Here is a 54729-nt window from a genome sequence, read left to right as displayed (position 1 = left end):
GGCCGCGGCGCGACACGGTGCGCATGCATCGCGAGTTGCAGATCCGCTGCGATCCGAAGGATGACGCTTTCCTGGCAAAGCACGTCGTCGACCACATTAACGGCCAGACGCTCGATAACCGCCGCGCCAACCGGCGCTGGTCGACGCAGCGCGACAATATCATCAACCGCCGCTGCCGCGGCGAGGCGCCGAGCCTCGACAAGATCCTGGCCGGGCTGCTCGCCAGCCTGCCGGCGCGCCACCAGCTCGAGGAGATCCCGTTTTGATCGAGTTGGTCCGATATGAGGCGGCCCGTCGCGCGCTGGCCGAGGCTGTGGCCGTTGACGAGGTGATGGCAATTCATAACCGCGCCGAAGCGATGCGGCATGCGGCCAAGATCGCCGGCGACAAGACGCTCGAGATCCAGGCGGCGCAAATCCGCTTTCGCGCTCAGCGTCGGTTCGGTGAAATGATGGCAGCGCAGCACGCCGCCGGGATGGTAGCCAAGGGAGGGCGGCCGCGGTCAGAAAAAACCTCTGACGAATTGTCAGAGGTTTCTGCAGACGAATTGCCGTCGATCACGCTGCGCGACCTGGGTGTCACGCATCGCTTTTCCTCGCAGGCGCAGAAGCTCGCCGACCTGCCGGAAGCGGAATTTGAGGCGCTAACTCAGCGCCACGCTGACGAGATGCGCGCCGGTAAGAGCCGCGTCGCGATGGATCTGCTCAAGATCGGGGCCGAGGAGAAGGGCCGGGCGCATCGCCGCAACCTGGCGGCCGCCTTGTCCAGCCAATCGGCCGAACTGGCGGCCGGGCCGATGGTGCCGGCGGTCTATCTCGATCCGCCCTGGCGCCGTCAGGGCGGGATCGGCGATCGCGCCTATGAGAACCATTATCCGACCATGACCTGGCCGGAGATCCTGGCTTATCTGCGCCAGGTCGCGCCGCGCCTGCTGCCGGATTCCTGGGCGTTCATGTGGATCCCGCGGCCGCACCTGCTCGCGCTGATCGAGATCGAGGTCGAGGTCACGATCGCCGCGACCGGCGAGGTGACGCTCGCGCGCGTCGAGATGCCGCTCGCCTGGGCCTGCGCGCAGGCGCTGGCGATGGATTCCTATTCGACCTGCTTTGTCTGGACAAAGACCGATGCGGATTTTCCGGACGATAGCGGATCGGGCCTGATCACCTGGGATCAGGATGAGCTGCTGCTCCTGTTCAAGCGCGGCCGCGGCCTGCCGAAACCGTCCGGCGCGGAAAAGTTCGGATCCAATCATCGCGAGCGGCCGCGCGAGCATTCGCGCAAGCCCGACCATTACCGGCACATGATCGCAACGATGGTCGGATGCGACGCCGAGGGGCGGCCGCTGCCGGTGCTCGAGCTGTTCGCGCGCGTCGACGCCGAGCATCCATTGCCGCCGGGCTGGCTTGCTGCCGGCAACCAGGCCGAGCCGCGCCAGGACGAAATCGAGGATTCCAGTTTCGCCGCCGGAGTGCCCTCCGACGCCGGCGAGACCGTGACGGCTGCGGCAAATGCAACATCAGACGGGGCCAGCGTTGCCGCGGCCGTCGCGGACGTCCTCGACGATCGCGCGCCGTATGACGCGACCGACGCGATCCAGATCGATCAGCTGGCCGGCTCGGATTACCTGCTGCCGGCCGAGCTCGACGCGCTCGAGCTCGCCGAGCGCGAGCAGCTCGAGATTCTTTCGGATTTTTGCCACAAGCGCCGCGCGCTCGCCGACGTGCTCGGGCCGCCCTGGCAGGCGCGCGAGCTCGCCTATCAGATCAATGGCCGCTGGCAGCTGCGCGAGGCGGGGTGGACGCTGCTGCGCGAGCTGCAGGCTGGCGACCGCGCGCCGGCGCCGGTCGAGCTGACCGAGCCTTATCGCGCGCCGCAACCGGATCTGTTCGCGCGGGTCGACGATCGGCCGGCGCCGGTCGTGATCGACGGCGTGCTGCAGACGCGGCTGCCTGTCGACGACGATGAATCCGCCGAGCAGCTCGCGCTGCTCGCGATCGGCGCCGGCGAAAGCGTCGAGCCGGACATGCTGCGGCACCTGGTCGGCAAGGGCCTGGCGCATTGCGGCGTAACGAAAATCTCGGTGACCGATGAGGGCCGCGCCTTCCTGGCGCAGCTGGTCGCGCCGGCGACGATTCAGCAGCAGGGGGCAGCGCAATGAGTGCGCGAGGCGATTGGATCCAAACGGCGATGGGCCGGCAATTCTGGCCGATGGATCCGCGGCCGCACGAGGTCTTTATCGACGACATTGCGCATGCGCTGTCGCTGCTTTGCCGGTTCGGCGGGCATTGCCTGCGATTCTACAGCGTGGCTGAGCATTGCGTGCTGTTGTCGCGCGTTGCGCCGGCGCCGTTCAAGCTCTGGGCGCTGCTGCACGATGCGAGCGAGGCCTACCTCGTCGACGTGCCGCGGCCGCTGAAACCGTTCCTTGCCGGCTACAATGAGGCTGAGGACAAGATCATGCGCGCGATCGCCGTGCGCTACCATCTGCACCTCGGCATTCCCGACCAGGTCAAGCAGCTCGACCGCGCGATCCTGATGGATGAGCGGCTGCAGAATATGGCCGCGGCGCCGGTTGCGTGGTCGACCGATGGTGATCCGCTCGGCGTCGAGCTGCAGTTTTGGCCGCCGGAAAGGGCTCGCGCCGAGTTTCTGGCGGAATTCAAATTGCTCGGAGGGCGCGCATGATTTGCGGCCTCGCTGCGCTCGCCTATCTCGTCGCCGCCGCTTCGCTCGGCGTTTGGCTCGACAATCGCGCCGGCGTCGTCGCCTCAAGCTGTATCAGCGGCAAGCCGTCGACCTGCGTCGCAGCCTGGTCGTGGCTGGGCTTGCCGATAGTGCTGGCGCTGGGGGCGTTGCTGTGAGCGCGGCCTCAATACGGCATCGTTGGGGCGAGAAGGTCCGCGCAAATGACGGCCGCAGCTCGCGCAAGATCTGCGAGCGCTGCGAGATGATCTGCGTCTCGCGCCATGAGACTGATGGGCGTGGTTTCGCGCAGCATTGGAAAGAATGGTGGCGCGGGACGGATCTGATCCAGCGCGCCGGCCTGACGCCGTTGTGTGAGCCTGTCGAGGTCATGGGCGGGGTGTCTGATGGCTGACACGAGCCTGGTGCTGCGAACGCTCGGCGCGGGTGGGCCATCCGCTCTCAAGCTGTCGCACGTGATCTGCAAGCTGGTCCTGAAGGTTGCTGACCGGGAGGTCGACGGCCTCGAAAAGTATCAGGTCGTCAGCTTTGGCCGAACGGTCGACGGCGCACGCTTCCCCGATCGCTGGTGGCCGCGTCTCGATCGAGCGATCGAGACCGGCGCCTTTGACCGTCTGTCAGTGCAGGCGATCGTCGACGTGATGATCCAGCACGATCGGCCGTGACCATCGCAAGTTCCGTTGCTTACCGCGTCCAGTTGAATCGAAACCTTAAGAGCATTGCACGATGACGACCGAGAAACGGCGCGCGCGGCGCATCGCCGCCGACGAGGCGCACGCCTGGGCGAGGAACCTGCGCCTCAACAATCCGCATGCCAAGCTGACGCTGTCGATGGTTTCGCTCTACGTCGACGGCGACGGCTATTCATTCGTATCGATCCCGACGCTGGCCGATGACACGGAATTGTCGACGCAGACCGTGCGCAACCGGCTGGCTTGGCTCGAGCAGATCGGCGCGATCGCCCGGCTGCCGCAATGGATCGACGAATACGGCCGGCGCAACGGCGAGTGCAAGGGCAAGCGCACCAGCGACCTGATCCGCCTGATGCTCGACGTCGACGTCGACGTAATCGAGGCGGCCGCGCGGGGCGATTTCGAGAGTGTTTCACGTGAAGTTAGCCCTATGCCGCAGACAGGGCTAACCGAGGCCTCCGAAACCGTTAGCCCTGCGCCAGCCCCACGCCAGCCCTATGACTCGGCAGAGGGCTTAAACTCTGAACCTGAACCTGAATCTTCCCCTAAATCCCCTTCCAGGGGACGAGAGGGCGATCGCTCGGATCTTGAGGAAAGCGAACCGGAGGATTTCGAGCCGGCCTGGCAGAGCTGGCCGGGTCACCAGGCGATGCGGCGTGACCTGGCGCTCGCCGAGTTCCGGCTGCTCGAACCGGACAAGCAGCGGCTCTGCAGGGCTGCAGTGCTGCCGTTCGTAGAGATGCTGCGGCGGCTGAAGCGCGATGCGGTACCGAATTTCCATCTGTGGATCCGGCAGCGGCGTTTTGAAGAATTCCCGAACGCACGGCTGCCGGATCCGGTGCCGGCGCGGCGCTGGGTTGCCGGCGAGGAGCTCGTCGGGCTGCAGCTCGCGGCGCGGATGGCCTCGAGGTCGCTGCGCCTGGTCGACGATGTCGAGCGCGGCCGCGGCTTGTGGTCGCTCAAGCCGGCGCAAGCTGACCTGGTCGCGATGGCTCGATTTGCCGGCGGGGATCCTGCGGCCTGGCTGCAGGTCGAGCTCGGGACCGCGCAGTATGCGGCCTGGCGCGATCGCCTGGCGCTCTGGCTCGGCGGCGAGATCGAGCCGGAGCGGCTGTGGACCGAGGATCACGATCCGGCCGTGCATGGGCTGCCGGCGATGCATCCGAATTTCCGATTACGAAAGTCAAAACAAGTGCTGCGCGTGCCGGCGCCTTGGCCGCCGCATCGTGACGGCACGTGGTCAAGCGAGGAGGGGGAATGCGCATGAATCAAACATTGCGGCCGCGCGAATTCGTGCGCGGCGAGATCGTTGGCTCTGTCGATCTCGAGCAGCTGCGCGGTCCGCTCGAGGTGCCTGTCGAGCCGGAGCGCTGGTATATCCTCCGCGTGCATCCGCACCTGCAGCTCAACGTGATGCGGACATTCCGGCAAAGGAATATCTCGGCCTGGCTGCCGATGCAGACCGAGACGCGCAGCGTGTCGCGCTATAACCGCGGCTACGAGAAGATTTTGACGCAACAGGTTAGGTCGCCGTTGATCTGCGGCGCGATCTTGGTGCCTGATTTCGAGGTGCAATTTGGACGCTTCTACGCTGTCGACGGCGTGATCGACGTCATGCGCGTCGGGCCATGCGTGCCTGTTCTCAAAGGCCAGGACGTCGTCGATCTGCGCAACATCGAGGCGATCGGCAACACGCCTAAGTCGAAGCGCGAGCGCAAATTCGAGCTCGGCCAGTTGGTGCGGGTGACGTCGGGGCCGTTCGCTCACTTCTGCGGCCAGGTCGAGCGATTTGACTCAGGAGGCCGACTCAGTGTCGGTTTGCAGATATTCGGGCGCCTCACTCCGATCTCGGTCGAGGAAAGTGATCTCGAGTTAGCGCAGCGGCCAAGGTCGCGGCATAGCTCGAGCGGCGGCAGACAAAGCCTCCGGCGCATCCCTTCTCGGTGATACCGAGTCAAGGGGACGCGCGAAGCGCAAGCCAACTAAACCAGTGACAAGGCCGGGCCTCGAGCCCGGCTTTTGTGCGTCTAGGGTGTGCGGTCGTGCTCGGTTGGCGCTGCCGCTGCCCTCCTTGGGCGTTTCCTCCCTATGACTAGGCCGGCCAGCGGCGACGCTGCGCCGGCCTTCCTTTTGTGAGATGTCCGCGCCGACCAAGCAGCAACGCGCCGAGCCGCCCTGGCGCCAGTGGTACAAGCTGGCGCGCTGGCGCAGGCTCAAGGATCAGGTGCATCTGCGCGACGCCTACATCTGCCAGCGCACTGGCGCCGTGTGTGACGGTGTCTATCCCGCCGACAATAGTCCGGTCGCCGACCATATCGAGCCGCACCGCGGCAACCCGGCGCTGTTCTGGGATCCGGACAATATCCACACGGTATCGAAGGCGTACCACGACGCCGAAAAGCAGAAGCTCGAGCAGGCCACGCTGCACCAGCGCGGCGTTTGGGATTGAGGGGATCGACCATGCTGACCGATGACGAGATCAATTCAAAGCTGCGCGTCGCCTTCAATGAGGAGAGCTCCGACCACGCGCGCAGCGAAGCTGTTGCGAGCCTGATCGCCGCGGCACTGATGAGCCTGCAGCGGATCGCTGCTGCGCTCGAGCACAACGCCAAGGGGTAGGGTGGGTCAAAAGTCGCCAGGCTTTCGCGCCTGAGACCGGCCCCTCTCACATTCGCAGGTTTTTTTCGTCATGGCGCAAGTTTTCGACCTGTTTGGTGATCCTGTGCCGTCCAACTGGGGCGGGCGCGGCCGGCCCGAACATGTGCCGACGCAGCAAAACCGGAATCGAGTCAGCCTCTTAGTCGCGCTCGGCTGGTCGGCGCCGCGGATTGCGGCCGCGCTTTACGTCACGCCGCCGACGCTGCGAAAGCATTATTTTTCTGAGCTCAAGTTTGCGCAGGTCGCGCGCGATCGCCTGGTCGCGCAGCTCGGCCTCAAGCTGCTTGAGGGCGTCAATGCCGGCAACGTCGCGGCGATCCGGGAATTTCAGAAGTTCATCGAGCGTAACGACCTGATGCTGTACGGCCAGACCGCGCCGCAGCCGCGCAAGCCTGACGTCGACAAGCCGGCCAAGGCGCCAAAGGTCGGCAAGAAAGAGGCGGCCGTGATCGAGGCGCATACGCCTGATCAGGGGTCGACGCTCGGCGATCTGATGGCGCGCCGGCAGCAGGGTCTCAATTCGTGATCCCCTGGGACACCTCATGTCCGGATTGGGAAACGCGACTCCGCGAGGGCAAGTCGCTGTTGCCGGATCTGCCGCTGTTCGTCGACGAGGCCGACATGGGCCTGGCGTTCTTTGACGAGATCCGCCTGCCTGACGTGCCGGGGACGCCGCGGCTCGGCGATGCGTCCGGTCAGTGGTTCCGCGACCTGGTGCGCGCCGTGTTCGGCAGCTGGGATCCGGCCAGCCGCGTCAGGATGATCCGCGATTTCTTCGCGCTGGTGCCAAAAGGATCGTCAAAGACGACCTATTCCGCCGCGCTGATGCTGGTCGCGTTGCTGATGAATCGCCGGCCGCGCGCGACCGCGCTGTTTATCGGCGAGACGCAGGCGGTCGCCGATCGCGCGTATGAGCAGGCGGTCGGGATGATCGAGGAATCGCCGGATCTGCGCCGGCGCTTCAAGCCGCGCGACTATGACAAGACGATCGAGGATCTCGTTACGAAATCCGAGATCATGATCGCGAGTTTCGATCTCAAGATCCTGACCGGCGCGATGGCGCTGATCTTCGTGCTGCTCGACGAGCTGCATCTGCTCGGCAAGCGAGCGCACACGTCGCGCGTGCTGCGCCAGATTCGCGGCGGCCTCGACAAGACCGAGGAGGGCGTTCTCGTCATCACCACGACGCAGAGCGACGAGGCGCCGGCCGGCGCTTTCAAAAGCGAATTGAAGTTTGTCCGCAACGTGCGCGACGGACTCTATCGCGGCAAGATCATTCGGCCGACCTTGCCGCTGCTCTATGAGCTGCCGCGCGACATCGCGACGCTGACGCGCGAGGAGCGCCGCGCGAACGTCGAGCCGCGCTGGATGAACCCGAAATATTGGCCGATGGTGATGCCGAACATCAACCGGCCGATCACGGTCGCCTCGATGCTCGCGGAGTTCTCGAGCGAGCGCGAAAAGGGCGCCGAGGCCGTGCAGATCTGGGCCTCGCAGCATCTCAATATCGAGATCGGCACGGGCACGGCCGACGACGGATGGAGCGGCGCGGATCTCTGGGATCAGCAGGTCATCGAAAAGCTCGAGCTCGAGCAGCTGCTCGAGCGCTGCGAAGTGGTGACGATGGGCGCCGATGGCGGCGGCCGCGATGACCTGCTCGGCTTTTCTGTCATCGGCCGCGAAAAGGAAACCCGCAATTGGCTGTCGTGGTCCTATGGCTGGGCTGATCCGATCGTGCTCGAGCGCCGCAAGGACATTGCCGGCCACCTCGAGGATTTCGAAAAAGAGGGATCGTTCAAGATCCTGCCGATCGGCGCCGCGCACGCGGACTTGGCGAGCTACGCCGCGCGCGTCGTGAATAGCGGCCTGCTGCCGGCCGAGAATGCGGTCGGCGTCGATCCGAACCGGGCCGCGGCGCTGTTTGAATCGCTGTTCGGCGCCGGTGTGACCGACGAGCAGATCCGCCGGCTGCTGCAGGGTCCGGCGCTGGCGCCGGCGGTCTATGGAATCGACATGAAGCTGGCCGAGGGCACATTCTGGCACGCCGACCAGGCGCTCATGAGCTGGTGTGTCGGCAATGCCAAGGTCGAGCAGCGCGGTAATGCCGACATGATCACGAAACAGGTTGCCGGCCGCGCCAAAATCGATCCGCTGATCGCCTTGCTGCAGGCCGGGATCCTGATGAGCTGGAATCCCGAATCCAGCCGCAAAAACCTCGACGCCTTCCTCGCAAAACCCGTCATGGTGGTCTGATCAATGGGCATTGTCTCTTGGACGGCGGCGCGCGCGGCCGCCGGCGCTTATCGCGTGTATGCGTCGGTTGCCGACGAGATCGCGAAAGAGCGCCGCTTGCGGCTCGAGGATGGCGGCGCCTGGTCGCGCGTGTTCGGCAACCGCGGCGCTGCCGGCAAGACGGTGACGGTCGACACGGCGATGTCGCTCGCGGCGTTCTGGGCCTGCGTGCGCGTCACGGCGCAGGCGGTGTCGACGCTGCCGCTGCAGTTCTTCGAAAAAACCGGCGGCGGTCCGATCGCGGTCGATCATTCGCTCGCCGAGATCCTGGTCGGAAGTCCAAACAGCGATCAGACGTCGCTGGAATATTGGGAATCGGTCGTCGCCTGGCTGCTGGTCAATGGCGACGCCTGTTCCGAAATCTCGTCGATCGGCCGCAGCGTCTCGGCGGTGCATATCCTGCCAAACGCCTATCCCTATCGCGATCCGCAGAGCAACGTCCTGACCTACAAATATACGGATCGCGGCAAGAGTTACACTCTGCCGCGCGAGAAGGTTTTTCACGTCAAGGGTTTCGGCTGGGGCGGCGATAGCGGGTTGTCCGCGATCCGGTTCGGCGTGCAGACGTTCTCGACCGCGCTCGCTGCTTTCGAGACGTCTGGAAAGCTGTTTTCCAACGGAATGCAGGCGGCAGGCCTGCTGACGTCCGAGCAGGTGCTGACGGATAAGCAGCGCGACCAGCTCGACGTCATCATGCAGACCTATGCCGGGTCCGAGCGCGCCGGCAAATTGATGATCCTCGAGGGCGGCCTCAAATACGAAAAGCTGCAGCTCAACCCGGTCGACGCGCAGCTGCTGCAGCAGCAGCGGTTCTCGATCGAGGAGATCTGCCGTTGGGTCGGCGTGCCGCCGATCATCATCGGGCACGCGCCGGAAGGTCAGACCATGTTCGGATCCGGCGTCGAGCAGACGTTCCTGGCCTGGCTCGCGCTCGGCATCAATCCGATCTGCGAGCGGATCGAGCGGCGCATCACCAAGCAGCTGATCGCGCCGGGCGAGCAAAAGCGGATCTATGCGGAGTTCAATCGCGAGGCCTTCCTGCAGATGGACGCCGCGGCGAAAGCCTCGTTCCTGTCGCAGATGACGCAGAACGGCCTGATGGATCGCAATGAAGGCCGCCGCAAGCTCAACCTGCCGGCGCGAACGGGCGGCGATCGGCTGACCGCGCAATCCAACCTGGTGCCGCTCGAGCAGCTCGGCCAGCAGGCCGGCGGCGCCAACCAGGCGCGGGCGTCGCTGCTCGCGTGGCTCGGAATCAACAGCGAGGCGAAGCAATGAGCAACCGCGACCTGCCGAAAGCATCCTTCAACGTCCGCGGCGATCTGCGCACGGTGATCACGCCGAAGGCGCTCGAGCGCTGGCGGCCGGAGGTCAAGGCCGCAGATAGCGGCGAGGATCCGGCGACGGTCTCGATCCTGGACGTCATCGGCCAGGATTGGATGGGCAACGGCGTCACGGCGTCGCGGATCTCAGCGATCCTGCGCAACATCGGAAAGCGTGACGTCGTCGTGAATATCAATTCGCCGGGCGGCGACTATTTCGAGGGCCTGGCGATTTACAACCTGTTTCGCGATCATCCTGCCAAGGTGACCGTCAAGATCCTCGGCGTCGCGGCCTCGGCGGCCTCGGTCATCGCCATGTCCGGCGACGAGGTGCAGATCGCGCGCGCCGGCTTTCTGATGATCCACAACACCTGGATCGTCGCGATGGGCGATCGCAATGCGCTGCGCGAGGCGGCTGACTGGCTCGAGCCATTCGACCAGGTCGCCGTCGACATCTATGCGGCGCGCACGGGGCTCGAGCCGAAGGCGATCGCCAAGATGCTCGATCGCGAGACCTGGATCGGCGGGACCGAGGCGGTCGACAAGCATTTCGCCGATGGTTTCCTGCCGGCCGACGCCGTGACCGAGGCTGCCAAGCAGGCGGCGAACGGCCAGGCGCTCAAGGCCGAATTCAGAATTGACGAGATCCTCGCTAGGGCAGGCGTGCCGCGATCCGAGCGGCGCAACCTTGTCCAGGCGATGAAAGGCGGCACGCGCGACGCTGCTGCAACCGACACGCCTGGCGCTGTCGACGTGCTCGACCAGGTCAATGACCTGCTCGCGCGCATGAAGGCCATCTGAGTTTCGCGTTCCCTCTTTCATCATTCCAGGAGACTGAATCACCATGTCCAAGCGACATCACGTTTTCAAATCGGCCGTTCTGTCCTCGGCGTCGCTCGCCGCGCTGCTGGCTTCGCCGAAGCCCGCGGCCGTGCTCGGCGCCGTCCGTAATGAAGCGCCGAATCCCGCCGAGGTCGAGAAATTGCTCAACCAGGTTAAGGCCGAGCTCGAGCGCATTTCCGGCGACGTCAAGCGGACCGCCGAGGATGCGCTCCGGCAGAGCAAGGATTCCGGCGCGATCTCGGCCGAGGTCAAGCAGTCCGCCGACAAGCTGATCACCACGGTCGGCCAGCTCGGCGATGCGCAGACCAAGCTGACGCAGAAGCTCGAGGAGCTCGAGACGCGCAATCGCGATATCGAGCAGAAGATCGCCGACACGCTGCGCCAGAACAAGCAGGATCAGGGCAAGTCGGCCGGCCAGATCATCTCGACGCATGATGATCTCAAGCAGTACGTGACGCGCGGCGCCAAGGGTAACGTCGTGATCCAGGTCAACCAGGCGATCACGTCCCTGTCGACGTCCGCCGGCGGCCTGATCGTGACCGAGCGCGATCCGGAGATCGTTGCGCTGGCGCGCCGGCGCATGACGGTGCGCGCCTTGCTGACGCAGGGGCGCACCAGCAGCAACATGATCGAGTATGCCAAGCAGACCACGCGCACCAACAATGCCGCGGTCGTGACGGAAGGCGGCACCAAGCCGCAGTCCGACCTGGTCTGGTCGTCGGCCGAGGTCGCGGTGCGCACGATCGCGCACTGGATCAACGTCTCGCGCCAGGCGCTCGAGGATGCGGCGCAGCTGCAGACCGAGATCGATAGCGAATTGCGCTATGGTCTCGATCTGACCGAGGAGGCCGAGCTGCTGTCGGGATCTGGCGCTGGTCAGCACCTGTCTGGCCTGATCACCAACTCGACCGCCTATGCGGCGCCGTTCGTCCTGACTGGCGCGACCATGATCGACCAGCTGCGGCTGGCGATGTTGCAGGCCTCGCTCGCCGAGTTTCCGGCCGATGGCATGGTGCTGCATCCGTCCGATTGGGCGCGGATCGAGCTGATGAAGGACGGCCAGGATCGTTATCTCTGGTCGAATCCGCGTTCGCTCGCCGGCCCGTCGCTGTGGGGCCTGCCGATCGTCCCGACGCAGGCGATGACGGTCGACAAGTTCCTGGTCGGCGCCTTCAAGATGGCGGCGACCATCTATGACCGGATGGATGCCGAGGTCGCGGTCTCCTCGGAGAACCAGGATAATTTCATCAAAAATATGTACACGGTCCGCGCCGAAAAGCGGCTCGCGCTCGCGGTCAAGCGTCCCCTGGCGCTGACCTACGGCGATTTCGGCAACGTCTGATCCTGGTGATCTCGACAACGCGGGCGGCATTCGTGCCGCTCGCGATCTCTCTCGATCGGATGGCAACAATGCTTGTAACCGCAACCCGCGAATTTCTCGACGACATGGGCAGGGTGCGCGCCGGCCAGGTGCTCGACCTGACCGATTGGCACGCGCGGCAATTAATCCAGCGCGGCCTGGTCAGCGAAGTGCAAGGGGACGCGAGCGCGCATGGTGCGCGCCACCCTACTTTATCGCCGGCGACCTGCCGGCCTGGCGCGGAGGCTGCGCCGTCATCGTCGGATCCGGACCGAGCGCCGCCGGCGCCGAGCGCGAGCTCGCCGGCCGCTGCCGAGGCGTCCATGTCGTCGCCGTCAACGATAGCTGGCGACTCTGTCCCGACGCAGACATCGCCTATGCTTGCGACGGCGCCTGGTGGAAGGCGCGGCAAGGCCTGGCGACATTCGCGGGATTAAGGCTGACGCATGACCCTGGCGCCTGCGCCATGTTCGAAGGCTTGCGCCAGGTCGGCATCGCGCGCGGCTGCGACGAGATCCTGGTCGACGCGCCGGGGATCCTGGGTGACGGCGGCAATTCTGGTTTTCAGGCAATCAACCTCGCCGTGCAGTGTGGCGCGACGCGGTTGATCCTGGTCGGTTTCGACATGCGGCTCGATCTCGGCGTGCACTGGCACGGCAAGCACGGCCGCGGCCTCAACAATCCGAACGGAGCCAACATCGCCAGGTGGCGCTGCATCATTGACGGGCAGGCGTCGCGCCTAGCGGCGCTGGGTGTGAGTGTCATCAACTGCAGCGCCGTCTCGGCGCTCGAGGCTTATCCGAAAATGTCACTTTCCGAGGCGCTGCAATGCTGAAATTGATTGACGTTATCGCCGATGGTGACGCGCGGCCGGTGTCGCTCGCCGACCTGAAAAAGCACGTCAACGCCGCCGATTTCGTCGACGATGACGAGCAGCTGAAAATCTATCTCGACGCCGCGATCGACTTTGTCGCCGGTCGGACGTCGCTGACGCTGCGCCGCTCGACCTTTCGCATCGATCGCTGCGATTGGTGGTCGGGTTGCCTCAACGTGCTTCTGACGCCGGTGCGCGACGTCACGATCACCTTTCTCGACGAGGCCGGCGCGCCGCAGATCATCGATCCCGCGCTGTATCGCTGGGATCGCACCAAGTTGGGGACGGCCGAGATCCGGTTTCTCGACGCATTCACCTCGCCGGCGGTGAAGGCGGACACCTTCAACGCCGTGCAGATCGAGATCGAGGCCGGTTTCGACGTGCCTGACGTGACCGGCGCCGGCGACGATCCGGAGCTCGTGTTTCCGCCCCGCGCGCGCCAGGCGGTGCTGATGGTCGCGGCCAGCTGGTATCGCAATCGCGAGGCGGCGGCCGAGAATGAGCTCAAGGTTGTGCCGCTCGCGGCCGATGCGCTGATCTGGCAGATGCGGGTCTACCGATGAGGCCGTCGTTGCTGATCCGCGGCCAGTGGGGCCTCGGGGACAATATTTTTGCGCGACCGATCATTCGCGCATGCGCGGCAAAATATGACGTCTGGCTCGAGACGCCTTGGCCGGAGCTATTCGAGGATCTGCCGCTGCGGTTCGTCGCCGCAAGGCGGGATCTCCGGACGCAAATGCGCAACGTGGCGCGGCAGTCGCCGGCGCGCTGGTCGACGCCGCCGAACGGGATCCGTGAGATCCGACTCGGCTACGGACATTCCGAATTGGCACGCGGCTCGATCGTCGCTGCGCTCGAGCGCCAGGTCGCCGCGATCGGCGTGCGACTGTCGGCGCCGTCCTGGGATCTGCCGGACATGGGGGCGCCGCTGGTGCTGGCCGATCGTCCGATCGCGCTGGTGCGGCCGGTGACGGTCCGCAGCGAATGGCGCAACGAAGCGCGCAACCCGCGGCCGGAATACGTGGCGGCGATCGCGCGCGAATTGACCGCGACGCATCACGTGGTCGTCGTCGCGGATCTGCAGGCCGGCAAGGAATGGCTCGAGGGCGTGCTGCCGCCGCACCATCAGGCCTTTGTCAAGGGCGAGCTGGTGGTGCGCGAGCTGCTCGCCCTGGCCGGCGCGGCCGATGTCATCGTCGGCGGCGTCGGCTGGATCGTTCCGGCCGCGATCGCGCTCGGCCGCCGCGCCTTTGTCATTCACGGCGGCCACGGCGGCCACAATGCGCGCCACGTCATTACGGATCCGCGGATGAACCTGTCGCGGATCGGTTTCGCAACCCCTCGGGAGCTCTGCAAATGCACCAACATGCTGCATCACTGCGACAAGTCGATTCCGGATCTGGCGGCTCAATGGGCGGCGTTCTGCAGCCGGGCCGGCCTCAATTCTTTGATGCCTGCGCCGAGCGCCGCCTGACCTGGTGGCCGGAGCTCGGGGTCGGCTTCTATCCGGTCGAGTGTGGCGCCGAGCCGTATGACGCGGCCTATTTTGAGCGCTTTCAGCGCCAGGCCGACACGCCGATCGGGCGCGCGCTGATGCAGGCGCGGGTCGACCTGGTCAACCGCCATTTCGCCGGGACCGTCGTCGATATCGGAATCGGTTCGGGGGCCTTCCTCGAGCGGCGCAACGGCGCCGGCGGCAATCGGCCGAACACGTTCGGCTTTGACGTCAATCCGGTTGCCGCCGCCTGGCTCAAGTCGCGATCGCTGTGGCTCGATCCCTATCAGGTCCAGGTGCCGGCCGTGACGCTGTGGGACGTGCTCGAGCATATTCCCGATTTCGGCGCGCTGCTGGATCGGGTCAGTGCGTGGGTGTTCGTGTCGATCCCGATTTTCACCAGCGCGCAGCATGTGCTGCGGTCCAAGCATTTTCGCAAGGATGAGCACGTCTGGTATTTCACCAGCGAGGGATTGATCCGCACCTTTGACGGCTGCGGATTCGACCTGGCAGCAATGAATACGATCGAGACCGATCTCGGTCGCGAGGATATCGGCTCATTCGTCTTTCGGCGCCGCGCATGACCAGCGCGGGGGATCTGCGGCATCGGATCGGATTTTTCCGCCGGCCGGTCGTCAGCGATGGTCACGGCAACGCCGAGGGCGAGTTTCCGGATACGCCGGAATTCGAGTGCAGCGCCAGCGTGCAGGTCCGGTTCGGCGGCGAGACCGTGCTCGCCGCGCGCCTGCAAGGCCAGCAGACCGCGACCATCGTAGTCCGGCGCAGCGCCGCGACCTTGGCGGTAACGACCGATTGGCGGATCCAGGACATGCGCGACGGCACCATTTGGAATATCCGCTCGGGGCCGGTCGATCCCGATGACGGTCGCATGTGGCTCGAGTTCCTCTGTCAGTCGGGGGTCGCGACGTGAAAACGATCGTGATGCGCCGTGACTATTCTTATCGGGCAGCTCGAGCTGTCGTCGTGCAGTACCGCGCGGGCGAGACCTATCGTCGCGTTCCGGAGGTCCAGGCGCGCGCAATCATTGCCGCGGGCGCCGGCGAGATCGTCACAGAGGTCGAGCAGCAATGAGCGATCCGAGCCTGCCGCTGCAAGATGCGCTGATCAAGGCGCTGCGCGCGCCGAACGTATTGCCGGCCGCCGTCGGCGCGCGGGTCTACGACCAGGTGCCTGGTGCGCCGACCTATCCGCTGGTGTCGCTCGGCGACGGCCAGGTGCTGCCAGACAAGGCGGAATGCATCGACGGGGTCGAGGTGTTCCTGCAAATCGACGTTTGGAGTCGAAAGGTCGGTTACGCTGAGACCAAAGAGATCGCCGCGGCGGTGATCGCTGCGCTCGACGACCAGGCGCTGACCGTCGTCGGCTTCAACGTCACCGTGTTCGAGTTGTCCGGCGTCCAGTACATGCGTGATCCCGATGGGCTGACGCGGCACGGCGCGATCACCTTTCGGGCCTTGCTCGAGTCCTCAACCTAGTTTGCGCCATGCGCGCGACGACCAGGTCCGCGGATCCTCGCGGCCGTTTTCCATGAAAGGGAAAGAACATGGCGAAACCGACTGTCCTGCCCGGAACCAAATTGCTGCTGTTGCTCGGCGATGCTGCCAGCCCGGAAGTATTCGCCGAGCCGTGCGGCCTGACGACCAAGTCGTTTGACCTGGCGGCCTCGACCAACACGACGCTGATCCCGGACTGCGCAAATCCGGAGGCGCCGGCCTGGGAAGCGACTGACATCAATGCGCTGTCGGCCAGCGGTGCCGGGACCGGCGTCATGGCCGTCGAGTCGTTCACCAAATGGAACGAATGGTTCATGTCCGCCGAGGGCAGGAACATGCAGATCAAGCTCGACCACGCCGATCTCGGTCACTACGCCGGATCGTTCAAGCTGACCAGCTTTAAGCTGGCCGGCACGCGCGGAAACAAGGTGACCGTCGACCTGTCGTTCAAGAATGACGGCGAGGTCAGCTGGGTCGACAATCCCTGATGGCCGAGCCTGACGACGAGCTGCAGAGCTGGTTTTTCGGCCTGCCGTTCAAGCTGAAACGCGAGCTCGCCGGCAAGCTGAAAGAGCAGGCCGACGAGCTCGCCGGCGCGATCAAGGCCGAGGCGCCGGTCGCATCCGGCAAGCTGCGCGACAGCGTCAAGGTGCGGCGCCGGCGCAATGAGCTCGAGCTCGAGGTCGTCGCCGGGGGGCAGGCGACCAGCAAGGAAATCCGAAAGGGCGCCGGCGTCGATTACGACTATGCCCTGGCGATCGAGTTCGGCACGACCGAGCATCCGGCCGAGCCGTTTTTCTACAACACGGCGCGCGAGCGGATGCCCGATATCCGCGACAATATCGAGCAGGCCGTCGCCGACGCGCTTGCGAAAGCGTGAGGGGACATGAGCGCAAACGGAACGCGGACGATTATCTGGGCCGGCGGCGAGGATCAGTTCTGTCTCGCCAAGGTCGGCCTGATCCTCGATCTCGAGGCGAAGTGCGAGGCCGGCATCGCGACCGTGATGACGCGGCTTGGCTCGGGCACCTGGCGCCTTAACGACGTGCGCGAGCCGATCCGGCTCGGCCTGATCGGCGGCGGCATGGCGCCGGACGCAGCGATGAAGGCGGTCCGCAATCACGTCGACGACAATCCGCTGACGTCGAGCGTGCTGCTGGCCTATGCGATCCTCGAGGCGGTCATGGTCGGCGTGCCCGATGATCCGGTCGGCAAGCAGCCTGACGGCGACAACCAGGGAAAAGCCGAGCCGGCGGGGGCGCAAGAAACCGGCTCCATCACGACGACGGACGCCTCCGACGCTCCGAAATAATCGCGATCGGCGCCAGGTTCGGCTGGTCGCCGCGCCTGGTCGAGGATCTGACGCTTTGGGAAATCGTCGCGTTTATCGACGGCCATAACCGGGCCAATTCGGATCCGGACAAGCCGGAGGCGATGAGCGATGGCGATTTCGACGATCTGCTGGCCAAACACAAGGTTGGATGACTGATGCCTGCGCCGTCACTGCGAATTCCGATGACGCTCAATATGGACGGCTTTCAAAAGAACATTGAAAGCGCCAAGGGGCTAACGTCGACCGCGACCAAGTTCATCGCCAAGCAGTTCATCGATATGAATGCGCAGGTGCTGGCGACGCAGGGCGCTACGGGCGCGGCCGTGCTCGGCTTTCGGTCGATCCTCGGCGTGCTGGGGCCGCTGACCTTGGCGGTCAGTGGTATCGTCGGTGTGTTCAAGCTGATGGGCTACGCGACCGAGCTCGCCAAGGAAAAGATCGAGGAGTTTAACGCGATCGCCGAGAAGGCAGCAAAGTCCAATGTCTCGACCGATTTTTTCCAGCGCTTCACCAAGTCGGGCGAGCAGCTGCGCCTGACCGTCGACCAGGTCAATGAAGCGCTCGAGCGGTTCAACGGCGCATCGCGCGATGCGCTCGGCGGCTCGACGCTCGGCCAGCGCGTGGATGAGCTGCAGAAAGCTGGAAACTTCGACGGCAATGCCGGCGCCGGCGCGCTGGCGAGTGCGACCGAAACAGAGGCGAAGCTGCGCGCGACGGTGCAGCTGATACGCGAAGCGTTCGAATCCGGTCAGCGCCTGGCCGGCCTCGATATTGCCAAGACCGCGTTTGGCCCTGAGGTGACGGACCGGCTGCGCCAGGATGCGACCTATCTCGATCAGATGCTCGCGACGGCCGACAAGATCTCGGCCGAAAAGATCGTTTCCGACGATCAGGTCGGCCAGGCGATCCAACTGAAAACGCGGCTCGAGGAGGCGCAGAAGGTTCTCGCCGAAAAGTTCAAGCCGATCCAGGATGATCTGGCAAAGCTTGGCGTCAACTATCACGAAAGCTGGATCGGCATCGTCGAGAACCTGTCGGCAGCTGTTTCGCAGGCCAACGCGCTTTATGCGGCAATCAAGCGGATTCCGGATGCACTGGCCGACGCGGGGTCGTCATCGTTCTGGACCAAGCTGACCGAGATGACCGGAAAGCTCGGCCTCAACTCGGATCCGAAGAGTCTCGGCATCATCTTTCCGGGCGAGGCGGGTTTCGCCGATGATCCGGCCAGGTCGAAGCTCGCCGCCGGGCTCAACAATCCGAATGCGGTCCGCAAAGCGATGCAGGACGCGATCGACCTGCAGACCAAGGTGCGCGGCGATACATCGATCGCGCCGGCCAAGGCGCAGGCCGACATCAACGATCAATATGACCGCGCGATCGAGTCCTTGCAGAAGCACACCGCGCGGCTGCAGGCCGACGCGCAGGCGGTTGGCCTCGGCGCCGGCGCGCTCGAAGAATTCCGAGCCAAGAGCGCGCTGGCGACCGCGGCGCAGCAGGCCGGGATCCCGGTGCAGGGCGAGACCGCGAAAAAGATCGACGAGATTGCCAGGGCCGCCGGCGCCGCCGGCGAGGCGTTGGCAAAGGCGCGGGTCGGCAGCGAGATCAAATTCGGCGCCGGCACGGCGTTCCTGACGCAGGAAGATGTCGCGATCGCGCAGCAGCTGCGGGGCATCTATGGCGATGACATTCCGGCCGCGATGGCCTCGAGCCAGGCCGCGGCGTTGCGGCTGATCGATGCCAACCGCGAAATCGCCTCGACCGTCTCGAGCGGTCTGACGACGTCGATCGCCGACACGATCGACGGCACCAAGACCGCTGAGCAGGCCTTTGCCAGCTTTGCCAAGTCGGCGGCGCGCGCGATCGAGGAGGTGATTATCAAGCTCTTGATCGTCGGCCCGCTGATGCGCGCGCTGCAGGGCGGCCTCGGCGGCCTGTTCGGGATCGGCGGCGGCAGCTTTGCGACGGACGGCATCGGCGGGTATGGACCGACCGCGCCGACCGGCGCCAACGCATCGGGGACGGACAACTGGCGCGGCGGCGAGACCTGGGTCGGCGAGAACGGGCCGGAAAAGGTCAGGCTGCCGGCCGGATCGCAGATCGTTCCGAACGATATCGCGCGCCAGCGCGGCGGCGGGGTTGTGGTCAATCTGGTCGAGGATTCCAGCCGCGCCGGCCAGACGCAGCAGAAGAACAACGGCCAGGACGGTTTCGACCTGACCGTGTTCGTGGATTCGATCACGGCGAAGAACATCGGCAATCCCGGAAGTGCAACCCGGCAAACGCTCGGCATGGCCGGCAGACTGGCATCGCGCTAATGGCTGATCCCTGGCCCGCAACCCTGCCGCAATGTTTCATCCTCGGCTATTCCGAGGGAATGCCGGACGGCGTCGCCGAGGTGCAGCCGGACATCGGACCGCCGATTTCGCGCGGCCGCTCGAGCTCGGCGCCGCGGCCGCTGTCCGGTCAGATGCGAATGACGCGCGCGCAGCTTGCGACGCTAAAAGCCTTCGTCGCCGTGACGCTCGATCGCGGCGCGCTGCCGTTTGAATTTCCGGATCCGACCACGATCGGCGCAACCTTGCTGGTGAAATTTCCCAAGGGCAGCCTGCCAAGCTGGCAGCAGACCGCCGCCGGCGTCTATCGCGTCAGCCTGACATTGACGGTGCTGCCGTGAGGGTGTTGTCGCTCAATTTCCGCCAGGCGCTGTTTTCGCAGGAAAGCGGCGAGGTGCCGATTTTCCTGCTGACGATCACGCATGCCGAGCTCGAGGATCCGATCTATTTGACGACGGATCCGACGTCGCGGCTGTCCGAGGATCCCTTGATCTATGCCACGACCAGCCGCGGCGTCGAATTCCTCTATGCCGGCGTCGACGTCACCTTGCCCGACGAGCAGGACAAGGCGCCGCCGGCGTCGAAACTGACGATCGCCAACGTCACGCGCGAGCTGATCCCGCTGGCGCGCTCGGTCTCGACGCCGCCATCGGTCAAGATCGAGGCGGTGCTGGCCTCGGCACCAGACGACGTCGAGATGATCTGGCCGGCGATGGATATGTCGAATTTGACCTATGACGCCTCGTTCCTGCAGTTCGATCTGACGATGGATTCGCTCGTGACCGAGCCTTATCCGAGCGGGACGTTTTCGCCGGCGTATTTTCCGGGGCTGTTTTCCTGATGTTTGATCAGTTCGTCGGGATCCCCTACGCCGACAAGGGGCGCGGGGATGCGGTCGATTGCTGGGGCCTGGTCTGCCGCGTGTTCCGCGAGCTGCGCGGGGTCGCGCTGCCGTCCTATTCCGAGGCCTATGTGACGGCCGATGACGCCAGGTCGATCGCGCGTCTGGTCGCCGGCGAGCTCGAGCCGTGGCTGCCGATCGTGCCGGGGGATGAGCAGGCATTCGATTGCGTCCTGATGAAGGAATGCGGCCTGCCGCGGCACATCGGCGTCGTGACGCAGCCGGGCCTGCTGCTGCACGTGCAGCGCGGCGCGACGTCGACGATCGAACGCTATCGCACGGGTCCGCTGCGGTTTCGCCTGGTCGGGTTCTACAGGTTCAAGGCGGCATGAACGCGATCACCACTAGCGTCCTCGAGGGCGAGATCCTGACGCCGCGCGACACGGTTCGCGTCGTCGGCAAGACGCATCCGCTCAACGGCGGCCGGATCGATTGCCGGCTGCCGGCGGGGCTTACGGTCGCCGAGATCCTGCGCGCCGCCTTGAGCGATCATCCGGGCTTGCAGCTGCGGCGCGATTTCGTCGTGCATATCGACGGCCATGTGATCGCCGAGGCAAACTGGCATCGGGTGCGCGTCAAGCGCGGCGCGACGGTAACCTTTGTTCCGCGGCTGCAGGGCGGTGCGGTCTGGAAGAGTATCTTAACGATCGTGGTCGCGGTCGCGGCCTATGCCTTTGCCGGGCCGCTCGCCGGATTGCTGACGATCGCCGGCTTTGCGATCACGGGCGTCGCGCTGACGATTGCGACCGCGGTGATCGCCGGCGGCATCATCCTGGCCGGTACGCTGGCGATCAATGCGCTGTTTCCGGTGCGGCCGCCGAAAGAGCCGGACGCGGTCAATTCGGCCTCGCTCAATTCGATCCAGGGCGCGCAAAACCGCGCAAATCCGTTCGGCACCATCCCGGTCGTGCTCGGCACGCATCGGCAATCGCCGTTCTATGCGGCGAAGCCGTATACCGAGATCATCGGCGACGACCAATGGCTGCGCTTCGTGGTCTGCTGGGGATATGGGCCGCTGCAGATCTCCGACTTGCGGATCGGCGAAACGCCGCTGGCGAATTTCTCTGACTGCGAGATCCAGACCGTCGAGGGCTACATCGGCGATCCCGCCCTGACGCTCTATCCGGAATCGGTCGACGAACAGGCGCTGTCGATCACGCTGGGGTCGGCGGATTGGGAGCTGCGCACCACGGCGACCGATACCGATGAGATCTCGATCGACCTATTGGCGCCGCAGGGCATGTTTCGCGTCAACCAGGACACGGGCAACCTCGATCCCTATGACGTCGCGATCGTCTGGCGCTACGCAGTTGCCGGGTCGGGCGCCTATTCGCCGCCTGATACGATTGTATTTCATCGCTCGACCGGCCCGGCGCGGAAAGGCGCGCGCGTGACCGTGGCGCGCGGCCAGTATGACGTCCAGGTGCGCCGGTTCACGCCGGCGGCCGACAATGACAAGATCAAGGATGAGGTCGCCTGGACGGCGCTGCGCTCGATCAAGCATGCGCCGCCGATCGCATTCCCTCGGCCGCTGGCGCTGACCGCGGTTCGGATCCGCGCAACCGACCAGCTGTCGGGCGTGATCGACACACTCAACGGCATCTGCACCTCGCTGGTGACGGCCTGGAACGGCTCGGCCTGGGTCGCCAACTCGGAATCGCAATGGCCGCCGGATCTGTTTCGCCATGTGCTGCAAGGTGGGGCCAATGCGCGACCGGTCCTCGATAGTTCGATCGACCTGGAAAACCTGCAGGAGTGGCACGCCTATTGCGTGGCGAACGGATTCAAATTCAACCAGGTCCGTGCCAACGTCTCCTCGGTCTCGGACGTGCTCGACGATATCTGCGCCGCCGGCCGCGCCGTCAAAACCTTCATTGACGGAAAATGGGGCGTGATCTGGGACCGTCCGGCCGACTCCATCGTGCAGCACTTCACACCGCGCAATTCCTGGGGGTTCCAGGGGCAAAAGCCGTATGCGCAGAAGCCGCACGGCTGGCGCGTGTCATTCATCAATGAGGAGAACGGCTACACGACGGATGAGCGCATCGTCTATGACGATGGGTTCGACAAGACCAATGCGACGTTGTTCGAGGGCATGCAGTTTCCCGGCGTCACGGATCCGGAGCTGATCTGGAAACACGGCCGCTTTCACATTGCGCAGTCGCGGCTGCGGCCGGAAAAGATCAGCCTCAACGTCGGCTGGGAGCATCTGGTTTGCACGCGCGGCGATCGCGTGCGGGTAACGCATGACGTGATGCTGATCGGCCTGGCCTCCGGCCGTATCAAGTCGATCGCCGGCCAGGTGGTGACGGTTGACGAGCAGCTGACGGTCGAGGCCGGCAAGACCTATGCGATGCAGTTTCGCGTTGCCGCCGATGGCCGGGTGATCGACCGCGCGGTCGCCGAGGCAACCGCGCCCGGCGAGCACTTCAGCCTGACGCTGGTCGGCGACCTGTCTGGCCTGGCCGCCGGCGACCTGTTCGGGTTCGGCGAAAGCGAGCGCGTCTCGGCCAATTATCGCGTGCAGAGCATCAAGCACCAGAAAGACCTGGTCGCGACGCTGACGCTGGTCGACGACGCGCCGGAGATCTCGACCGCAGATCAGGGCGAGATCCCGGAATATGATCCGCATGTGACGATCCCGCCGGATCCGTTCACGCTGCCGCCGCGCGACCTGCAATATCTCGAGGTGATCGACCAGACCGACGCCGCGGTGCGGGCAATGGTGCGGCTGACCTGGCAGGTGCCGCGGTTCGGCCGGATCGTATCCTTTGAGGTGCAGCAGCGCGACGACGACGCCGGCGGCGATTGGGTAACGGTGCAGAGCGTGCCGGCGCCGAAAACCACGGCCGAGCTGCCGCTCGCCGCGGCTGGCGTGTGGAGTTTCCGCGTTCGATGCCTGTTCGATGACGGGACGGCGTCAGACTGGACGTCATTGCTTGGCCTGTCGCTGCAGGCACTGACGTCGCCGCCTGACGACGTCACCAATCTGCACCAGCGTTCGGTCGACGGCCAGACGCATCTTGATTGGACCACGGTCGACGATCAAAGGACGATCTTTTACGAGATCCGCAAGGGCACGTCCTGGGACACGGGCCTGGTCGTTGGCGACGTCGTTGCGCAGCCACCCTGGCCGACAACGGGTGACGGCACCTACCATGTGCGCGCCTATGTGCTGTCGCCGTTCGGGGTGCGGATCTACAGCGTCGCGACGGCGACGATCGCGATCGCCGACTCGATCATCTCGCGCAACATCATCCTGTCGAAGGATGAGCAGGCGACGGGCTGGACGTCGAGCCTCGAGGGCGGCGTGATCGATGGCAGTTTCATCCGGACCGACGCTGGATTGTCGATCGCCCAGCCCTGGGCGCAGGAGATCGTCGACCAGCTGGCTCTGAGCGGGACGCACATCGCGATTTACGTCTCCGGCACGATCGTCGATATCGGTCGTGCCGCGGAATGCCGGTTTTGGACCGAGTTTGAGGCGGTCGGCGTGCTGCAGGGCGATGACTTCCTGGCGCAATCCGACGTGCTCGGATCCGGCGATATCCTCGGCGCATCGCCAACCAGGTTTATCCGCGCGTTTCCGATCTGGCGTTTTGCGACCGAGGGCGCCGGCGACGTGTTCGCGCCGGTCGACGTGTTCGCGCCGAGCGACATTTTCTCGGCCGATGTCACGTGGAAAAATTGGGTCGCGATCGCGTCAGGCACGCGCGTCGAGCGGTTCTTTCAGCCCGGCCTGGTGCTGATTACCGATCGCGAGGATACCAACGCGACCGGCACCAAATTCCGCTGGTTCGTCGACGTGCCTGATCGCACTGACGACTATACCGAGCTCGACGTGCCCGACACGGGACTCAACGTCACGTTCTATCCGGGCGGCTATGATGGCGAGCCAGAACCTGGCGCGACCGCGGTGCCGTTCAATGGCGGGCCGAATACCGCCGGCGTGCCGCACGTGCAGCGCGCGATCGTCGACGGCAGCAACGGCGACGAGGTCAAGGTGACAAACCTGACGCTGGCGGGCTGCACGGTGCACGTCGTCAACGCCGGCAGCAACGTGGCGCGCGCCGGCGTCAATCTCCTGGTGCGCGGCTACTAGAAGCAAAGGCAACGATCCATGAAACGTCATCTGCATGTCGTGGCGATCGCCGCGATCGCCGGCGCTTTGGCCGCCGGCGCCGTCCAATCGCTGTTTTCGGCGCTCGCCGACCAATCCGAGCGGGTGCTGCCGACGTCGGGCATTTATACCGGCGTGCAGTTCTCGCAGCTGATCGGCGATTCAGTGCGCTCGATCTCAACTGGAAACAAGGGGCCGACGGCGCCGGCCAATGTCGGCGGCAGTGCGGTCGACGGTTTGGAATGGATCGACGATAGCTCGACGCCTTGGCTCAGGAAGCGCTATGTCAGCGGCGGTTGGGCGGTCGAGGGGGCGCTCGATCCGTCCGATAGCTCCTACGTCGGCGTGATCGGCGGCGGTGTGGCATCGTTGAGCAGTGCCGCAACCGTCGATCTCGGATCCGTGCCGCAGGCGAACGTCACCATTACCGGCACGACGACGATTTCCGGCTTTGGATCCTCAGCGCCGGTCGGTATCGTCAAGATCATCCGTTTTGCGGATGCGCTGACGCTGACCTATTCCTCGAGCCTGACAGTTCCCGGCGGATTTTCCCTGGTCACGGCGGCCAACGATCGCGCGATCGTCACGCATCTCGGTTCCGGAAATTGGGAGGTGACGCAATACACGCGCGCCAGCGGCGTTCCTGTCGACGTCGCCGCGGTCGGAAAGGTCGAGTTCAATTTTGCAAGCGCGGTGCCTGCGCTGCATGTGGCAGGTTACGGCCAGGCGCTGACGCGCACGTCATATCCGGCTTACCTCGCCAAGGTGACGCGGGCGCAGAACGGCACGCGCACCAGCGGCAATGCGACGATCACCTCGATAGCCGACACGTCCGGCATGGGTGCCGGCATGCCGGTCGAAGGGACCGGCATCAATGCGGGGTGTACGATCGCGGTCGTCACCAGCTCCTCGATCCAGCTCAATTCATCGTCGTGCGTGACGGCGTCCGGCACCTCGACGGTGACGGTGTTTTTGACCGGCTATGGCTCGGGCGGCGGTGCCACCACGGTCGGCGTTCCCGATTGTCGAGGCCGCGGCCTGGCGGGGCGCGATCACAACCTGCCGGGCTCGCTCGCCAATCGCCTGACGGCGAGTTATTTCGGATCCAATTCGGCGGTGATGGCGGTTGCGAACGGCCTCGAGTTTCATACGCTCGACGCGACCGAAATGCCGCAGCACAATCACAGCATTACGGATCCGGGGCACGTGCACAGCAATGCGCTGCGGCGCGACACTGTCCAAAGCGGCAGCAGCTTTAGCGCGGTCAGCAATACCAGGCCGCCGAGCGGCGATGGTCCGGATCTCAACTGGAATACGCTGCAGGCCTTTACCGGCATCACGCAGACCAACAACACGGGCGGCGGCAATCCGCACGCGATCGTCGATCCGACGATCATCGCCGAGTGCACCGTGCGTGTGACGCCTTAACGATTTCTCTACAACCGAGGTTGATCCGATGAAACTGCAACGCCTTTGCGGCGCGCTCGCCGCTGCCTGGTTGACGCTGGCGCCGGCCGCCGCGACCGAGCAAGCCAGCTATGTGACGCCGGTCTCCGGACCGATGACAATGGCGGTATTTGCCGGAGCCTATCTTAACCCGGCGCTGCGCGCGATCGCGACTTGCCATAACGGCAGCTCGGCGCCGGCGAATGGTCCGTCAGGCGCGCCGCTCGCCTATCAGTGCTGGGTCGACACGACGGGCAACCCGGCGCTTTACAAGATCTTTGACGGCACAAGCTGGGTGACGCTCGGCTCGATCAACACCTCGACGCATGCCTGGGCGCCATACCTGACCGGCGGCACCTCGGGCGGCGTGCCGTATTTCTCTGCCTCGGGTGTCCTCGGATCCTCGGCTGTCCTGGCGCAAAATGGTTTCGTCGTGGGTGGCGGCGCTGGTGCCGCGCCGGCGTCGATCGCGGCCTGCAGCGATGACCAGGTCGCGTTCGGCCGCACCAGCGCGACGCCGCTGTGCAGAACTGTGAGCGGCGATGTCACGTTTGCGGCCGGCGTCAGTGCGATCGGCGCCGGCAAGGTTACGTCCGCCATGCTCAACGCCGATGTTTACTCGACCGCACACACCTGGGCCGGTCAGCAGACATTCGTCGCGCCGGTGCTCGGCACGCCGGCATCAGCGACGTTGACCAACGCGACCGGCTTGCCGGTCGCGACCGGGATCAGTGGCCTGGGCAGCGGCGTCGCGACCTGGCTCGCGACGGCCTCGAGCGCCAACCTGCGCGGAGCTCTGACCGACGAGACCGGCACGGGCGCAGCGGTGTTTGCCACGTCGCCGACGCTGGTGACGCCGGCGCTCGGCACGCCGTCCTCGGCGACGCTGACCAATGCGACCGGCCTGCCGGTTGCGACCGGGATCAGCGGGCTCGGCAGCGGCGTCGCGGCCTGGCTCGCCACGGCCTCGAGCGCCAACCTGGCGTCTGCTCTGACTGACGAAACCGGCTCGGGCGCGGCGGTGTTCGGGACGGGGCCGACGCTTGCCAATCCTGTCATCAGTGGTGCGAGCCCGGCATCGTCGGGCGCGCTCGGCTACACGGGCGGCCTGGTCAACTGGTACGACGGCACGCAGATCAGGACCGTGGTCGCGATCGATGCGACGCAGACGCTGACGAACAAGACGCTGAATTGCGCCAACAATGCCTGCACGGTCAGGATCGCGAGCGACGTCTCGGGGCTTGGCTCTGGCGTTGCGACCTGGCTCGGCACGGCCTCGAGCGCCAATCTGGCGGCAGCCTTAACCGACGAGACCGGCACGGGCGCAGCTGTTTTTGCGACGTCGCCGACGCTGGTGACGCCGGCGCTCGGCACGCCGTCCTCGGTGACGCTGACCAATGCGACCGGCTTGCCGGTCGCGACCGGGATCAGCGGGCTTGGCAGCGGCGTCGCGGCCTGGTTGGCGACGGCCTCGAGCGCCAACCTGGCGAGTGCGCTAACCGATGAGACCGGATCGGGGGCGGCGGTGTTCGGTACCGCGCCGACGATTTCGGCGCCGGTCATCACGGGCGCCGCCGACGTGCAGCAGGCGCTGACGCTGTCGGGTGATATCTCGCCGGCGCAGTTGACCGCGGCAACCCACAATTGGGCGCCGACCGGGTTTTCGACGGCGTCGACGATCCGGCTGTCGACCGATGCGAGCCGCAACATCACGGGGATCGCCGCCGGCGCCGATGGCCGCGTCATCGTCCTGCACAATGTCGGTTCGCAAAATGCAGTTCTGACCAATGAAGACGCCAACTCGACCGCGGGCAATCGTTTTCTGTTCGGCGGCGACCTGACGCTCGCCGCGAATGCGTCGGTGACGCTGCGTTATGACGCGACGTCGTCGCGCTGGCGATCGGTCGCGTCGACGTCGGCTGGCGGCGGTGGTGCCGGGACCGTGACCAGCGTTACCCTTGGCGCCGGCTATGGCATTTCAGTCAGCGGAACAAATCCTGTGACGACGGCCGGAACATTTACGCCTGCGGTCGGCCTGTCGACGATCACGAGCTCGCTGGGCGCCGACGTGTTGCTCAACAATGTCGGCAACTATTTCGACGGTCCTAGCGTCGCGCAGGGGTCGACCGGAACCTGGTGGGTATCGGGCACCGCAACGGTGACCGATACGAACACGCAGGCCAATATCAATTGCAAGCTGTGGGACGGGACGACGGTGATTGCCGCCTCCCGCGTCCTGGTCACCAGCGCGGCGATCACCGGCAACTTCCCGATTGCGTTGTCCGGATACCTGGCGTCGCCGGCCGGCAACCTCAGGATCAGCTGTCGCGACGAGAACGCGACGACGGGTAAGATCCTCTACAACGGAAGTGGCACGGGCAAAGATTCAACGATCAGTGCCGTCCGAATTCAATGAGCGGACGGCGGCAAGCCGGTGGGGGCGGATGGCTGCGCCTGCTGTGAATTTGTCGGCCAGGGCGAACGCCTGCTGCAGTTTAGAATCCGCCGTTTAGCGTCGACAACCTGACGACAAAAATCCAAATTTGGAGATAGGAAGATGGATCTTCGCGACGTGCAGTCGCGGCTTGCGGCCGCGCACCTCTATGACGGCGCCGTCGACGGCGTGCTCGGCGGTCTGACCAAGGCGGCAATCAAGGCGTTTCTGCTGCAGCAGGGCGTCGACGGTTTCGATATGTGGCCGATAGCGCGGCGCTTGGTCGCCGCGCAGCAGTTGATATGCCGGATCGGCGGAATCGAGGCGGGGCGGATCGACGGCCTGGCCGGGACGCAGACGCGATACGCGATCACGGTCTGGGATGCCCGGCTGGCGAATGGCGGCCAACCGGTCGCCGCGGTCGAGGCCTGGCGCAACGATGGCACCGCGCCGCAGGCCGCGCCGGCCAGGCCGTTGCCGACGATCACCTCGAGCCAGGTCGCGGCGCCGGCGACCAGGCCGGTCTGGCCGAAACAGTCGGCGATGGATCAGTTCTATGGTCCGAAGGGCACGGGCCAGGTCATGCTGGTGACGCCGTACAAGATGTGCCTAGCCTGGGATCTCTCGAGGACGGTCGCGCGGTTCTCCTGTCACGGCAAGGTGCGCGAGAATCTCGAACGGATCTTTGCGCGCACGCTTGACTATTACGGCCTCGAGCAGATCCAGAAACTGCGGCTCGATTTGTTCGGCGGTTGCCTCAACGTGCGCAAGATGCGCGGCGGCTCGAGCTGGTCGATCCATTCCTGGGGCTGCGCGGTCGACATCGATCCCGATCACAACCAGCTCAACATGCATCGCGCGCAGGCAACGCTCGACGGGCCTGAATATGATCCGTTCTGGTCGTTCGTTTACGACGAGGGCGCGATCGGCCTCGGCCGCGAGCGCGATTATGACTGGATGCATTTTCAGTTTGCGCGCCTCTGAGCTCCCGAGATCCCGCGCGCCGGGGGCCGTGGCGCAGATCCTCCAACTCCAAGAGGTGAAACGATGAAGCGTATTCTTTGCGCGGCTGTGGCCGTGCCTGTGTTCCTGATCGGCCTGACTGTGGCCGCGCCGGCGGCCACGATCGATATCGGCCAGGCCTTCACGGGTGGCCTGGTCGACGTCGTCAACGGCGCCGTCGCCGCCGGCACTACCGCCCTCGTCGGCTGGGTCTGCATCACAATCAAGAACAAGTTCAATATCGATATCGAGGCCAAGCATCGCGAGGCGTTGACCGCGTTCCTGAACCGCCAGGCGTCCAGCCTGGTCGCCAAGGGCGCGGTGAAGGTGCAGGGCCTCAAGGTCGAAGTCGGCAGCGATGCGCTGGCGGTGGCCGCCAACACGGCGCTGCACGCGATTCCGGATGCGCTGAAATTCTTCGGCCTGACGCCGGAGGTTTTGCAGAAACGGATCCTCGACCTGCTGCCGCAGCAGCCGGCGGTCTCGCAGGCGCAGGCGATCGCGCTCGACGTCGCCAATCCGGCGACGCCGAGCAAGGCGGCCTGACGTGGGATCGGCGATCGCGGCCTGGTTTGCAGAGAAGGGCGCCGGGCTTCTGCTCGGCGCCCTCGCAAAGCTCGCGCTCGACGCCTGGCAGTCCTATCGCGACGACCAGGCACGCCAGGATCTCGGCCGCGCGCAGGCCGAGGCCGAGCAGGGGCGCGGCACCATTGCGGCTCAACAGGCCGAGCTGCAGGCGCAGGCAGATGCGCCGCATTCCGCTGATGAGGCGATCCGCCGCCTCGAGGAGGGGTCGGCGTGACGCTCACATGCACGGGATGGGTTTTCATCGTCGCGCAATTGACCTGCGTCGACGCTTCGCCGCCGCCGGCGGCGGTCTGTCCGCCGGTGCGCACCTGGTCGCGCGAGTTTCAGCGCCAGGTCGCGGCCGAGCTCAAGGCCGCGCCTCAGAGTGCCCTGGCGCAGGTCGCGATCGAGGCGATCGGCGATCGCGATATCGCGCGCGCCTGTGCTAGGGCGAAGCGCAAGTAAGCCGGATCCCGGCCTGGTGCTGCGTTGGCCGGGATCTTCGTTCCGCGGGGGCGGGGATCCTTCACATGCTGCAGGCTGGGAATTGGAATGAGCGAGCTCGCGCAGGAAATATTGAAGCTGGGCACGGGCGGCGTGATCTGCCTGGTGCTGCTCTGGGTCATCTACAAATCCGAGCAGCGGGAGAAGCTGAAAGATCAGCGGATCCAGATGCTCGAGAACAAATTGACTGAGAGTTACGACGAACGGATCGCAGCGGCTGACAGTATTGCCGAGTCCAATGTCGGCCTGCGATCGGCGCTCGAGGCGCTGACAGCGGAAATCAAGGCGAGGCTGAAATGAGGGCGATCCTAAACAATATTCGCCGGATCCTGATCGATGACGGCCGCGACGATCGCGATTTTACAGAGCAGGAGAAGCGCCTGCAGGAAGTGCTGGCGCATCTGCATAGTGCGACCAATAGCGTCAAGAAGGGCGCTGAGCTGCTCGCCGAGCTGATCAAGGCGCGCAGCTAGAGTCAGGGCTAAAAAGTAGCCGGCCATTCCATCGATGCGAGCCGCTACCCACCGAGAAATGGTGGATATGTTCGTTTTCTGGTTGCAAGTCCGGTTCGGGAACCCAATTCTCGGGCCATCCAGAGATGCCATTCCAAAAATTTGCGGGAGATCGAAATGGCGGAGTTTTCCGCCGATACTGCCGCGTTTCGAACGGCGATCAGGTGAGCCGCGTAGCGTCGCTTGGGATGAAGCGCAGAAAGTCGGGGTGCTTCACCTGCTACTGACAGCGGCACATCGCCGATTGAGGTAACCGGCACTTCTGGTGGATACGTCGCGCAGGAGGACGGTGTGGCTATTAATAAAAACATATGCATATCGGAGTATTTGGCGCTTTTCATCAAGACAAAAAAATTTAACTATCTTATTCGGGCCATTGTTCTTTCCTTTGCTCAAAAAAGAATCCTTGAGATTGCTTGGTCAGTTTACTGCCTGCTGCGCCACAGGCCTTTGGAGGTGCATCGGTCGTCGGCTTTGAGCTTGATTCGCCGGGGGGCAATCGAGTTACTGCGGCTTCGATGTTTCGATGGCTTGTACTTCGATAGAGATAATATCTTAGAAAGATATGCTCACAGATATGCTGTGAACGACATCCCTCACGATTTTAGTGGCGCGAGGCTTGAGGCGATCATCGAGACGCAGGGGCGTTTGGTTTTGGGTGAATACGCAGATAATTCTGCGCGACTGCTGTGCATTGACGCGACGAAGTGCGTTGTCATTAAGTTATATTGCGATGCGCCCCATGTCCGGCATATTCATGCAATTCACATGTCAGAGGCAGAACGCTGCATCTTCGTCACGACCGGCGATGGAAGTAAGTTCCTTGACAAATGGGAATTTAGTTCGGGTGAGTTGGTTTTTATTGCTCGGATAAAAAAGCATCTCGCCGGGCATACTGCTGCCATCAACGCCAACGGCAAGGACTATTTTGGAACCGACTTCAGTTCTCGGCCAAATTACCTAGAGAGGCTCGATGGAAAGCGTTTTTTCTTTCCAACGCTTGCGTACAAGATGGCCGTTTTGCACATGAGCCTGCTGAATGAACGGTACATCGTCTGCCTCAGCGGTGAACATCGCCCGCTCGGCAAAAGATGCGCGGTCTCCATTTTTGATTCGATGCGCGAGATATTCATACACTGCGATTACATCGAACCGTATGACAGCGGCAATTGATCCGGGAAATGATGAGCCGGTAGAAGTCTTTGGTACCGGTCGAACTCGTACCTGTTGATGCTCAACTCGTCCTCGTCATCTGGCTATCTCCTCGCTATCCGCTGATGAAAACGCCTCCATGACCCGTGTCATTGCCGGGTGCGTTCGGTTCTTGACCTTGATCCAGTCCTTCGAACGGCCGGCGCTATAGCGTCGGTCGCGCCGTTTCGAGATCAGGCCCTCGAGGCCCAGGCGGCAGGCGGCGCCGAACAGCTCGGTGCCGATCTCGCCTGGCTCGAAGGGCGCGGCGAACATGCCATCCGGCCGACCGCGTAGCAGCCGCGCCAGATTGGTCTTGCGCAGACTCAGAGGCAGTTGGCGCAGATCTTCGCCGCCGAGCGCGAGGACGTCGAATGCGTAGAGCTGCACCTCGTTGTCGTGCCGGCGCGAGTGCAGGGCGTTGAAGTCGGAGACGCCGTCGACACCGAGCACAACGGCCTCGCCGTCGATGATGAATTGCTGCTCGCGGTTCCTCAGCGCGGCCTCGACGATCCAGGGAAATCGCTTTGTCCAGTCGTGGCCGTTGCGGGTGAACAGCCGAACGGTCTTACCGTTGCGCTCGACGCGCAAGCGGTACCCGTCATACTTGATTTCGTGAATCCAGTCGGCCCCGGAAGGCACGGCTTTGGCGGCTGTGGGCAGGCAGAACTCGAACGCGCGGTGCATGAGAACGGAGATAGTCATGCCCTGCGAGTTTTGCGAATCCTCAGCGTAGGACCCAACCGCGAAGTAAATCGCGGACACTTCTACATTTGTTAAGTTCCCTAGGCAGCCTAGCGCGGCGCCAGCAGGTCCTCGCCCGGCTTCAACACTCTGACGAAGGTCCCGCTCTCGTGCAGCTCGAGCCAGCCCTTCTCGACGGCGAACGTGAGGCCGGCGCCGAACTCGGCGCCCGTCGCCTTGCAGCCGGACTTCGAGAGAAAAGGCGCGTTGATTTTCTCGATGTGGATGCGGCCGTTGATCGGCTCGATGCCGGCGGCGAGTTCGAGGAGCTTGCGCGCAGCGGCTTGCGGATCTGCGAAGGGGCGGTTCTCGACATGCTTCATGTGCTGGCGCCGGCAAGCTTGTCGCGCTCGACGCGGGCCAGCTCTTTGGCCCTGGCCTCGGCCTCGCTGCGCGTCAGCAGGTCCGGCCGAAGTCGTCGGCCTGGAAGGTCGTCCCAGTAGAAATAGACGCTCGGCCGGCCGTCGGCGAAACGGACCTCATAGCTGCCGGTGTCGGGTACGGCTTCGTGCTTTTTGATCGTGATCGGAGCGATCATGGGGGCTTTACCGCCTCGTTCGTATCGTGATCGTTTGCGCGTGGTGCGGGTTGCTCTGAGAAAAATTGTAGATGTTTTGTAAGAGCCTATCGACTGCACCCTTGTGGTAGTTTGGGTGTGTAGCGTTGATCTCCAAATCAGTCTCGACCACCACGATCGCTCTGACCGTCCCGTCTGGTGCCGCCTCAATCTCCGGGGTTGCGCTGAGAACGTTGGGGATTTCCTCAAGTGTCATTGACCGTCCTGCATCTGGTTGTGTGGAGCATCACATTTAACCATCAATTGTATGATTTGCATGAGTCCACTGATCGTGACGAGCCTGTCCGTTTTGATGGCGCGAACGCTGCTACATAAGACTAGACCGCGAACGCAGCGGCGGCTATATGAGCGGCCTGCGAGCCGCTGATTTGCAAAACTTTTGCCGCGGCTTGCAAAACTTCCGAAGAAAGCCTTGTGATATCAAGCGCTTCGGTGGGGAATGGTGTAACGGTAGCACAACAGACTCTGACTCTGTTTGTCTTGGTTCGAATCCAGGTTCCCCAGCCAATTCCGGCGCTTTTCCCAATGATTGATCTGCTCGAGGGCCGCACCATTTGCGGAGCCCGGCTCACCGCGCCGCCGCTCGCGACGGTTTGCCTCATCTGAAAGCGCATCTGTGGGGTCGGATCGCCGCGCGCTCCATCGTCCTTGGGGCACACAACCCAAGGAGATCCGTGATGCCTTATGTCGATGGTTTCGTGCTGGCCGTGCCGAAGGACAAGATCGAGGCCTACAAGGCGCTGGCGAAAACGGCCTGCGCGGTCTGGATGGAGCACGGCGCGCTCGATTATGTCGAATGCATCGGCGACGACGTTCCCTATGGCGAGCTGACATCGTTTCCGCGCGCGGTGATGGCGAAGGAGGATGAGCTCGTCGTGTTCTCCTGGATCGTCTACCGCGACCGGGAGAGCCGCGATGCCGTCAACAAGAAGGTGATGGCGGATACGCGGCTCAAGGGCGCCGAGATGCCGTTCGACGGCAAGCGCATGATCTATGGCGGCTTCGAGGTCCTCCTTCAGGCGCACGCGCGGCTGCGAGAGCCCGCCGGCCGATGAGCCGTCGGGCGCGCCGCGTTGGCCTTGGTCATCGCGCCGCGCGCCCCCGCCCAGCGAGGCCAACGCGAAATGATCAGCGGCGCCTCTTCCGACCAGATTTGGCGGCGCGCTTCTTCGTCGCGCGTCGCTGGCTGCCACCTGCATCGGCCGCGCCCCATGGAATTTTCGCCCTGACGCGTTTCTTGGCGCCGACGAGATTGGGCGTTTGGTTGTATTGGAGACGACGGAGTTTGGCCGTGACGAGATCGCTGAGTTCCTGGAACGACGGATTGGTGCTGCGGCCTCGCAGCTCACGCAGCACCTTCGCCATACAGAAAGTGTAGGCGCCATATGACGTAACGCCGTCACGATACTCGTAAGACAGTTCCTGCTCCTGGCAAGCCTCGAGCAGGATCGGCAGAAAAGGGCCGTGATGCCCGAGCTCGAGCCGTTTCTTGTCGTATTCCTTGTCGGGCTGGGTGCGGAGCGCCATGCTGCGGCCAAGCCGCTGCGTGGCGCCGTTGCCACCGAGATAGTCAGCGCCGTCCTTGCGCTTCTTCAGACTCTCGTTCAGGGGCGGGAATTCCCGCGGCACCCACATGCCTTCGCTTGCCTCCCATCGCAACGCCCGGTGGCGAATATCATCAGGTGGCGTCAGGCCGCGGATGCGCGGACCGCCGTCACGTGTCATGCCGCCGGAATGGCAGCAGTCGAGCATGGCGACGAAATAGCAGTTGTACGGGAGCTGCGAGTAGAGCTGGCAGAATTGACGGTCGAGAATCGCGTGCGCGGGCGTCCAGTCGAAATCGTAGGGGACCAGGCACTCGTCAACCCTATCCGGTGCGCCGCTCTGATTGTATCCGGGAATTTGGGCGCCATGCCCGGAGTAGAACAGCATGCGCTCGTCGCCGTCGCGCACGCCATCGAGCAGCCAGTGAAGCCTATCCATGATTCCCTGCGCCGTCGCCCGCTCATTGAGGACGACGCGTATTTCATCTGGTTTCAAGCCGCTTTCCTGCAGCACCGAGCTCATGAGAAACACGTCGTTGACGCATCCTTCGAGCCTGTCCTTGGGGTTGGGATAGTCGTTGATGCCGATCAGCAGGGCGCGGCGGGTCGGCCGGGTGTCGATGCGGGCGATCTCCCGCGCAACGCCGACGATGGAGCGTGACGCCTGCACGGGAACCACGTCGTGCCAGATGGTTGCAACGGTCTCGGGGCGCGAAAGGTACCAGGTCGCGTCGTGATTCAGGACGTCGTTGGGGACGTCGAACGGCGTCAGAATCTGCTGAAAATTGTTTGCGGCAATCTCGAGCGGGTAGGTGAGGACGCGATCCTCCCGATTGAACAGATGGTACCATTTCCGACAGGGAAGATCCTGAATGCGGCCTGCAAAGATGTCACGCACCGCGGGGTTGCCGATCTGCGAGCCGAACGTAACGAAGACTTTGTCCTTGATCGCATTCGGATTGCGCACGAACGTGTCATAGCAGATCAGCGAGCCGAGGCTGTGCGCCAGGACAACGTCGTAATTGCCGTTCTTCAGCTTGTCGAGGACGACGCTGCGAAGCGTGGTCTGTAATTGCTCATCTACCGACCACTGGGCGACCATGCCCGCGGTCCATCTGATCAGGGTCGGTACATCTTCGAGGCTGCGTGTGCCCGCGAGGAGATCTCCGATCCCGTGGACGGTCGCGCTCGCCAGCAGTCTTGCCAACGCGACGCCGTAGGTGACGAGATTCGGCGGGTTCTTGTCGAACAGGTCGTCATACGAGAGGAAGTCTCGGGGTGGGGTGACCGACCTCGGCCTGAAGCAGCAGCAACAGGCAGCCGGCAAGCCGCGTCTCCATCTCTTTCGACCGAAGCGACAGCGGACCGGGATCGTTGAGGATCGCGTTCACCAGCGTGCCCAGCACGACCTGAAAGCCGAAGGCGATGGTGCGGGTCTTTGCCGCTTTGCGGCCCTTGCCCATGGCCGGCAGCAGGAGAGGGGTGGCGCGTTCGGTGGTCGCCTTCGCGAGCGCCTTGAATGCTGTCCATTTGTCCGGACGTGTGTCGTCGTGCTGAAGGGCGGCGCGCAGCACGCCCTCGTGGTTGCGCATCCAGGCGATGATGCCGCTGATGATGATCTGGCAGAGCTTGTCGAGGCCTGTCTCGGGTGATGTTGGCCTGATCTCCTTAAGCCGCTCCTCGCCGTCGCGCGCGGCGAGCGCCATCAGCGCGTTGAAATAGGCCTCCTTGCTCTCGAACCGGCTGTAGAAGGCGCCGACGGTCGCCTTTCGCGTTCGAAGGCCAGCTGCTCCGCGTCACCGTCACCATGCACAACGACCAGGCGCTCGACGGCGAAGCCGTCGGCAACGCGCAGATGGCGCGGCAGTAACGGAAGAAGCCCGTTACTTGATCTTGTCGTAGGCCGCCGCGAAATCGCCCAGCGGCATCGGGATCGCGATCGTCTCCTTGGCCATGTTCTGGAACGAGACCTTCAACTGCTTGCCCGACCGCAAGGCCGCAAGCAGGTCCGCCGCGATCGGCGTCGAGGCGTAGCAGCCGCGATTCTCGCAGGTCTGGATCTGGAGGTCGACGGTCTTGCCCTCGTCGACCTGGAGCTTGGCGCCGATCGGAAGGTTGAGGCCCAGCGGCAGTTGCAGCAGCGCTACCGGCGTGCGGGTGTCGGGCGCGATGCGGATGTTGATCAGAACGATGGTCTGTCCGGTCTTGGTCAGCACCGCGTTCTGCTCCATCGCGCATTCGAGCGGCGCATCGCGGCTGACGCTGGTGCAGCGCACGACCCAGCCGGCCTGCTGCGCGCCGTCAGCCTGCGGCTGTGTCGGGGCAGGCGCGGGCTGTGCGGCCGGGGCAGGAGCCGCGTTCTTCTTGGCGCTCTGCTGGGCATACGCGGCACCGGTCGACAACAGGAGGGCGGCAGCAAGGGCGACAAGTCTGGATTGCATGGGCATGGCGAGACTGCGTTGGCGTGAACCGGAGGCCTCGCTGTAGCGTCGCGGGAGCCGCGGCGCAAGCTTACTCGGCGGCTTGCTTGACGGTGCCGTGCGCGGGCGTCTCGTGGCCTTCGCCGTCATCCGAACGGCCCCAGCCCGAGAACCAGTTGTTGAGCTCGTCGAGATAGAGATAGACCACCGGGGTGGTGAACAGCGTCAGCGCCTGGCTGACGATCAGTCCGCCGACCATGGCGTAGCCGAGCGGCTGGCGGATCTCGGCGCCGGTGCCGTGGCCGAGCATCAGCGGCACGCCGCCGAGCAGCGCCGCCATCGTCGTCATCATGATCGGGCGGAAGCGCAGCAGCGCAGCCTGGCGGATCGATTCCGCCGGCGTCTTGTGCTCGTCGCGTTCGGCGGCGATGGCGAAGTCGACCATCATGATGCCGTTCTTCTTCACGATGCCGATCAGGAGGATGATTCCGATCAACGCAATGAGGCTGAAGTCGAAACCGGCCGCCATCAGGATCAGGAGCGCACCGACGCCGGCCGAGGGCAGGGTCGACAGGATCGTGATCGGATGGATGTAGCTCTCGTAGAGGATGCCGAGGATCAGATAGACCACGACGAGGGCGGCGAGGATCAGCAGCGGCACGGTGCCGAGCGACTGCTGGAACGCCTGCGCGGTGCCCTGGAAGCTCGAGTTCAACGTCGGCGGCGCACCGAGATCCGCCATCGCCTTCTGCACGGCTTCGGTGGCCTGGCCGAGCGCGACGCCCTGGGCGAGGTTGAAGCTGATCGTGATCGCCGGGAACTGGCCCTGGTGGCTGATCGAGAGCGGACGGACTGGATCGGTGGTCCAGGTCGCGAAGGTCGACAGCGGCACCTGGTCGCCGGTCAAAGGCGATTTCAGATAGAGCTTGTTCAGGCTCTCGAGATTGCCCTGCATCTCCGGCAGGATCTCGAGGATCACCTTGTAGGTGTTGAGCTGGGTGAAATACTGCGTGACCTGGCGCTGACCGAAGGCGTCGTACAGCGTGTCGTCGATCAGCTGCGGCTGGATGCCGTAGCGCGCAGCGGTATCGCGGTTGATCTTGAGCTGAACCGTGGTGCCCTGCGTCTGCTGGTCGGTCGCGACGTCGCGCAACTGCGGCAGCGTCTGCATCTTGGCGAGGATCTTCGGCGCCCAGTCGTTGAGCTCGCCGAGATCGGCGTCCTGCAGGGTGAACTCGAACTGCGTGCGGGTCGGCCGGCCGCCGAGCCGGACGTCCTGGGCCGCCTGCATGTAGAGGCGGGCGCCTTCGACCTTGTCGAACTGCGGGCGCAGTCGCGCGATGATCTGCTGGGCCGATGCCTCGCGCTGGTTGCGAGGTTTCAGCGTGATGAACAGGTTGCCGTTGTTGCCGGCACGGCCGCTGCCGCCGATCGACATGGCAACGCTGGCGACGTCGGGATCGGCCAGGATGATCTTGCCGAGTTGCTCCTGTCGCCGGACCATTTCCTTGAAAGAGATGTCCTGCGAGGCTTCGGAGGTCGCGGTGATCAGGCCGACGTCCTGTTGCGGGAAGAAGCCCTTCGGGATCAGGACGAACAGGTAGATCGACAAGCCAAGCGTGGCGAAGAAGATCGTGAGCGTGGTGCGCCGCCAGGCCAGGGCATGGTCGAGGATGTATTCGTAGCCCCGCAGCATCCCGTCAAAGGCGCGCTCGCTCCACTGGTAGAATTTGCCGTGGGTCACCTCGCCATGGGCGCGCAGGAAGCGCGAGGCCATCATCGGCGTCAGCGTCAGCGACACGAACATCGAGACGAAGATGGTCATCGCCAGCACGACGGCGAACTCGCGGAACAGGCGCCCGATGATGCCGCCCATCAGCAGCAGCGGGATCAGCACGGCGACCAGCGAGATGCTGATCGAGACGATGGTGAAGCCGATTTCCTTGGAACCCTTGAAGGCGGCCGCCATCGGCGATTCGCCTTCCTCGATGTAGCGCGTGATGTTCTCCAGCATCACGATGGCGTCGTCGACGACGAATCCGACCGCGATCGTGAGCGCCATCAGCGACAGATTGTCGAGCGAATAGCCGACGACCCACATCAGGGCGCACGCGCCCAGCAGCGCCAGCGGAACCGTGATGGTGGGAATGACCGTCGCCCAGAAGCTGCGCAGGAAGATGAAGATGACCATGACCACCAGGGCGATGGTCAGCAGCAGTGTGAACTGGACGTCCTCGACTGCGGCGCGGATGGTCGTGGTGCGGTCGCTGATGAGCTCGATCTTGATCGCGGGCGGGATCGCCGCCACGAGGCGAGGCAAGGTCGCCTTGATCCGGTCCACGGTCTCGATGACGTTGGCGCCCGGCTGCTTGAATATCACCAGGAACACGCCGCGCTTGCCGTTGGCCCAGGCCGCCTGCTTGGCATCTTCAGCGCCGCTGACCGCCTGGCCGATGTCGCGGATTCGCAAGGGGCCGCCGTTGCGATAGGCGATGATGACGTCGTTCCAGTCCTTGGACTGGGTCAGCTGGTCGTTGGCGTAGATCGTGTAGGCACGCTTGTCGCCGTCGATGTTGCCCTTGGGGCTGTCGACCGTGGTGATCGCGATCTGGCTGCGCACATCCTCCATCGACAGGCCCTTGGCGACGAGTTTCGCCGGGTCGATCTGAATGCGGATGGACGGCTTCTGCTGGCCGCCGATGAACACCTGCGCGACGCCGGAGAGCTGGCTGATCTGCTGGGCGAGCTGGGCGTCGACGGCGTCGCTGACGCTGGTCAGGGGCAGCGTCTCCGAGGTCGCCGACAGCAGCAGGATCGGCGCATCGGCCGGGTTGACCTTGCGGTAGGTCGGCGGCGAGGGCAGGTTCTTCGGCAGCTGGCCACTGGCGGCGTTGATGGCACCCTGCACGTCATTGGCAGCGCCGTCGATACTGCGGTTGAGGTCGAACTGGATGGTGATCGACGCGGTGCCCAGATAGCTCGTCGAGGTCATCTGGGCGATGCCGGGGATCTGGGCGAACTGGCGTTCCAGCGGCTGGGCCACCGACGAGGCCATGGTCTCGGGGCTGCCGCCCGGCAGGTTGGCGGTGATCTGGATGGTCGGGAAGTCGACCTGCGGCAGCGGCGCGACCGGGAGCAGGGGATAGGCGACGAGACCGACAAAGAGGATGCCGGCCATCAGCAGCGAGGTGCCGATGGGATAACGGATGAAAGGTGCCGAAATCCCGCCCTCGGTCATTCCTGTCGTACCTTGTTCTGGGCCGGGTCCGAACTCGCCACCGCCGTCGAGACGAGGCTTCCGGGCTGCACCTTGAATTGACCGCCGGTGATCACCTGCTGCCCGGGCGTGAGGCCTTCGTCGACGACCGAACGTCCGTCGATCGCGTAGCTGACCTTGATCTTGTGCACTTCGGCCTTGTTGTCCTGGTTGACGGTATAGGCGTAGAGACCGCTGGTCGAATGCTGAACCGCGTCATCCGGGACCACGGTCGCATCCTTCAGCGTCCGCACCAGAAGCCGCGTCGAGACCGACTGTCCCGGCCACAGCGTGTGGTCCTTGTTGTCGAACACCGCCTTGAGCCGGACAGTCCCGCTGGTCGTGTCGACCTGGTTGTTGATGACGGCGAGCTTGCCCTCGGCCAGCGTCTTCTTGCCGTCGGTGGTGAACGCGATCACCTTGAGTGCCCCGGCCTTCTGGCCCTCGCTGATATAGGCGAGCTGGTCTTCCGGCGCCGTGAAGATCACGGAGATCGGCTCGACCTGCGAGATCGTGACGATGCCGGTCTGTGTCGAGGCATTGACGATGTTGCCGACGTCGACCTGGCGCAGGCCGGCGACGCCGGTGATCGGCGCCTTGATCTGGGTGTAGTCGAGCTGGGTCTGGGCATTGGAGATCGCGGCGTCGTCGGCGGCGATCTGGGCGGTGAGCTGGGCGACGGTGGAGCGCTGGGTGTCGACCCGCTGCGCGGTGGCGAATTCGCCGAGCTTCATGGCGCGCTGGAGCTCGAGATTGGCGTTCGCCAGATTCGCCTCGTCCTGCGCCTTCTTGGCCTTGGCCTGGTCGAGCGCGGCTTGATAGGGGCGGGGATCGATCGAGACCAGAAGCTCGCCCTCTTTGGCGATCTGGCCTTCGGTGAAGGCGATCTTGTCGATCTGGCCGTCAACCCGGGGCCGGACCTGGACGGTGTTGAAACCCTGAACCGTGCCGAGACCGGTCAGGTAGACCGGGAAGTCGACCTTCTGGACCGGCGCAACGCTCACGGGAACGGCGGGCGCGCGGGGCGGACCTTTTTGTGCCGTCTGGGTTTTTCCGGCATCGGGCGAGCCGAATTTCTGCCAACCATAGTAACCCGCGGAGGCCACGGCCGCGATGATCAGAATCCAGAGGATCGGCCGTGTTTTTTTCATATCGGCTCGTGTCGGCTCTTGTGCCCTCAGCTTACGAATTATGGGGCAATCATTGGGTTCCAAGGCGCTTGTATAATACACGCCAAGTTCCAGTGTAAACAGCACTATCGGTTGAGAATCCTAAACAATTGGAAAGCTTTGCACCCGTTAGGCAACTCTCTGGCGCGCCGGTGTGCAGTGCTGCATTTTCCCGGTGCGAGCGATCAGCGTGCAAAAATGAGGCAATGCTCGCAGCCGGTGTGGGCGGGCGCGGCGAGTTGGGTGCAAGGCTGGCGCAGCGCCCGGCCGGGAGCGGCGGGACGTGCGCTTTCCGAGAACGGTTCTAAATCGCGCGGGCGGCGTTTCGGTTGTCAGGAAAATCGGCATCGTTCATATCGGCCCGTCACAACGGGAGCGCAGGATGGACGAATTGAACGGCAAGCTGATCGCGTGTCAGATTCTGATCACGGGATTGATCGCCCGCGTCGCCAACGAGCAGCGCGATCCCTTGCGCTTCCTCACCGACTTCCGCGACGAGATCAAGTCAGTGGTCAATGGCGTCAACATCGCCGGCATGGAGAGCACCGATCGCGTGCGGGCCGTCGCGCAGAAGACTGTCGACGAATTGTTCTCGCTGATGAAGCCGCCGAGCAGTGATTGATGCTGCGAGCGCGATCGCTGATTTCGCGGCTTTTTTCGCGCTCGTTTTAGAACGACTCCAATCTCTCTTTAGAACCGTTTGAAACTGTAGATTAGAATCATTTTGATCTGGACTTATTCAAGGGTTCTCGCGGCTTGCCCGCATTGACCCACTATTTTGCCGCCGATACCAACAGCCTAATCGCTCATCGAAGTGAATGAGCGGACATGAAGATGGGGCGTGTTGTATAATGGGGCAGGTGGTCGCACCGAAGTCGTTGCGTTCGGTCGCAGCATTCGATCTGGCGGAAGAAAAGTCCGCGGGCATTTCCGGCAAGAAGGTCTCGGCAGTCGCGAGCTTGATCGCGGTGGCGTCGGTGTCGAGCGGCGCAGAGGCGCAGCAGTCGAACCTGCCGCCGGTGACGGTCGATGCTCCAGTCCAGCGTCCGCGCCCGACGGCCTCGAAGCCCACGCCGGATCAGATCCGCGCGCGTAACGCGCTTCGCCGCGCCGCGCAGCGGCAGCAGGCCCAGCAGGCTGCTCCGGCGACGCCCTCCGGACCCGCCGACGCGAATCCCTATGCTGATCCGGCCGCGCCCTACAAGGTCGACCACGTGCAGGCCGGGGGTAAATTTCCGGAGAAATTGGTCGATACGCCGAAGTCGATCACGGTTCTCAGCAAGGAAGTGCTCGAGGACAAGAACGCCACGACGCTAAAGCAGGCGATTCTCAGCACGGCTGGCGTGACGCTCGGGTCGGGCGAGGGCGGCAATGCGTTCGGTGACCGCTTCTTCATCCGCGGCTTCGACGCGCGCAACGACATCTTCATCGATGGCGTGCGCGATTCCGGCGTCAGTGTGCGCGAGAACTTCTTCACCGAGCAGGTCGAGATCCTGCGCGGTCCCGGCTCGACCTTCTCCGGCCGCGGTGTCGCCGGTGGTGCAATCAACATCGTCACCAAGCAGGCGACGACGGCAAAGAGCTTCTACAACATGGACACCACGTTTGGCACCGACCAGACCAAGCGTGTCACACTCGACGTCAATCAGGTGATCGACCCGACACTCGCCGTTCGTGCCGGCGGTCTGTTCCAGGACGCCAATGTCGCCGGCCGCGACTACGTCAAGGACAACCGCAACGGCGCTTTCGTCGCGACGACGTGGAAGCCGACCGATACGGTCAAGGTTACGGCCAACTATATTCATACCGAATTGACGGGAATTCCGGACTTCGGCGTGCCCTATTATCGGCCGAGCACGACGTCGACCGCGGGCGGTCCGTTTCCGGACTTCGGCTCCAACCGCAACAATTGGTATGGCCAGATCAACCGCGATTTCTACCGGACTGGCCAGGACATCGGTACGCTCAACGCGGAAGTGCAGATCACGCCCGACCTGTCGGTCAGCAACAAGTTTCGCGCGTCTCGCTCGACCCAGAACTACGTCGGAACGCTGCCGGAGAGCCCGGTAGTCGCCACCCCGCTCTCGGCTTCGACGCTCACGATGAATCCGCAGAGCCGTTTGCAGATCACTGACGTGCTCGCCAACCAGACGGAGGCGACCTACAAGTTCCAGGACGGGGTCGGCTTCAAGCATACCGCGCTGGCGGGAATCGAAGTCGATCGTGAGAGATCGTCGATCGACAAGTATCTTGGGCTTACCTCGGAGGGGAACGGAATTCCTACAAGCCCATCGGGCTCACCGACGGGCGTCAGCGTCTTCGTTCCCCAAGACACGTTTTTGCCCGGTAAAGCGCTTGCACTGGCGGGCCTGCCCACCAAGATCGGTATCGATACCGTCAGCGGCTACGTCATGGATAGCGCGAACTATCGCGACCTGCTGATCCTCAATGGCGGTTTCCGCTACGATGACTACAGCATCAAGTCGACGGGCTATGCCGCGAATGGGGCGTTAGGCCAGCAGTCGGCGGAATTCCTGATCCCTAACTTCAACCTCGGCCTGACCTTGAAGCCGGCGCCGAACGGCAGCGTCTACGTGGCCTATGCGACGTCGGCAAACCCGGTCGGCGCCGAGTTCGACGGCACCAGCACGGCCTATGGCGGCCTCAATCCGACCCTCGCCGGCGGCAACACCCAGATATTCGGGCCCGAGAAGAACAAGGCCATCGAACTCGGCACCAAATGGGAGCTATTCGACCGTCATCTGCTTCTGACCGCGGCGCTGTTCCAGACCACGAAGGAGAACGCACGCGAGGCGCAGAATGTTGGTAGTGCGGCCGCTGCCGCCCCCTTGGGATGCGTCTATCCGACCGGAACGACCGGCAACATATCGTGTATCACGGCCGGGGCGGCCTATCGCATCCGCGGCATCGATCTCGGCGTCGGCGGCAAGATCACCGACAAATGGAGCGTGTTTGGCGGTCTCGTGCTGATGCAGTCGGAAGTGACGCAGTCGCTGGCGCCGTCGGCCAACAAGGCGCTGTATCCGACCAATGTCGGGCGTCCGCTCGCCAACGTCGCGCACGAGTCCTTCAGCTTGCTCACGAAGTACCAGCTCACCGATGTCTGGGAACTGGGTGGGCAGGCGGTCTACCGTTCAAAGATCTACGGCGGCACTTTGCTCGCGGCCAACCAGGGCACGTCGATTCCGAGTTATTGGCGTTTCGACATGTTCGCGGAGGCCAAGATCAACAAGAACTGGCAGGTCAAGCTGTTCGTGAACAACATCTTCGACAAGCGCTACTACGACGCGTTGTACCAGAGCGCGGCACCGTTCGTGCTCGAAGCACCGGGCCGTGCCGCCTATGTGGTGCTCTCGGCGCGCTACTGATGGAGCGATAACTAGTTTCATGCTGACATGCATAGAAAACGTTCTCAGCAAGGATGATGTGGCGGATTTCCGCCGCATCATGGACGCCAGCCAATGGGAGGACGGCCGCTCCACCGCGGGCGCGCAGTCGGCCATGGTCAAGCGCAACGAGCAGTTGCCGCCGGACGGCGAGGTCGCGCGCAAGCTCGGCAACCGCATCATCTCGGCGCTGACGTCGAACCCGCGCTTCATCGCCGCGGCGGTTCCGTTGCAAATCTTCCCGCCGCTGTTCAACCGCTATGCGGCCGATTGCGGCCACCATTTCGGCCTGCACGTCGACAATGCGATCCGCGGCGACCGTCTGACCGGCCTTCGCATCCGCACAGACCTGTCGGTCACGCTATTCCTCGCCGAGCCCGAGGAGTATGACGGTGGCGAACTTGTGATCGAGGACACCTACGGCTCGCACGAAGTCAAGTTGCCAGCCGGCGACTGCGTGCTCTATCCCTCGACCAGCCTGCATCTCGTGACGCCGGTGACCCGGGGAACGCGGGTTGCGTCTTTCTTCTGGCTTCAGAGCATGATACGAGACGATCAAGCCCGGAGCATGATCTTTGACCTCGACACCGCGATTCAGGCGCTGGTGGAACGGCTCGGGCGTGACGATCCCGAAACGGTCAAATTGACGGGTATCTATCACAACCTCATTCGCTACTGGGCCGAAGTATGAAGATCATGTCCTTCCAAGCAAGCCTTGCCGCCGCTTTGATGCTGGCGGCCGCCTGGCTCGCATCCCCTGTTTCTGCCCAGACACAAACCCCGCCTGCGGCCCCGGCACCATCTTTGGCCCGGCCGGCTCCGGTCAGCCCGGCCCCCGCGGCACCATCGACAACCGCGCCTGCCGCCCCGGCGCCTGCGGCCTCGACGGCGACCGCTCCCGCGGCACCGACGGCATCCCCCGCAGCCATCGCTCCGACTGCGAAGCTCGATACGGCGACCGCTGTCGCGCCGGCCATGAAGGAATTGTCGCCCTGGGTGATGTTCATGTCAGCGGACGTCATCGTGAAGGCGGTGATGATCGGGCTCGCCTTCGCATCGCTCGTGACCTGGACCGTGCTCATCGCCAAGTCGATCGAGCTGTCGGTCGCGTCCGGCAGGCTTCGTTCGGCGCTGAGGAAAGTCTCGGAGGCACGGTCGCTCGCGGAAGCGCAGATGGCGCTCGGCACCAAGGAGGGCATCCTGCCGTCCTTTCTGGCGGCAGCGCTGCGCGAGGCGCGGATGTCGGCCGGCCTGTCCAGCGATGCCGGCATCAAGGAGCGCGCAGCCTCGAGCTTTTCCGAGATCGTGCGCGCGGAGGCGCGGCGCATCCGCATCGGCATGGGCGTGCTCGCGACCATCGGCTCCACGTCGCCCTTCGTCGGCCTGTTCGGCACGGTCTGGGGCATCATGAACAGCTTTATCGGCATCTCGAAGTCGCAGACCACGAACCTCGCCGTGGTCGCGCCCGGCATCGCCGAGGCGCTGCTCGCCACCGCGATCGGCCTGGTGGCCGCCATTCCCGCGGTCATCATCTACAATCACTTCTCGCGCATGACGAAGGGCTATCTCGAGCTCGTCAGCCGTGCCTCGGGCGCAGCGGCGCGGCTGCTCTCGCGCGATCTCGACCGCAGCCACGGCAGCCTGCATTCACGCGCGGCGGAGTGAACCATGGCCGTTTCGCTCGCTGACAACGATGACGACGACGACTTCTCGGAAACGCATGACATCAACGTCACGCCGTTCATCGACGTCATCCTGGTGCTGCTGATCATCTTCATGGTCGCAGCTCCGCTCTCGACGGTCGATCTGCCGATCGATTTGCCGACGTCGAGCTCGACGCCGCAGAAGAAGCCGGACAAGCCGACCTATCTCAGCATCAAGCGCGATCTGGGGCTTGCCATCGGCGAGGATTCCGTCCACCGGGCCGATCTAATTGCGACCCTCGACGGCATGTCCGACATGAGCAAGGACAAGTACGTCTTCCTGCGTGCCGATCGCTCCGTGCCCTATGGCGAGTTGATGGGCGTCATGGAGCTGCTGCGCTCCGGCGGTTACACACGGGTGAAACTGGTTGCGCTTGAGGGGCCTCCCGCGGCGGCGGGAGCACCTGCGGCGGGCGCCGCACAGCCTTAGAGGTTCGCCAAGGAACTGCTATGCCTGACGTCGAACTCGAACCCAGACCAGCCCGGAGGCTTTGGATTTTGGCGGCGGTCGCGGCGCTCGCGCTCCATTTGGGCGGGGCCGCGCTCGCGCTCGCGAACTTGCGGGCGGGCGATGGCGACGAGGGATTGGGCGCTGCGGGGGCCGAGTTCGCGGTCGAGATGGCATCGCCGGAGGCTCAGGAAACCGAGCTGCCACCCGGACCGAACGACTCCGTCGCGCAAGAGGAGCGCCCAGAACTTCCGCAACAGAAGGCCGAGCTGAAGGAGACGGAGCTTCCCCAGGATCGGCCGCAACAGGCCGAGGATCCCGATCGCCTCGTCAGCGAAAACAAGGCGAAGAAGGAGCAGGACGACGATCCGAAGGTCGCCGCCGTTGAAACGCCTGCCATGGAGGCAGCACCAAAGCAGATTGATATGGCCCGGCAAACGTTTGAGGACGCAACGCGCGAGGCTGAGAAGGCGCTGGCGCCTGTGGCCGGTATCGGCAAGGACATTCTAAAGCTGACGACCGACTGGAACCGAAAAATCAGTGCGCATCTCAAGCTTCATCAGGTCAATCCGGAAGGGAAAGAGAATAGCAATCAGAAAGTGAAGGTAAGCTTCGCAATCAATCGGCAGGGAAACGTGCTGTCGGTTGATGTGGTGGAGTCGTCGGGGGATGCAGCGTACGATGCGGCTGCAATCGCAATGGTTCACAAATCCGATCCCTTTATGCCACCGCCCGCCGCACTGACTGAGGATCGCTTCGAACGTACCGTCGAAATCAAGTTCCCGCCGCCGGACGAGAAGAAAAAGAAGAAGACGGCTCAGCGCCAGTAGAGCCGGATACCGACATAGACGACCACCAGGCAGGCGAAGATCAGTGCCACCGGAAGGGGGCGTTTCTGGGTTCCACCGAAAGTCGCCGCCCCGAAAGAGGCAGCCTTTTTCGGCTTCGGGGCCGGGCGGCGGAAAGCGGTAACATTGTCCGCCGCCGGCTCGGGCGGGCGGGTACGGACGTCGGGCGGAGCTCCCGCGCCCCCCATCTCGGCATAGTAGGCCCTGTAGATCGCGCCGATGGTGGCTTCGGTGGCCTCGCCCTCGCTCATCTGCGCCAGCAGGTTCTTGTAGCTCGCGAGGAACTCCTGGGCTTCCGGAGGCAGCGCGGACGAGCCGTTGAGCTTGGCCATCATCTTCCAGGTGGCAAAATCGGCGCGGGCTCGGGTGTCGGCGCGTCGCGCGATCAGCATATCGGCAGCTTTGACCAAGTCGGCCTCTGGCCCTTCGGCTTGTGTTCGGGTGTCGCTGTTCAACTACGCGTTGCCGGTCAGGAAGAGAACAGCCTGAATCACATAACCGGTCAACGTTCGCAGTATTGCTGAAATAACATCAAGATTTAGACCGAACTGCGAGCCCGCAAGCGGCAGCAGGATCAACAGGCCGATCAGGATCAGCATACCGAAAGGCTCGAGCCGGGCCAGCGGCAGGGCGAGCGGCCGCGGCAGCAGCCCGACCGCGACCCGCCCGCCGTCGAGCGGCGGGATCGGCATCATGTTGAACACCGCCAAAACCGCGTTGACGAGGATCGCGTTCTTGAGGTTGTCGACGATCCAGTGCGCCGAACTGGCGGGGACCCAGGGCAGGGCGTGGACGGCGAGGGCCGCGGCGAGCGCCAGCAGGATGTTGGTGGCCGGCCCGGCAAGGGCCACCCAGACCATGTCGAGCCTGGGGTTGTTGAGCTTGCGAAAATTCACCGGCACCGGCTTGGCATAGCCGAACAGGAACGGCGAATGCGCAAACAACAGCATTGCCGGCAGGATCAGGGTACCGAACGGGTCGATGTGGCGGATCGGGTTGAAGCTGACGCGGCCGAGCTGCCAGGCCGTGTTGTCGCCAAGCCGATGCGCGACGAAGGCGTGCGCGGCCTCGTGAAAGGTGATGGCGAGCACGAGCGGCAGCACCCACACCGAGAGGTCATAGAAAGAAATGTTCACGGCTCGTCCGTCCCGGTTGTGCCTGCAGCCTTGCAGCCGTCCGGCCAAACCGGCGGTACAGCGACGCTTCAGCTCAAGATAAGGTGGCCGGTTCCGAAATTCCACGTCGCAAATGACCGACGAGGCCCGTAGCCGCCGCGCCGGCACAAATTCACGCCGGAATCGTTCCCTGATATTGCGTCAGACCATCGTCGAGCTTCAGCCAGGCGAGCTTTTCCGAGACCCAGATGTGCTCGGTCGGCGTAAAGGCGTTGCGGTCGTCGAACGTCGTGAGCGAGACGCCCGCCAGCGTCCCGTTGCGCCGCCAGGCGAACAGTCGCGTGCCGCAGCGCTTGCAGAACACGCGGTCGATATTCTCGGACGACGCATAGCGCTCGGTCTCGCCTTCGACCGTCAGTGCGCGCTGATCGAACTGCGCGCGGGCGAAATAGGGCGAGCCCATCGCCTTCTGGCACAAGCGGCAATGGCAGATGCGGACGTTGAGCGGCTCGCCCTCCGCCTTGAACCGCACCGCGCCGCACAGGCATCCACCTTCCCGGATCATGGCTCAGGCCACCCGCCATTCGCCGACCTGGCGCGCCATGTTCCAGTTGAGATTGTCGAGATCGCCATCCATGTCGGAATTCCTGCGTCTGGTGTTGGTGAAGGCGGCCCAGCAGAAGCCGCCATGGGTGCGCACAGCAATCGTGCTCGTGCCCGGCAGGCTGCCATTGTGCCACCAATTGCCTGACTTGTTGACGCAAAAACCCTTGGCGTAGTCCGGGCTGTAGCTGGGCGCGGTGGTCATGACCTCTATGGTGCGTGGCCGCAGGATGTTCGCCGGTCTCGTGTAGCCGTCCACACGCATCAGGAACTGCACGAGGTCTGCCGGCGTTGCGATCCAGCCGCCATGGGAATCCATCCGTCGGACATTCATGCCGTAGGGATTGTCGCCCTGACCGTAATAGACGACTTCACCGGCCTGGCGCTGCTCACGCGTATTGCCCGAAATGGTCATATCGGTGACGCTGCAGCGCGCAAGCACGTCGGTGCGGACATGCTCGGCATAGGGCTGGCCGGTGAGCTTCTCGATGACGCGGCCCAGCACGCAATAGCCGAAATTGGAATAGGCGTAGCGCTGGCCCGGCGGCCGGTCCAGCGGCCGGTTGGCGAGCGTCCAGGCAATCAGCTCGGCGTGATCCATCCGCGGATGGGTGAACATGGGGTCGCGGTTGTCGTTGCTCCAGCCGCCGGCGGTGTGGGTCAGCAGATGCTCGAGTGTGATCTGGTCGATGCCGGCAGAGTAGGGCGGCTGTCCGTAATCGGTGCCGAGCAGCGCGCCCGGGCCGAACACGAGATCCGTCAGCTTGAGGCGGTTCTCCTCGATCAGGCGGAAGATCGTGACCGAGGTGATCATCTTGCTGACGCTGGCGATCCGGAACAGATGCCGCGGCGTCACGGCCTCGTTCCGCTCGATATCGGCAAGACCGAAGGCATCCTCATGGACAACAGTGCCGGCATAGCCGATCGCGAAGGACAGCGCCGGCACGCCGTACTTGTCCATGAAGCTGTTCGCTAGCCGTGCCATGGCGCCGCGCTCGGCCGGCGAGGGCGAGCGGATGCTCGGCGGGTTGGGCGCGAGTTGCGCGAGTGTCGTCGATGACAGCAGCGGCAGCGCGCCTGCGCCCGCTGCGAGCTTCACGAAATCCCGACGCCGCATGGTCCGCCCCTTCCAGGAGGCGGCCAGTACTTCAGTAGGTCGCCCGTCCGCCGGAAATATCAAACACCGCGCCGGTGGAGAAGGCACAATCTTCGGATGCGAGCCAGCTCACCATCGCGGCGAGCTCTTCCACCAGCACGAAGCGACCCTTCGGGATTTTCGATAGCATGAAGTCGATATGCTGCTGCGTCATCTGGTCGAAGATCGCGGTTTTCGCGGCCGCCGGCGTCACCGCATTGACGAGGATGTCGTGCGCGGCGAGCTCCTTGCCGAGCGACTTCGTCAGCGCGATCAGGCCGGCCTTGGACGCCGAATAGTGCGAGGCGTTGGGATTGCCTTCCTTGCCGGCGATCGAGGCAATGTTCACGATCCGCCCGTATTTCTGCTTGAGCATCACCGGCACGATCGCCTTGCAGCAGATGAAGGGGCCGTCGAGGTTGATGCGCAGCACCTTGCGCCATTCCTCGAGGTCGGTCTCCCAGACCGGCTTGTTGACGCCGGCGATGCCGGCATTGTTGACCAGGATGTCGATCTTGCCGAAAGCGGCCAGCGTCGCATCGCGCGCCTGCTCGACGGCTGCGGTGTCGGTGACGTCGACCTTGAAGACCTTGGTCTCGCCGCCGATCTCCTTGGCCGTCTTCTCGGCCAGTGCGGCGTCGAAATCCCAGATCGCGACCTTGGCGCCGGAGGCGGCGAAGCGCTGAACGATGGCGCGGCCAAAGCCCTGCGCGCCGCCGGTGACGACGGCGATGCGGCCGTTGAGATCGATCTTGTTCATCGAAGAATCCCTCCATCTATCCCTCATGGTGAGGAGCGCGCACTTGGCGCGCGTCTCGAACCATAGAGCCCGTAGCCCATCCCTCGAGACGGCGCTGTCGCGCCTCCTCGGGATGAGGAGTGATCAGAGCATGTAGCCGCCGTCGACGACGAGGTCGACGCCGGTGGTGAATGCGCTCTCGTCACTGCCGAGATAGACCGCCATGGACGCGATTTCGTCGGCGGTGCCGAGCCGGCCCATCTTCTGGCGGGAGATGAACATCTCCTTGCCCTGCGGCCCTTGCGCGGCGGCGCGGTCGAGCATGGAGGGCGTCTCGACGGTGCCCGGGCAGATGCTGTTGCAGCGGATGCCCTTGGTGATGAAGTCGAGCGCGACCGCGCGCGTCAGCAGCGACACCGCCGCCTTCGATGAGCTGTAGACGTAGCGGTTGGCCGGCGGCCGTAGCGCGGCGCAGGACGAAATGTTGACGATGCTGCCACCGCCGCCCGCCAGCATCTCGGGCAGGAACGCCTTGATGGTCCGGTGCATCGACTTGACGTTGAGGTCGAACGAGAAATCAAAATCCTCTTCCGAACATTCCAGGATGGTGCCGTGGTGCACGAAGCCCGCCGCGTTGAGCAGGATGTCGATCTTGCCGACGCGCTTGGCGAAGGCATTGACGTCGGCGGTGTTGCGGACGTCGAGCTTGGCGGTTTCGGCGATGCCTTCCTTGCTCAAGCCCGCAATGCCGGCCTCGTTGATGTCGGTGGCGATGACGGTTGCGCCTTCACGCGCGAATGCGATGGCGCATGCGCGCCCGATGCCTGCTGCCGCGGCCGTGATGACGGCGCGCTTTCCCTTGAGGCGGTCTGCCATTTTCTTGTTCTCCTCGATTTGCTCAGTGCCGTAGCCCGGATGAGCGCGCAAGCGCGATATCCGGGAGCGGACGTCCCGGGTGTCGCTTCGCTCACCCGGGCTACGTGTGCCTAACTCAGTGATTATCCCGCGCCACGCCAAACGCGCCGGCGACGTTCTGGTAGCGGGTGGCGAGCTCCATGCAGGCGCCGGTCGACTGCTGGCCGACGGTGTTGCGGTAGATCTCCTGCCACGGCGTCTGGTTCGGCGGATGCTTGAAGCCGCCATTGGCCTTGAGCTCGGCGTGGCGCTTCTTCAGTTCCTCGTCCGAGATCAGGATGTTGGCGCTGCCCTTGTTGAGGTCGATGCGCACCTTGTCGCCGGTCTTGAGGATCGCGAGGCCGCCATTGGCCGCGGCTTCGGGCGAGGCGTTGAGGATCGAGGGCGAGCCCGAGGTGCCCGACTGGCGGCCGTCGCCGATGCAGGGCAGGGAGTGGATGCCGCGCTTGATCAGGGCCGCCGGCGGCTGCATGTTCACGACCTCGGCGCCGCCGGGATAGCCGATCGGCCCGGTGCCGCGGATGAACAGCACGCAGCGCTCGTCGATATCGAGCGCGGGATCGTCGATCCGCGCGTGATAATCCTCCGGACCCTCGAACACGATGGCGCGGCCTTCGAAGGCGTTGAGGTCCTTGGGGTTGCTGAGATAGCGGTCGCGGAATTCCTTGGAGATCACGCTGGTCTTCATGATCGCGGAATCGAACAGATTGCCCTTCAGCACCAGGAAGCCGGCATCCTTCACCAGCGGCTTGTCGTAGGCCCAGATCACGTCGTTGTCGGGGACCGGCGCGTTCTTGCAGTTCTCGCCGATGCCGCGGCCGTTGACGGTGACGGCGTCCTCATGGATGCGCTTGTGCTTCATCAATTCGCGCACCACGGCCGGCACGCCGCCGGCGCGGTGGAATTCCTCGCCGAGATAGAAGCCGGCCGGCTGCATGTTGACCAGCAGCGGCACGTCGTGGCCGACCTTCTGCCAGTCGTCGATCGAGAGCTCGACGCCGATGTGGCGGGCGAGCGCGTTGATGTGGATCGGCGCATTGGTCGAGCCGCCGATCGCCGAATTGATCACGATGCAGTTCTCGAACGCCTTGCGGGTCAGGATGTCCGAGGGCTTGAGATCCTCCCAGACCATCTCGACGATGCGTTTTCCGGTCTCGTAGGCGATCTGGCCGCGCTCGCGATAGGGGGCGGGAATCGCCGCACAGCCCGGCAGCGAGAAGCCGAGCGCTTCGGCAAGGCCGTTCATGGTCGAGGCGGTGCCCATGGTGTTGCAATGGCCGACCGAGGGCGCCGAGGACGCCACGATCTCCATGAACTCTTCATAGTCGATCTCGCCGGCGGCGAGCCGCTCGCGCGACTTCCAGACGATGGTGCCGGAGCCGGTGCGCTCGCCGGCATGCCAGCCGTTCAGCATCGGGCCGCCCGACAGCACGATCGCGGGCAGGTTCACGGTCGCAGCCGCCATCATGCAGGCCGGCGTGGTCTTGTCGCAGCCGGTGGTCAGCACCACGCCGTCGAGCGGATAGCCGTAGAGGATTTCGACGAGGCCGAGATAGGCGAGGTTACGGTCGAGCGCGGCGGTCGGGCGCTTGCCGGTCTCCTGGATCGGATGGGTCGGGAATTCCATCGCAATGCCGCCGGCCTCGCGGATGCCTTCGCGGACGCGGTGGGCGAGCTCGATATGGTGGCGGTTGCAAGGGGAGAGGTCGTTGCCGGTCTGGGCGATGCCGATGATCGGCTTGCCGGACTGCAACTCGGCGCGGGTGAGGCCGTAGTTCAAATAGCGCTCCATATAGAGCGCAGTCATGCCCGGATTGTGCGGGTTGTTGAACCATTCCTGCGAGCGAAGGTGGCGGCGGGCGCCGTTACCGGCGGGCGCCTGCCCATTGGTTGGCTTTTTTGTCATTGGGTTCTCCTGCAATGCAAACGCACTGGCGTCGGTCTTGGGGTGTCGGCTTGTGCGATGCCCAGCGGCGCGAGCGATGATTTGCCTTCCCGCTGGCGGGGCGT

61 protein-coding genes and 1 tRNA gene (1 of these 62 running past the window's edge) are annotated in these 54729 nt (G+C 64.2%); 47 read left to right on the top strand and 15 right to left on the bottom strand.

The features are described 5' to 3' along the window. The 39 genes from XI09_RS44110 to XI09_RS43920 form a co-directional block, all read left to right on the top strand. A protein-coding gene (locus tag XI09_RS44110; protein WP_271572551.1) for an HNH endonuclease crosses the window boundary here: on the top strand, positions 1–266 show its 3' portion. Its footprint begins 226 nt before the window's first position; the window shows 266 of its 492 coding nt (coding positions 227–492); its start codon lies beyond the left edge, outside the window; the stop codon is at positions 264–266. Continuing rightward, positions 263–2158: a hypothetical protein gene (locus tag XI09_RS44105; RefSeq protein WP_271572550.1), complete on the top strand. Its 1896-nt coding sequence runs from the start codon at positions 263–265 to the stop codon at positions 2156–2158. Before XI09_RS44110 ends, XI09_RS44105 begins: the two co-directional genes overlap by 4 nt. Before the next feature lie 29 nt (positions 2159–2187). Beyond that, positions 2188–2685 (top strand): phosphohydrolase, encoded by a 498-nt coding sequence (locus tag XI09_RS44100; RefSeq protein WP_271572549.1) that lies wholly within the window; start codon positions 2188–2190, stop codon positions 2683–2685. After that, entirely contained in the window at positions 2682–2861 is a 180-nt protein-coding gene (locus tag XI09_RS44095) for a hypothetical protein (protein ID WP_271572548.1), read from the top strand. The genes XI09_RS44100 and XI09_RS44095 overlap by 4 nt, the downstream gene beginning before the upstream one ends. Next, entirely contained in the window at positions 2858–3097 is a 240-nt protein-coding gene (locus XI09_RS44090) for a cytochrome C (protein ID WP_271572547.1), read from the top strand. The genes XI09_RS44095 and XI09_RS44090 overlap by 4 nt, the downstream gene beginning before the upstream one ends. Beyond that, on the top strand, positions 3090–3368 hold the full coding sequence (locus tag XI09_RS44085; RefSeq protein WP_271572546.1) for an ABC transporter substrate-binding protein: 279 nt from the start codon (positions 3090–3092) through the stop codon (positions 3366–3368). The genes XI09_RS44090 and XI09_RS44085 overlap by 8 nt, the downstream gene beginning before the upstream one ends. A gap of 61 nt (positions 3369–3429) precedes the next feature. Then, complete coding sequence (locus XI09_RS44080) at positions 3430–4662, top strand: helix-turn-helix domain-containing protein (protein WP_271572545.1); 1233 nt, start codon at positions 3430–3432, stop codon at positions 4660–4662. Next, the gene (gene nusG, locus XI09_RS44075) at positions 4632–5342 is read left to right on the top strand and encodes a transcription termination/antitermination protein NusG (protein WP_271572544.1); all 711 of its coding nucleotides are present in this window, start codon (positions 4632–4634) and stop codon (positions 5340–5342) included. Before XI09_RS44080 ends, nusG begins: the two co-directional genes overlap by 31 nt. A 190-nt stretch (positions 5343–5532) precedes the next feature. After that, on the top strand, positions 5533–5844 hold the full coding sequence (locus tag XI09_RS44070; protein WP_271572543.1) for an HNH endonuclease: 312 nt from the start codon (positions 5533–5535) through the stop codon (positions 5842–5844). A gap of 11 nt (positions 5845–5855) precedes the next feature. Continuing rightward, positions 5856–6014 (top strand): hypothetical protein, encoded by a 159-nt coding sequence (locus XI09_RS44065; protein ID WP_271572542.1) that lies wholly within the window; start codon positions 5856–5858, stop codon positions 6012–6014. A gap of 70 nt (positions 6015–6084) precedes the next feature. Then, positions 6085–6579 (top strand): hypothetical protein, encoded by a 495-nt coding sequence (locus XI09_RS44060; RefSeq protein ID WP_271572541.1) that lies wholly within the window; start codon positions 6085–6087, stop codon positions 6577–6579. After that, positions 6576–8306 carry a terminase large subunit domain-containing protein gene (locus XI09_RS44055; protein WP_271572540.1) on the top strand — a complete coding sequence of 577 codons (1731 nt, stop codon included), beginning with the start codon at positions 6576–6578 and terminating at the stop codon, positions 8304–8306. The genes XI09_RS44060 and XI09_RS44055 overlap by 4 nt, the downstream gene beginning before the upstream one ends. Positions 8307–8309: 3 nt before the next feature. Next, on the top strand, positions 8310–9623 hold the full coding sequence (locus XI09_RS44050; RefSeq protein ID WP_271572539.1) for a phage portal protein: 1314 nt from the start codon (positions 8310–8312) through the stop codon (positions 9621–9623). Next, positions 9620–10468, top strand: coding sequence for a head maturation protease, ClpP-related (locus XI09_RS44045; RefSeq protein WP_271572538.1), 849 nt, complete (start codon positions 9620–9622; stop codon positions 10466–10468). Before XI09_RS44050 ends, XI09_RS44045 begins: the two co-directional genes overlap by 4 nt. A 43-nt stretch (positions 10469–10511) precedes the next feature. Next, a complete protein-coding gene (locus tag XI09_RS44040) occupies positions 10512–11852 on the top strand; it encodes a phage major capsid protein (RefSeq protein ID WP_271572537.1) in 1341 nt (446 codons plus the stop codon). 496 nt (positions 11853–12348) lie between these two features. Further along, entirely contained in the window at positions 12349–12705 is a 357-nt protein-coding gene (locus XI09_RS44035) for a hypothetical protein (RefSeq protein ID WP_271572536.1), read from the top strand. After that, complete coding sequence (locus XI09_RS44030; protein WP_271572535.1) at positions 12699–13307, top strand: head-tail connector protein; 609 nt, start codon at positions 12699–12701, stop codon at positions 13305–13307. The genes XI09_RS44035 and XI09_RS44030 overlap by 7 nt, the downstream gene beginning before the upstream one ends. Next, positions 13304–14218, top strand: coding sequence for a hypothetical protein (locus XI09_RS44025; protein WP_271572534.1), 915 nt, complete (start codon positions 13304–13306; stop codon positions 14216–14218). The genes XI09_RS44030 and XI09_RS44025 overlap by 4 nt, the downstream gene beginning before the upstream one ends. Further along, positions 14155–14823 carry a methyltransferase domain-containing protein gene (locus tag XI09_RS44020; RefSeq protein ID WP_271572533.1) on the top strand — a complete coding sequence of 223 codons (669 nt, stop codon included), beginning with the start codon at positions 14155–14157 and terminating at the stop codon, positions 14821–14823. Before XI09_RS44025 ends, XI09_RS44020 begins: the two co-directional genes overlap by 64 nt. Next, complete coding sequence (locus XI09_RS44015; RefSeq protein ID WP_271572532.1) at positions 14820–15170, top strand: phage head closure protein; 351 nt, start codon at positions 14820–14822, stop codon at positions 15168–15170. Before XI09_RS44020 ends, XI09_RS44015 begins: the two co-directional genes overlap by 4 nt. Continuing rightward, a complete protein-coding gene (locus XI09_RS44010; protein ID WP_271572531.1) occupies positions 15167–15331 on the top strand; it encodes a hypothetical protein in 165 nt (54 codons plus the stop codon). The genes XI09_RS44015 and XI09_RS44010 overlap by 4 nt, the downstream gene beginning before the upstream one ends. Continuing rightward, positions 15328–15735, top strand: coding sequence for a DUF3168 domain-containing protein (locus XI09_RS44005; protein ID WP_271572530.1), 408 nt, complete (start codon positions 15328–15330; stop codon positions 15733–15735). Before XI09_RS44010 ends, XI09_RS44005 begins: the two co-directional genes overlap by 4 nt. 68 nt (positions 15736–15803) lie before the next feature. Then, entirely contained in the window at positions 15804–16241 is a 438-nt protein-coding gene (locus tag XI09_RS44000; RefSeq protein ID WP_271572529.1) for a phage tail tube protein, read from the top strand. Beyond that, on the top strand, positions 16241–16633 hold the full coding sequence (locus tag XI09_RS43995) for an HK97 gp10 family phage protein (protein WP_271572528.1): 393 nt from the start codon (positions 16241–16243) through the stop codon (positions 16631–16633). The genes XI09_RS44000 and XI09_RS43995 overlap by 1 nt, the downstream gene beginning before the upstream one ends. A 6-nt stretch (positions 16634–16639) precedes the next feature. Then, entirely contained in the window at positions 16640–17065 is a 426-nt protein-coding gene (locus XI09_RS43990; protein ID WP_271572527.1) for a gene transfer agent family protein, read from the top strand. Between the two features lie 176 nt (positions 17066–17241). Continuing rightward, on the top strand, positions 17242–19401 hold the full coding sequence (locus tag XI09_RS43985; protein WP_271572526.1) for a hypothetical protein: 2160 nt from the start codon (positions 17242–17244) through the stop codon (positions 19399–19401). After that, positions 19401–19760: a hypothetical protein gene (locus XI09_RS43980; protein ID WP_271572525.1), complete on the top strand. Its 360-nt coding sequence runs from the start codon at positions 19401–19403 to the stop codon at positions 19758–19760. Before XI09_RS43985 ends, XI09_RS43980 begins: the two co-directional genes overlap by 1 nt. After that, positions 19757–20260 (top strand): DUF1833 family protein, encoded by a 504-nt coding sequence (locus XI09_RS43975; RefSeq protein WP_271572524.1) that lies wholly within the window; start codon positions 19757–19759, stop codon positions 20258–20260. Before XI09_RS43980 ends, XI09_RS43975 begins: the two co-directional genes overlap by 4 nt. Continuing rightward, entirely contained in the window at positions 20260–20652 is a 393-nt protein-coding gene (locus tag XI09_RS43970) for an NlpC/P60 family protein (protein ID WP_271572523.1), read from the top strand. The genes XI09_RS43975 and XI09_RS43970 overlap by 1 nt, the downstream gene beginning before the upstream one ends. After that, positions 20649–24422: a host specificity factor TipJ family phage tail protein gene (locus tag XI09_RS43965; RefSeq protein ID WP_271572522.1), complete on the top strand. Its 3774-nt coding sequence runs from the start codon at positions 20649–20651 to the stop codon at positions 24420–24422. The genes XI09_RS43970 and XI09_RS43965 overlap by 4 nt, the downstream gene beginning before the upstream one ends. A gap of 18 nt (positions 24423–24440) precedes the next feature. Further along, the gene (locus tag XI09_RS43960) at positions 24441–25868 is read left to right on the top strand and encodes a hypothetical protein (RefSeq protein WP_271572521.1); all 1428 of its coding nucleotides are present in this window, start codon (positions 24441–24443) and stop codon (positions 25866–25868) included. Positions 25869–25896: 28 nt separating this feature from the next. Beyond that, a complete protein-coding gene (locus tag XI09_RS43955; RefSeq protein ID WP_271572520.1) occupies positions 25897–28302 on the top strand; it encodes a beta strand repeat-containing protein in 2406 nt (801 codons plus the stop codon). 141 nt (positions 28303–28443) lie between these two features. Next, positions 28444–29304: a M15 family metallopeptidase gene (locus tag XI09_RS43950; RefSeq protein WP_271572519.1), complete on the top strand. Its 861-nt coding sequence runs from the start codon at positions 28444–28446 to the stop codon at positions 29302–29304. 63 nt (positions 29305–29367) lie between these two features. Next, positions 29368–29868: a hypothetical protein gene (locus tag XI09_RS43945; protein ID WP_271572518.1), complete on the top strand. Its 501-nt coding sequence runs from the start codon at positions 29368–29370 to the stop codon at positions 29866–29868. 1 nt (position 29869) lies between these two features. Then, on the top strand, positions 29870–30124 hold the full coding sequence (locus tag XI09_RS43940) for a hypothetical protein (protein WP_271572517.1): 255 nt from the start codon (positions 29870–29872) through the stop codon (positions 30122–30124). Then, a complete protein-coding gene (locus tag XI09_RS43935) occupies positions 30121–30354 on the top strand; it encodes a hypothetical protein (RefSeq protein WP_271572516.1) in 234 nt (77 codons plus the stop codon). Before XI09_RS43940 ends, XI09_RS43935 begins: the two co-directional genes overlap by 4 nt. An 87-nt stretch (positions 30355–30441) precedes the next feature. Further along, positions 30442–30693, top strand: a complete 252-nt coding sequence (locus XI09_RS43930) for a hypothetical protein (RefSeq protein WP_271572515.1) — start codon at positions 30442–30444, stop codon at positions 30691–30693. Continuing rightward, positions 30690–30866: a hypothetical protein gene (locus tag XI09_RS43925; protein WP_271572514.1), complete on the top strand. Its 177-nt coding sequence runs from the start codon at positions 30690–30692 to the stop codon at positions 30864–30866. The genes XI09_RS43930 and XI09_RS43925 overlap by 4 nt, the downstream gene beginning before the upstream one ends. A gap of 330 nt (positions 30867–31196) precedes the next feature. Next, positions 31197–32078: a hypothetical protein gene (locus tag XI09_RS43920; protein ID WP_271572513.1), complete on the top strand. Its 882-nt coding sequence runs from the start codon at positions 31197–31199 to the stop codon at positions 32076–32078. 75 nt (positions 32079–32153) lie between these two features. On the opposite strand, the gene XI09_RS43915 is transcribed toward XI09_RS43920, so the two are convergent. From XI09_RS43915 to XI09_RS43905, 3 genes are all read right to left on the bottom strand, one after another. Then, on the bottom strand, positions 32154–32783 hold the full coding sequence (locus XI09_RS43915; protein ID WP_271572803.1) for an ATP-dependent DNA ligase: 630 nt from the start codon (positions 32781–32783) through the stop codon (positions 32154–32156). A 107-nt stretch (positions 32784–32890) separates the two neighbouring features. Then, positions 32891–33163: a hypothetical protein gene (locus tag XI09_RS43910; RefSeq protein WP_271572512.1), complete on the bottom strand. Its 273-nt coding sequence runs from the start codon at positions 33161–33163 to the stop codon at positions 32891–32893. Continuing rightward, positions 33160–33378 (bottom strand): hypothetical protein, encoded by a 219-nt coding sequence (locus XI09_RS43905; RefSeq protein WP_271572511.1) that lies wholly within the window; start codon positions 33376–33378, stop codon positions 33160–33162. The genes XI09_RS43910 and XI09_RS43905 overlap by 4 nt, the downstream gene beginning before the upstream one ends. 472 nt (positions 33379–33850) lie before the next feature. Between XI09_RS43905 and XI09_RS43900 the strand changes: the two genes are divergently transcribed. Both XI09_RS43900 and XI09_RS43895 read left to right on the top strand, forming a co-directional pair. Further along, positions 33851–33924: transfer RNA gene (locus tag XI09_RS43900), tRNA-Gln, on the top strand. A gap of 170 nt (positions 33925–34094) precedes the next feature. After that, positions 34095–34472 carry a DUF1428 domain-containing protein gene (locus XI09_RS43895; RefSeq protein ID WP_271572510.1) on the top strand — a complete coding sequence of 126 codons (378 nt, stop codon included), beginning with the start codon at positions 34095–34097 and terminating at the stop codon, positions 34470–34472. Positions 34473–34545: 73 nt separating this feature from the next. Here the strand turns inward: XI09_RS43895 and XI09_RS43890 are convergent, their stop codons facing one another. The 5 genes from XI09_RS43890 to XI09_RS43870 all read right to left on the bottom strand — a co-directional run bounded on the left by XI09_RS43890 (position 34546) and on the right by XI09_RS43870 (position 41788). After that, positions 34546–36288 (bottom strand): caspase family protein, encoded by a 1743-nt coding sequence (locus tag XI09_RS43890; protein ID WP_271572509.1) that lies wholly within the window; start codon positions 36286–36288, stop codon positions 34546–34548. After that, complete coding sequence (locus XI09_RS43885) at positions 36218–36667, bottom strand: hypothetical protein (RefSeq protein WP_442869661.1); 450 nt, start codon at positions 36665–36667, stop codon at positions 36218–36220. Before XI09_RS43885 ends, XI09_RS43890 begins: the two co-directional genes overlap by 71 nt. A gap of 177 nt (positions 36668–36844) precedes the next feature. Next, complete coding sequence (locus tag XI09_RS43880; protein WP_271572508.1) at positions 36845–37408, bottom strand: invasion associated locus B family protein; 564 nt, start codon at positions 37406–37408, stop codon at positions 36845–36847. Between the two features lie 64 nt (positions 37409–37472). Then, on the bottom strand, positions 37473–40619 hold the full coding sequence (locus XI09_RS43875; protein ID WP_271572507.1) for a multidrug efflux RND transporter permease subunit: 3147 nt from the start codon (positions 40617–40619) through the stop codon (positions 37473–37475). Then, on the bottom strand, positions 40616–41788 hold the full coding sequence (locus XI09_RS43870) for an efflux RND transporter periplasmic adaptor subunit (RefSeq protein WP_271572506.1): 1173 nt from the start codon (positions 41786–41788) through the stop codon (positions 40616–40618). Before XI09_RS43870 ends, XI09_RS43875 begins: the two co-directional genes overlap by 4 nt. Before the next feature lie 400 nt (positions 41789–42188). On the opposite strand from XI09_RS43870, the gene XI09_RS43865 reads away from it, so the two are divergent. The 6 genes from XI09_RS43865 to XI09_RS43840 all read left to right on the top strand — a co-directional run bounded on the left by XI09_RS43865 (position 42189) and on the right by XI09_RS43840 (position 48194). Beyond that, the gene (locus XI09_RS43865) at positions 42189–42428 is read left to right on the top strand and encodes a hypothetical protein (RefSeq protein ID WP_271572505.1); all 240 of its coding nucleotides are present in this window, start codon (positions 42189–42191) and stop codon (positions 42426–42428) included. A gap of 229 nt (positions 42429–42657) precedes the next feature. After that, on the top strand, positions 42658–45195 hold the full coding sequence (locus tag XI09_RS43860; RefSeq protein WP_271572504.1) for a TonB-dependent receptor: 2538 nt from the start codon (positions 42658–42660) through the stop codon (positions 45193–45195). 19 nt (positions 45196–45214) lie between these two features. Beyond that, entirely contained in the window at positions 45215–45904 is a 690-nt protein-coding gene (locus XI09_RS43855; RefSeq protein ID WP_271572503.1) for a Fe2+-dependent dioxygenase, read from the top strand. After that, on the top strand, positions 45901–46878 hold the full coding sequence (gene exbB, locus XI09_RS43850) for a tonB-system energizer ExbB (protein WP_271572502.1): 978 nt from the start codon (positions 45901–45903) through the stop codon (positions 46876–46878). The genes XI09_RS43855 and exbB overlap by 4 nt, the downstream gene beginning before the upstream one ends. Positions 46879–46881: 3 nt before the next feature. Then, positions 46882–47346 (top strand): TonB system transport protein ExbD, encoded by a 465-nt coding sequence (gene exbD / locus XI09_RS43845; RefSeq protein WP_271572501.1) that lies wholly within the window; start codon positions 46882–46884, stop codon positions 47344–47346. 20 nt (positions 47347–47366) lie between these two features. Continuing rightward, complete coding sequence (locus XI09_RS43840) at positions 47367–48194, top strand: TonB family protein (protein WP_271572500.1); 828 nt, start codon at positions 47367–47369, stop codon at positions 48192–48194. Here the strand turns inward: XI09_RS43840 and XI09_RS43835 are convergent. The 7 genes from XI09_RS43835 to XI09_RS43805 all read right to left on the bottom strand — a co-directional run bounded on the left by XI09_RS43835 (position 48182) and on the right by XI09_RS43805 (position 54625). Continuing rightward, a complete protein-coding gene (locus XI09_RS43835; protein WP_271572802.1) occupies positions 48182–48604 on the bottom strand; it encodes a hypothetical protein in 423 nt (140 codons plus the stop codon). The two genes, XI09_RS43840 and XI09_RS43835, sit on opposite strands and share 13 nt — an antisense overlap. A gap of 63 nt (positions 48605–48667) precedes the next feature. Beyond that, entirely contained in the window at positions 48668–49348 is a 681-nt protein-coding gene (locus XI09_RS43830; RefSeq protein ID WP_271572801.1) for a site-2 protease family protein, read from the bottom strand. A 151-nt stretch (positions 49349–49499) separates the two neighbouring features. After that, entirely contained in the window at positions 49500–49892 is a 393-nt protein-coding gene (locus tag XI09_RS43825; protein WP_271572499.1) for a GFA family protein, read from the bottom strand. Between the two features lie 3 nt (positions 49893–49895). After that, entirely contained in the window at positions 49896–51047 is a 1152-nt protein-coding gene (locus XI09_RS43820) for a serine hydrolase domain-containing protein (RefSeq protein ID WP_271572498.1), read from the bottom strand. Between the two features lie 31 nt (positions 51048–51078). Beyond that, the gene (locus tag XI09_RS43815) at positions 51079–51825 is read right to left on the bottom strand and encodes an SDR family NAD(P)-dependent oxidoreductase (RefSeq protein WP_271572497.1); all 747 of its coding nucleotides are present in this window, start codon (positions 51823–51825) and stop codon (positions 51079–51081) included. A gap of 123 nt (positions 51826–51948) precedes the next feature. After that, positions 51949–52680, bottom strand: coding sequence for an SDR family oxidoreductase (locus tag XI09_RS43810; RefSeq protein WP_271572496.1), 732 nt, complete (start codon positions 52678–52680; stop codon positions 51949–51951). 115 nt (positions 52681–52795) lie between these two features. Beyond that, the gene (locus XI09_RS43805; protein WP_271572495.1) at positions 52796–54625 is read right to left on the bottom strand and encodes an IlvD/Edd family dehydratase; all 1830 of its coding nucleotides are present in this window, start codon (positions 54623–54625) and stop codon (positions 52796–52798) included. Positions 54626–54729 lie beyond the last annotated feature (104 nt).

Origin of the sequence: Bradyrhizobium sp. CCBAU 11386, from assembly GCF_028128955.1 — a bacterium.
Taxonomy (GTDB): Bacteria; Pseudomonadota; Alphaproteobacteria; order Rhizobiales; family Xanthobacteraceae; genus Bradyrhizobium.
Note: the sequence above shows the minus strand (reverse complement) of the source record. Positions and strands in the feature narration are given on the sequence as shown.

Bases quoted from the DNA above. Each gene is read 5' to 3' on its own strand.
- XI09_RS44100 (WP_271572549.1), top strand. From the start codon at position 2,188: ATGGGCCGGCAATTCTGGCCGATGGATCCGCGGCCGCACGAGGTCTTT.
- XI09_RS44095 (WP_271572548.1), top strand. From the start codon at position 2,682: ATGATTTGCGGCCTCGCTGCGCTCGCCTATCTCGTCGCCGCCGCTTCG.
- XI09_RS44085 (WP_271572546.1), top strand. From the start codon at position 3,090: ATGGCTGACACGAGCCTGGTGCTGCGAACGCTCGGCGCGGGTGGGCCA.
- XI09_RS44080 (WP_271572545.1), top strand. From the start codon at position 3,430: ATGACGACCGAGAAACGGCGCGCGCGGCGCATCGCCGCCGACGAGGCG.
- XI09_RS44070 (WP_271572543.1), top strand. From the start codon at position 5,533: ATGTCCGCGCCGACCAAGCAGCAACGCGCCGAGCCGCCCTGGCGCCAG.
- XI09_RS44065 (WP_271572542.1), top strand. From the start codon at position 5,856: ATGCTGACCGATGACGAGATCAATTCAAAGCTGCGCGTCGCCTTCAAT.
- XI09_RS44060 (WP_271572541.1), top strand. From the start codon at position 6,085: ATGGCGCAAGTTTTCGACCTGTTTGGTGATCCTGTGCCGTCCAACTGG.
- XI09_RS44050 (WP_271572539.1), top strand. From the start codon at position 8,310: ATGGGCATTGTCTCTTGGACGGCGGCGCGCGCGGCCGCCGGCGCTTAT.
- XI09_RS44045 (WP_271572538.1), top strand. From the start codon at position 9,620: ATGAGCAACCGCGACCTGCCGAAAGCATCCTTCAACGTCCGCGGCGAT.
- XI09_RS44040 (WP_271572537.1), top strand. From the start codon at position 10,512: ATGTCCAAGCGACATCACGTTTTCAAATCGGCCGTTCTGTCCTCGGCG.
- XI09_RS44030 (WP_271572535.1), top strand. From the start codon at position 12,699: ATGCTGAAATTGATTGACGTTATCGCCGATGGTGACGCGCGGCCGGTG.
- XI09_RS44025 (WP_271572534.1), top strand. From the start codon at position 13,304: ATGAGGCCGTCGTTGCTGATCCGCGGCCAGTGGGGCCTCGGGGACAAT.
- XI09_RS44020 (WP_271572533.1), top strand. From the start codon at position 14,155: ATGGGCGGCGTTCTGCAGCCGGGCCGGCCTCAATTCTTTGATGCCTGC.
- XI09_RS44015 (WP_271572532.1), top strand. From the start codon at position 14,820: ATGACCAGCGCGGGGGATCTGCGGCATCGGATCGGATTTTTCCGCCGG.
- XI09_RS44005 (WP_271572530.1), top strand. From the start codon at position 15,328: ATGAGCGATCCGAGCCTGCCGCTGCAAGATGCGCTGATCAAGGCGCTG.
- XI09_RS44000 (WP_271572529.1), top strand. From the start codon at position 15,804: ATGGCGAAACCGACTGTCCTGCCCGGAACCAAATTGCTGCTGTTGCTC.
- XI09_RS43995 (WP_271572528.1), top strand. From the start codon at position 16,241: ATGGCCGAGCCTGACGACGAGCTGCAGAGCTGGTTTTTCGGCCTGCCG.
- XI09_RS43990 (WP_271572527.1), top strand. From the start codon at position 16,640: ATGAGCGCAAACGGAACGCGGACGATTATCTGGGCCGGCGGCGAGGAT.
- XI09_RS43985 (WP_271572526.1), top strand. From the start codon at position 17,242: ATGCCTGCGCCGTCACTGCGAATTCCGATGACGCTCAATATGGACGGC.
- XI09_RS43980 (WP_271572525.1), top strand. From the start codon at position 19,401: ATGGCTGATCCCTGGCCCGCAACCCTGCCGCAATGTTTCATCCTCGGC.
- XI09_RS43970 (WP_271572523.1), top strand. From the start codon at position 20,260: ATGTTTGATCAGTTCGTCGGGATCCCCTACGCCGACAAGGGGCGCGGG.
- XI09_RS43965 (WP_271572522.1), top strand. From the start codon at position 20,649: ATGAACGCGATCACCACTAGCGTCCTCGAGGGCGAGATCCTGACGCCG.
- XI09_RS43960 (WP_271572521.1), top strand. From the start codon at position 24,441: ATGAAACGTCATCTGCATGTCGTGGCGATCGCCGCGATCGCCGGCGCT.
- XI09_RS43955 (WP_271572520.1), top strand. From the start codon at position 25,897: ATGAAACTGCAACGCCTTTGCGGCGCGCTCGCCGCTGCCTGGTTGACG.
- XI09_RS43950 (WP_271572519.1), top strand. From the start codon at position 28,444: ATGGATCTTCGCGACGTGCAGTCGCGGCTTGCGGCCGCGCACCTCTAT.
- XI09_RS43945 (WP_271572518.1), top strand. From the start codon at position 29,368: ATGAAGCGTATTCTTTGCGCGGCTGTGGCCGTGCCTGTGTTCCTGATC.
- XI09_RS43930 (WP_271572515.1), top strand. From the start codon at position 30,442: ATGAGCGAGCTCGCGCAGGAAATATTGAAGCTGGGCACGGGCGGCGTG.
- XI09_RS43925 (WP_271572514.1), top strand. From the start codon at position 30,690: ATGAGGGCGATCCTAAACAATATTCGCCGGATCCTGATCGATGACGGC.
- XI09_RS43915 (WP_271572803.1), bottom strand. From the start codon at position 32,783: ATGCACCGCGCGTTCGAGTTCTGCCTGCCCACAGCCGCCAAAGCCGTG.
- XI09_RS43910 (WP_271572512.1), bottom strand. From the start codon at position 33,163: ATGAAGCATGTCGAGAACCGCCCCTTCGCAGATCCGCAAGCCGCTGCG.
- XI09_RS43905 (WP_271572511.1), bottom strand. From the start codon at position 33,378: ATGATCGCTCCGATCACGATCAAAAAGCACGAAGCCGTACCCGACACC.
- XI09_RS43895 (WP_271572510.1), top strand. From the start codon at position 34,095: ATGCCTTATGTCGATGGTTTCGTGCTGGCCGTGCCGAAGGACAAGATC.
- XI09_RS43885 (WP_442869661.1), bottom strand. From the start codon at position 36,667: ATGGCGCTCGCCGCGCGCGACGGCGAGGAGCGGCTTAAGGAGATCAGG.
- XI09_RS43880 (WP_271572508.1), bottom strand. From the start codon at position 37,408: ATGCCCATGCAATCCAGACTTGTCGCCCTTGCTGCCGCCCTCCTGTTG.
- XI09_RS43875 (WP_271572507.1), bottom strand. From the start codon at position 40,619: ATGACCGAGGGCGGGATTTCGGCACCTTTCATCCGTTATCCCATCGGC.
- XI09_RS43870 (WP_271572506.1), bottom strand. From the start codon at position 41,788: ATGAAAAAAACACGGCCGATCCTCTGGATTCTGATCATCGCGGCCGTG.
- XI09_RS43865 (WP_271572505.1), top strand. From the start codon at position 42,189: ATGGACGAATTGAACGGCAAGCTGATCGCGTGTCAGATTCTGATCACG.
- XI09_RS43860 (WP_271572504.1), top strand. From the start codon at position 42,658: ATGGGGCAGGTGGTCGCACCGAAGTCGTTGCGTTCGGTCGCAGCATTC.
- XI09_RS43855 (WP_271572503.1), top strand. From the start codon at position 45,215: ATGCTGACATGCATAGAAAACGTTCTCAGCAAGGATGATGTGGCGGAT.
- exbB (WP_271572502.1), top strand. From the start codon at position 45,901: ATGAAGATCATGTCCTTCCAAGCAAGCCTTGCCGCCGCTTTGATGCTG.
- exbD (WP_271572501.1), top strand. From the start codon at position 46,882: ATGGCCGTTTCGCTCGCTGACAACGATGACGACGACGACTTCTCGGAA.
- XI09_RS43840 (WP_271572500.1), top strand. From the start codon at position 47,367: ATGCCTGACGTCGAACTCGAACCCAGACCAGCCCGGAGGCTTTGGATT.
- XI09_RS43835 (WP_271572802.1), bottom strand. From the start codon at position 48,604: ATGCTGATCGCGCGACGCGCCGACACCCGAGCCCGCGCCGATTTTGCC.
- XI09_RS43825 (WP_271572499.1), bottom strand. From the start codon at position 49,892: ATGATCCGGGAAGGTGGATGCCTGTGCGGCGCGGTGCGGTTCAAGGCG.
- XI09_RS43820 (WP_271572498.1), bottom strand. From the start codon at position 51,047: ATGCGGCGTCGGGATTTCGTGAAGCTCGCAGCGGGCGCAGGCGCGCTG.
- XI09_RS43815 (WP_271572497.1), bottom strand. From the start codon at position 51,825: ATGAACAAGATCGATCTCAACGGCCGCATCGCCGTCGTCACCGGCGGC.
- XI09_RS43810 (WP_271572496.1), bottom strand. From the start codon at position 52,680: ATGGCAGACCGCCTCAAGGGAAAGCGCGCCGTCATCACGGCCGCGGCA.
- XI09_RS43805 (WP_271572495.1), bottom strand. From the start codon at position 54,625: ATGACAAAAAAGCCAACCAATGGGCAGGCGCCCGCCGGTAACGGCGCC.